We start from the raw sequence: 56,122 nt of genomic DNA, 5'->3' as shown, positions 1-56,122 counted from the left end.
CATGGGATGCCTGGGCAGTAACTGGTTCTTCCACTGAAGAAGCCGATCATGCAACTCAGCCAGCAGCGGCGCTGACTGCTCACGACGCAGTTTCAGGCGCTCTGCGATGGAGGCATGCTTGCCCTGCCGCTCGACAGCATAGAGCGCACGCACTCGCTCGACCGCCTCCTTTGCGATCTCGGGAGCAGACTTCTCCGCATCGATGATCTTTCTTTTCATATGCGCCCAACATCCAGCGCGCGTGATCGCGTTGCCGACCACTACACCGTTGTAGCCAGCATAGCCATCCGCCAACAGAACCTGCCCGTAATCTTTCAGGAAGCGTTTTGGTCCATCGCGGCCGCGATCCATGGTGAAGTCGAAGACGTTGTACGGTTGAGTCTCGTCGCCAACATAAACCCACATGCGCGCATTCGCAACTTTACCCTTGCTCTGCATGGGCATGATGGTGTCATCGGTAGCCACCACATGCGAGGCGCGCACCCGATCCGCCATCAGACGATAGAGAGGCTCAACGAAGTCGGCCACATCCCCGCACCACACCGACTGCGTAGCCCGCGAGATCTCGAAGCCCTGCCGCGCGAAGATATCTTCAAGCCGGTACAACGGGAGATAATCACTAAATTTGCTGGTTACGATATAAGCCAACAAGCCGGGTCCGGCAAGGCCTTTGTCGATGGCCGTCTCCGGCTTCTTCGCCGCCTGGATGCCGGGGTTTTCGCCGTTCATCTCGCAGCTTGTGCAGGCATACTTCTTGCGCACATGCTGGATGCGTTCGAAGTGGCCTGGCAGATACTCCACCTGCCAGCTTTCATCGGCGCCGATCTCCTTGCGCGTCAGACCGCAGCAAGGGCAAGCCCGTTCCGCTTCGCTCAACTCGTAGACCTGCGTGCTCACAGGAAGGTTCTCGAAGTTGGCCAGATTGCGCCGGCCCTTGCGGCGCTTCACCCGACGCAACTCTTCGGCAGGCTCAGCCGCAGCAGCTGGATCTTCCGCGGGAACAGGCTTGCAGTCCAGTTCCTCGGCGAAGTTCAGCAACATCTGCGCAACGTCTTGATCGGACTGCAGCCAGTCAGCGCGAGGGCCGTAATACCACTTCTTGTAACGATCCAACTCCAGCTTCACGCGAAGCAGCTCAACCTGCAACTGCTCGGTCTGCTCGTCGACACGACGTTGATGTTCCTCAGCGCGACGTTGCTGCTCGTCGGCATGATGCTTCAGGTCTTGAGCACGCTGCTTTTCGTGATCGCGCTCCAACCGTAGTTGCTGCACAAGCGCTCGCAGCGATGCGCTGTCTTCTGGAACCTGCAACAAGTTGGAATCTATCTCCACCGCTCAAAGAGATAGACGTGATCAACATGCTGTAAGTCGCCTTATGCGACAACACTTTCTTGCTTGGTTCCGCAGATCTTCGGCGGTCGTTCATAGCGCGGTACACGCTTCAGCTTGGCCATGTCGATGCCATCTAACAACATCGCCAACTCGCTGGCACGCAGCTCAACCGAGCCAACACCAGGCGCAACACGAGGAAGCTTGAATACTCCGATCTCAAGGCGCTTGTACCACAGCACGTATCCGTCGCGGTCCCAAGTCAGGATCTTCAAGCGGTTGCCGCTGCGCGATCGGAACAAAAACAGGTGACCGCTGAGAGGGTCCGCGCCGATCACCGCCTGGACCCGCTGGGCCAGGCGATCGAAGCCGCATCGCATGTCGGTGGCTTCCGCTGCCAGCCAGATCCGTGGACCCGGCGCACCATCCAACGCCTGCAGACTCGGCAGACCGATCACGATGTCATCTCCAGAACCGCCAGCAAACGACGCAGGTGATTTGCGTCGAAGCCCGGCTCCACAATCACACTCCAAACACGGCGATGCCGGATCTCAAGCCCTGACATCGGCCCTGGCTGTGCCGATGCCGCCTCCGTGGACGCTACCTCCACCGCGATAAACGGCGCCGCAGCGGAGCAACGTAAACGTTTCTTCCACTCGTACAACTGCCACTCACGTAATCCGCGATCACGACAGAACGCAGCCACACTCGCGCCGCTGGCTACCTGCTCCGATACAAGACCACGCCACCGCGCCAGATCTTCTTCCTTGTGCTGTCCCATACCACAAGAATCATGCACCAATCTGCCATCCACAAGATGTGGTTCGCGTAGCGCTCACGGAAAATCTAGCCAAGTTTCAGCAGATCACCAATTACCTGAGTAAAGCAAGCTTTGCGGTTTTCTTAGTGTCTTCTGTTCGTCGTTTCGTTTTCGAAACAGCCGCGATGAGTCGGTAAAGATTCGGAAAATCGCTTTAGTCTCCGTCGCAGCGCACACATGCGCGCACAAGGAGACTCAGGATGTTCAAGCAGTCAGCTCGCAACCTCGCCCTCGCATTGACGCTCACAATCGCTGCCGCACCGGCCGGTAAGGCTCTGGCTCAGTCCACCAGCACCCCGCCTCCTTCTTCCACGCCGTCCGTCGTCACAGGTACAGATCCAGAGCCCGATTACATCGGCATCGTCCTTGCGATTCTCGGCCTGGCATAAAATACCCTAAAGTGCTTTCCAGCTAATCGCCGGCCGCCCAAGGAAGGAAACTCGCTTTGCCTCTTGCCTCCATACAAGACATGTTTTGGGTGGCCGGCTTAGTAGCACATCTGATCCTGTTCTTTGTTCTCTGGAAGCGGGCTCGGGCAAAAGACTTTCCGTATTTCACTGCGCTGATCGTCACCAACATCGTCAAAACGATCGTCCTTAACCGGGTTCGCTACCACGGGTCTGGCAACGCATATCGTGTCACCTATTTTGGGTTCGCCATTTTGGATCTTGCGCTACAACTCTGCGTCACCCATGAGTTGGCGTCGCATGTGTTCGCGCCGACAGGTAAATGGGCTCCGGATATCCGCAAAGGCTTCGCGGTCGTCGCCGCCTTCAGCGTATTGGTCGCGAGCCTCCTTGCCTGTCTACCCACTCCTCCAGAGAAAACGCTTCTCAAGTCGATCTTGGATCGCGGCAATGTATTTTCATCGGCTCTGCTGTGCGAACTGTTCGTGGGGATGATCGCGTTCTCGGTCACTGCGAGACTGCCATGGAAGACCCATGTCGCAAGAATCACACAGGGCCTTGGCTTCTACTCTCTCGTTGGGATACTGACAGAATCCGGACATAGCGTTCTAGGTAGTGGCACACCTCTTTCTCTCATGCTGACATTCGTACGAATGACAACCTACCTGATCTGCGCCACGTACTGGATTGTCACACTCTGGCGCGATCCTCCGGCTCCGAGAGAACTCCCTGACGAAATGCGCCAACAGCTATTTACTTTGCAAAGGCTTGTGGCATACGATCTTCGCAAGCTCCGCTCTCTCAAGAGATGATGACCTCTCGCAGTATCTACTTCTTTATTGTTGTCGCGGTTTTTCTCGTCGCAATGGCTGCGATTGGGGGCTATTACTTTCTGCGCGCGCGGCGCGCCAAAAAGTACCCGTACGGTAGATGGGAAGACCTGCTACGGCGACTGGCTTCCGTAGACAGCGACAGCATCGCTACGATTGCGCTGGATCTTGTCGATGAGTCAGGCGAGCGGAAGTCTCCCGAAGATCCTTCGGACCTCGATCCTTCGGATATTCCAAATCTTGTCGGCGGATTGAAAGGTCTCGAGGTATTAGAGCAGAATTGTGCAGTCTTGATTGATCTGGCATTCTACGTTCAACAATGGTACCCGGAAGCTCTTGCCGTCGCCGAGGATCTGAGGTCGAATGCGAGAGAGATCGAGTGGCACCTTGGGCGCCTCAGAGCGGCCGAGAAGAATGGCACACTCGAATCTGCCTTTGCAGAGTATGGTCAACGGGCGATAGCGACCTACTACTTGATGACGCGGCGAGTGCTTGCGCTTTATGACCAGTGCCGATTGCCCCAGCTTGCGGAGCTACAACGAGTTATCTAGCTGCGTCGCCCGATCCCGTCTACTCTTACGAGCTTCAGGCAGCGCGGCGCGTGAAGACTCCCACGATAGTGCCGATGACTTCCACTTCTTTCCTATATCTCCAGCGCATGTCCCTGGGCTCCGGCGACAGCGCGTGGGGGACCAATGTCAGCCATTCTGACTTTCTGTCGAGGTCGCAAAAGCCAAAGTGATACCCCTTTCGGGTAAAGAGAAAGTAGATGGGACGTTCAAATTCGTTCGTCCACTCTCTTCTGCCGACGATGGCACGCCTCTGGATATCTACAAGTACAATTGCCCCAGGGAGAATCATCGGCTCCATCGTCCTGTCTCTGCGTCCGATCACTCCGCGGCGGAAGTGAGAAGGCAGGACTACATCGTTTGATGGTAAGAGCGTAGTTTCTTCGGGCGGGGGTTCAGTGATCAGCTTGTCTGGAACCCAGAGCCTTGCGTGGTCTTCCAACGGGCCTGCGTGAAGCAGAAGCGTAGCATTGGAGCTGGGGATCGGCACGAGCTGAGCTGCCGTGTCTGTTGTCTTCGGGCAAAGTGAAAGCATCTGATCCGGCGTCAGATTATAGATATAGGACAGCACAATCAGTTTGGTTGCGGAAAGCCCTCCTTTTTCTCGTTCGACTCGATTGAGCCAGCTAGCGGATATGCGATACGCGGGATTGCCCCATTGCTGACCGAGAAGAAGGCTACGCTCTTCAACCTCACGGAGCGTCAACTCCAATCTCAACCGGGCGGCGCGAAGCTGTGTTCCAATTCCATCGCTTGAAACCAAGGTGGTGCCAGTACGGGTAAGGACAGCAGTAGAACCATTCGTGGCCATTCGAATTCCTCGCTACGGTTCGGAGCGCAACCCCGACAGCGTCCGCTGCGGGACTGATCTTTCAATAAAATCTGGATGGGGTTATTTTCGAATAAAGCTATCCTAACATTCCGACATTCGTTGGTTATTACGACAATGTTATGGTCCGCCGCACGACTGCAAGAGGAAAGCGGATGGACGAGAGCAGTCTGCGTCAATGTATCCGCCTTTTTGTGGGGCGTGTTCTCCTGGCCATGATGAGTTTCGCGCGTGCCTGTTCTTATAAGCCGAACGGCCGTGAAGACCATTGTCGGAAGCAGATTTCAGGCACGCCGTTGTGACTGTTCGTTCGTCTTCGCTGTTCTGGTGCAGACCTCGGTGGGAAGCTTGTGTTGTGTCTGGGGACGCAGCTGCATCCCACGGGTTATCTGTTGTTGATCAGGCGGGAGTGGCTATCGTGAGCGGCCTGTACGGGTCTCCACTGGATAGGACGGCCCAGGCGATCCGGGCCAACTTGTTGGCGGTAGCGGTAACGACGACGTTACGAGGCGCTCTCTGCTCCAGTCCGCTCAGCCAGCCTCCGAAGGGGGCACGTTCCCGCTTCATGCGCACGACAGCCGCACGCGCACCGTGGATGAGGAGCTTGCGAAGGTAGCAGTTACCGCGCTTGCTGATGCTCATAGTCGTGCCTTGCCGCCAGTCGAGTACTGTCGTGGAACAAGGCCCACGAAGGCCGCAAACTCCAGGATTTATTGATGACAGATCGCTTAAAAGAGGCGTTTAGCGCGATGAGCCTACATAGCATAGGAAAGGCATAGGTGTTTGAGGTCATCTGACTCTAATGAGGGTTACAAGTTGTGAGTTAGTCGGTGAAAGCGCGATCGTCCCTCGATGAACGGTGAGAGCCACAAGACAATTGCTCATAGATTGAGAGACCTCGTTTTGCAAGAAGTGCAATGCACGGTATCTACAGTCGATACGCTGAGAAGCTATGTAGAATTTGCAGGTAGCGACATACCCCAAAAGGGGCATTGCCGTGTTACTTAGTTTCCTTCCTACTGATTGCTATGTCGCTGCAGCCCAGTCCTCCCTCACAGTAGGACGCGCTCTCCGATACAACAATCCCGTCGTGAATGATACACCGTGATTCCCAGCCGTTTGCTTTTGTCCTAAGCGTCTCGGATTTAGAAGATAGTAGTGTGGTACAGATCACTCCCTGATCACCAGGTTGCGACGCGCCTCAACTGACGAGGTCAAATTTACAGTGGAAGCAACCCGCGCCAAAGCCGAAGTCAGACCCTCAGATATGTCTTTTCGGTTCGGAGTGATCACGGATGCCCAAACGCAGTGCGGGTCTTTTAATCTTTAGCAAATTGAATGGTCAATTGGAGGTCTTTCTAGTAGCATGACCGCATATATAAGTAACAAACATAGACACTTGGCAGGAGAAGTATCTGGCCTTATGACTAAGGCATGGGCAGAGGGCTGGGTATTGAACTTTCACGGCGAGATCGCCAGCAATTGGATAAGTTATTGAGCGGGGGCTTGCAACCGGTACGCACGGTGCTGCGTGGTCTGGCACTGCGGCAGATGGATGATGGGTGGTCCACAGCTGCGGTGGGCGCCAACCTTGGTCTGTCGGCCAAGGCGGTGTGGCAGATCGGCAAACGGTATCTTGAGGGCGGGCTGGAGCGGGCGTTGTTCGACGCCTCGCGTCCTGGAAAAGCTCAGGCGTTGGATTAGGAGCAGCGGCAACGCATCATCGCCGTGGCGTGCTCGCCGCCGCCGGAAGGGCGAGCCCGCTGGACCGTGCGGCTGCTGACCGAAGAAGCGATCCGGCGGCAGGCTGGTTCCTCGAGTTGGGCGGGAGACGATTCGGGTGTTGCTGGAAAGCCACGACCTGAAGCCGTGGCGGGAAAAAAATGTGGTGCGTGGCGAAGCTGGATGAGCAGTACATCGAACGCATGGAAGATGTGCTGGAGGTTTATGAAAATCCGCTCTCGGCGAGTGCGCCGGTGGTTTGCATCGACGAGAAGCCGGTGGTACTGCATGAGGACATCCGCGCCCTGATCCCGATGCGGCCTGGACAGGTTGCGCGGCGCGACTACGAATACAAGCGTTGTGGAACCGCCAACGTGTTTTGCGGCGTCGAGCCCAAGGCTGGACGGCACTTCACCAAGGTGACGCCGACGCGCTGCTCAGCCGAGTTCGCCGATTACCTGCTGGAGATCGCCGCCCGTTATCCCGAAGCTGACACCATCCACCTGGTGATGGACAACCTTTCCACGCATACCCGAAAGGCGCTGGTGGAACGGTTCGGGGTGAAAGCTGGGGCTTGGTTGTGGAACCGATTCACGGTCCACTACACCCCGAAACGCGGCAGCTGGCTGAATCAGGCGGAGATGGAGGTCAGCCTGTTCAGCCGCCAGTGCCTGGGCAAACGCCGAATCGGAAACATCGCCGCGTTGCGCAAACAGGCTCGCGCCTGGGAGCGCCGCGTCAACCGTGACCGGATCACCATCCAGTGGAAGTTCACACGCCGTCAGGCACGTCGCACGCTTCACTACACAATTACGCGGTCAAAGCACTAGTTCATCCGGGAGGACCTCTCCGGGCCAAGAAAGACAAAGGCGCGTGGACGATTCCCAAAGGTGAATATGATCCGCTTGTCGCGGCGCGACGCGAGTTCGAAGAGGAGACAGGCTTTCAGGCAACCGGGCAATTCGTCGATCTAGGCTCGATCAAACAGAAGAGCGGTAAGGTCGTAAACGCATGGGCGTTCCAGGGTGACTGCGACCCAGCCAAATTGACGAGTAACACATGCGAGATCGAATGGCCGCCGCGTTCCGGGCGTCGCCTCGAAATCTCTGAAGTTGATCGCGGCCGCTGGTTCTCGATGAGCGCGGCAAGTGAATATATTCGCGAGGAACAACGTGAGCTCCTGCGACGGCTATCCTAGGCTGGCTAGAGGTAAGCGATCCTTCCGTGGAAGAGAACCGTCCTGCCGCGAACTAAATCGATAGCTCCGCATTCGCCGTGGCGTCTCCGCTCTCAAAAAGTGGGGACTCCGCATCAAGTTGAAAGTTGCTGAGCCCGATCCGACTAAACGGAAGAGCTGCTTTGGTCCGAGCTCGACTCGTTCTCGTAAAGCGATCGCAATCTTAGTCAGTTCGTCACACGATGATGGCGGGACGGAAGGAGTGACACTTCGTGTGAGCGAATTTGAATTCTTTCGTTTTGAGCTTGAGTACGACTGTCTTCGCTCCACGAGCCGAATCTGCTGCTCGGTTTCCGCGAGGGGTATATCGACGTGGAAGGTATCTTCGGCAGAGATTGACTTGCTCACGCGGTTCGCGACAACACGATTGTAATCGATGCCGCGGGCGAGCTGGTAGAGGCGAGTGCCGTAGCTGCCGAAGTGATTTTCGAGATCAGACAACTCCAGGCGGTATAGATCACCAACTGTAGCAATACCGACTGCTCTCATGCGGCTCTCCGTGACCTGACCGACCCCAGGAATGCGACCCACCGGAAGGGGAAGAAGAAGATCCTGTACTTCTTGGGGCCGAATGACGAAGAGTCCGTCCGGCTTGCGCCAGTCGGATGCAATCTTTGCAAGGAATTTGTTTGGGGCGACACCCGCCGAAGCGGTCAGTTGCAGTTCCTCGCGGATTTGCTCGCGGATCGTTTTCGCGACGCGGGTTGCCGTGGCTAAGTTCGTCTTGTTTTCCGCACATCCAAATAGGCTTCATCGAGCGAAAGTGGTTCGATGAGATCAGTATGGCGTTGGAAGATCTCGCGCGCCGCGGTGGATGCGGCCTTGCTCCGCGTGAAATCGGGAGGCACGAAGATGGCTTCAGGGCACAAGCGTTCTGCGCGAACTGCTGGCATCGCCGAGCGGACACCGAACTTTCTCGCCTCATAAGAAGCGGCGCATACAACAGACCTGTTGCCTTTCCATGCGACAACAACAGGCCTGCCGCGCAGGTGCGGATCGTCGCGCTGTTCGACAGAAGCATAGAACGCGTCCATGTCTACGTGAACGATTTTCGCGGTGTTGCCGTTCCGCTCATAAGCTATCCAAATTGAGGCATTGAGTGTTCGCCTTGTATTCGCCTATGATAGGGAGCGTGTTGAGTGACGAGCAATGTATTTGTGATCTTCCGAACGGCATCAGTCTGAGAACCGGGCTGAGCCTCCGCAATCGTTATCTGCCGTTGGTCGCTTCATTGGCTCGGAACTTCCCAGCCTTGGTTGGTCAACTGTAGTCCCGCAATCTCATTCGACTTCGATATTCCGCTTACTGTCGTTCGAATGTCTCCGAACTCGCGCTGTACATCGGGTCGTTCCGCCCAAGGCGCGAGGTTTGCGATCTTATAGGTGTAGGTAACCTCGCTCTGCGAACCCACTCCCATCGTCACAGGCTCCGTCCATTTCACAATTGAATCGACCGTCTTACCTCCATAGCAGAAGCCAGCGCTCTGGCTGAGAACGCCGGGAACCTGCTTAAGATATTTGTTGCCACCCTCGGTCGGTTCATATCGCTTCACGCGCCGAGGCGCACCCGGGCCGAAGATGCCAGGAGTAGCAGCGACAGTGTCTGAAGAATGAACCAGACCGGCCGCCTCCAAAACTGCCATCTGGGCGCCGGTACCCGACTGGAGCCTCTGCTCAGGTTCGGAAGCATCGACTGGAAATGGACGGCCTAGCCAGGTACAGGCTTTCCCATGTTTTTCAAGATGCTGGTTGATCGCTTTTCTGAAATTGCCGTCGCTGGGTTTCTTGACGTCGTCGCAGGCGGTGAGGAATACAGCGCCTGCAAGGGAGATGAGAAAGAATCTGCGCATAGATATTCTCCGAAGCAGTTTGTAGATCGGGAAAAAATTCTGTCCTACAGGGGCGTCGGCTCTAGTTGATTTCGATCTTGAGAGCCAAAAGCCGAGAGAAGAGATCATCGACTAAATCCTTGAGGTCGCCGTACCTCTGATCGCGTCGCATGAACAGGAGGGTCTCGATGCTAAGGTAGCGATCAGTCAGCGGCTTGAAGACGGTTCCCGCATGAGTGATGTGGGCGGCAGAACGGGGCAGCAGAGCAATGCCGAAGCCATGGGCAGCGAATTCGAGAGCGTGAGCTTCACTCTTGACCTCTCGGAAGAGGGGTTGCACTCCCAGATTACCGATGTACTTCATTACCCGCCCATAGTAGCGAGGCTGCAATGATCGAGGCATCCAGAAGACCATCTCACGATCAAGATCGTGCGCAGTCACGCCGACCTTTTGAGCTAGTCGATGGTTCCTCGGCAAGCAAACGGAGAATCCTTCCCGGCCAACCCGCTGTACCCACAGATCCCGGTCCGAAATTGGACCAACGCCCAACGCGGCGTGAAGTTTCCCTCGCAGGACGCGCTCCACCAACTCCAACGTGTTCGCGGTCTCAAGCACGATCCCGGAAGGCTCATCACCAGGAGGATGACGCACTGGACTCAATCCGTTTAGGAGCGGCAAGAATGCACTGTGGGTGTAGGGTGAATAGCCTATGCGGTAAGGGCCAATCTCAATCTGTGCCTGAAATCGGGCAAGATCCCAGGCGCGTTCGGCATGCATGATGGAGATGGAGGACTCCTGAACAAAGAGTCTTCCCGCTGTGGTCAGTTGTACATTCCGTGTCGATCTGTCGAAGAGCTTTACTCCGATGCTCCTCTCAAGAGACGAAACCCTTCTTGTTAGCGAAGGTGGTGTAATACCCAACTTCCTTGAAGCTCGGATGAAGTTACCTTCCTGTGCAATGACAACGATCAGAATGTTCACTTCCAATGGATTCTTGCTCTGCATGGGAACCTGCCTTTACTGAATTGATCTGGGGAGGTCTGAACGGCGCTTTCAGCGTCCCGTTGTCTGATGGGATTTCCTCCTCAATGGAGAATGGCCGATCAGGTCGAATTGGAATTTTCGTCAGGGGACATGTAGCCGAAGCTGGGATCTTTGGGAAACCCCAACCTGGTCAGGACACGATTCACTATGCCGACGACCTCCACCTCTTGCCTGTATCGCCATTTCCGGTGGGACCCGATACTCATCGCCGAAGGCACCAGCGTGAGCCATTCCCGTTCAATGTCTAGTTCACACCAGCCGCAATGGTAGCCATCGTGAGAGCGCAGAAAGTAGATGGAGCGTTCAAAGATAGAGCGGAAGACTTTGCCCGATTCGACTTTATGGATCGACGAATCGATCTCCACGATTGCTCCCGGTTGCACGAATGGAACCAGCGTGTTGTCGCTCGCACCGAGGATGCCGTATACATGCTCTGCATTGCGCGAGCGTTTTCGACTGGGGGAGTAACCGCTTCTATCAGCTATCGAGAGGGGTGGCAGGAGTGTCGTCAGGGGAAAGTAGGCGAACCAGCTTTCGGGTGGCAACAGTGGATCTCCGAAACTAGTCAGCCCCTTGAGAACCGCCGCAGGTATATCGGGAAAATGGGAATGAAGTAGGTGCGTGGCCTCGTCTTCGGGAATCGCCTCGTCGGTGAGTTCTTCGTGCGACACTCCGTAAACCTCTTTGAGCGACTCCAGTTTCTTATGGGCGATCGAGTGAGCTTCCCGTTCGATCCTGCCGAGCCAACTGGCCGAAATGCTACGTGACTTGTCGCTGTACCTATCCGAAATCGTCGCGGTAAGCTTTTCCACCTGCCGGAGTGAAAGCTTGCGCTGTTTGCGGATGATCAATAACCTACGTCCAATCTCACTCATTGGCTTAGCCTCTGCCTGACACTCGACCGCGAGAAGCTGGGAAGCGCTCCTTTATTAAGGAGCAAGCACTCTATTTCCGCCCCCGTTCAGTTCGAATACGGGGTGTAGCGGCGGCCTGTGGTGTCGTGAATGGTTGTCGATCAAAGGAGTATGCCGACACCCCGACTCCGCGCTGCCCTGATCGGTAGCAATCCCGGATCCACTCGTAAACTATTGAAAAATAAGGAAAGAAAGCCTGCTCCGCGCTACGAGTTCTTGAGGTTCCACAAGATATTGTGGTTCTGCAGGCGTCTGCGTTGGCATTTTGGCGCTTGCATGCCCGTCTCGGCCGATCCGTCGCTGCGACCTCACCGATCAGAAGGTGCCGAACTGGTCGCTAGAGTCTATTCGGTGAGGTAACGGGGAATATCGAGTGCTCCGTGAAGGATACGGATGATTCGTAGCGGGCTGGAGGCTGGATCGTACACGATGAAATAGTTTGGGAAACGCGGCACGGTCCAGAAACATACAGGCCGAGCCGTCAGGTCGCGGCGGACGTGCCCAGCTTGCGGGGCGGAGGCCAGAAAGCCACACGCGGCGTAGATCTGCGCTTCCACTCTGTCTGCGGCTTCAATATTGTCCTGGGCGATATAGGACCATACGGGCGAACAAGTCATGCTCGGCTTGAGGGGTGAGGAGATACGAACTCATGCCGGGCGTTGTTGCTCACTCCAGGCGCGCTTTCTATCCTGCATGTGAGCCTGTACTTCCTTGTCGCTCGCCAACTCGCCTCGGACTGCGGCGTTCCAGCCCTCTTCGATCTTTCCCGCAATTTCATCGCAGATGGGAGGCAAGCCACGTCTCCTGCTCGTGCAGCAGGCTCACCGCCCGCTCTATGAATTCATCGACGGTCTGGTAGGGACCGCGCTGAATGTCTTGCCGGATCTGTTCTTCCAACTCGGGGCGAAGATGGATATCCATGGGAGTAGTTTACTTGAGGTGAACAATAGCCCATGGCTGTGAGCGCCAAGGAAATCTCATCAGAACCTCGACGAGGGGTCAGGCAGAGAGAGCCTTTAGGATACGGAGTGCCTGCTGGAGCTGCTTCGTGTCTCGATCTTCCAGGACGCTGACGATCTTTTCGTGGAGAATCTGAGGATTTACTTCCTCTGATTCAAATTCGAGTAAGGTTCCAGGTGATACCCCAAGCACTTTGGCCAGTTCAACGATGATGTCTAAGGCTGGCCATTTCTCGCCTCTTTCAAGTTCCCCGAGATAACCTGATGAAATCTTTGCGGCCTCAGCAACTGACGCCCGCGACCGTTTTCCCCGGATTGAGCGCAGCCGCCTGCCGAATAAACTTAGATTATCCATCAACTTACAAGGCTAAAGACTTATGTTGGTAGGGGAAAATAGGCCTACAGCCTATATTTACCTTGAAAATATCGGCTAATAGCCTTAGAGTGCTAGTGAAGTGGCTATCTGTCATCCGAAGGGAGCACGAATAGAGGTGAGTTCGCCGTATCTTGTATAAGCGCCCAAGCATCCATCTCCAGTCCCTTTGCTACACGAAAGACTGTAACAAGGCTTGGACCTTGAATCCCTCGTTCCAAATCGCTGATGAATGTTCTATCTAGGCCAGTAGCCTTCTCAAGCTTCATCTGCGAGATTTTCAGCTTATTTCGTGCTTTTCGCATGGCCTGACCAAACGCTTTTTCAACTCCCATTTGAGGTTGAATTTGTTTTCGACGTTTAGTCATCTCGAGTTTTATCGTCTACTTCTGTCGGTAATAGGCCAACGGGTAGTTACCGACAAAACGAGAGGCCAGGCGCGATTGAATTGCCCACGGAGTGCTTTCTGCCTACGCATTACAGCTTTCAAGCGGCCAGCGGGATCTGATCAGGAACCCATTCCTTCGGGGGCAGGAACCGCATGAGTTCCGAAGCTGCAGCGTATTTCCCGGACGCTCTATCTAGCACATCGGACGTTCGCGGAACTGCGCATGGTGCTTCAGAGAATGCCTCAGAGAATGCCTCGGATTTTCCACGCAACATCCAGCCCCATGTTAAGACGTCGGAGCGCTCCGCCAACATCGTCAGCCAGATCGCCGAAATCTCGGACGAGACGTTGCTGGAACAAGTTTGTCAAGGGGCGCAAGAACCTCTCGGAATTCTCTTTCGACGCCACGCACGTACCGTTCGCAACGTTGCCCACCGCATTCTGAGAAACGAAGCAGAAGCCGATGATCTGGTGCAGGACGTCTTCATCTTCATCTTCCGTAAGGCTGCACTCTTCAGTGCGGCGCACTGTACAGCTCGCTCATGGATCGTTCAGGTCACCTATCATCGCGCATTCGACCGTCGTCGCCGTCTCATCACAAGGCACTTTTACGACAGCCGCGAGTTGGACGATGCAGCATTGAACATGGCAGATCGGCGATATGAGATTCTCTTTACTGAATGGTCTTTGGAAGGCATGTGGGGCAGGGAATCGGCCGCGAGACTGAGGGAACTTCTTTCGCCTTCCCAACTCTCAACCATTGAGTTGCATTTCTTCGAGGGGTATACCTTGGAAGAGATTGCCGACCGCCTGGGGCAAACGCTGGGCAATGTCCGCCATCATTACCATCGCGGTCTCGAAAAGTTGCGCAAGCCGGCGTTCGCAAGGAAACTGCGATCAAAGTGAACAGGACAGTGGATAACGACTCCAATCAAGGCGTCCGAGCATTCGTATCAGCTCACTCCGATGAATACTTCATCGAACTCTGTGCGCTTTCGACCACCGATGCCTTGAAGATGGAAGAGTGGAGGCAGCTGGAACTGCACCTTTCGATCTGCGCCAGTTGCAGGGAGATTAAAGCTCAGTATGATGCCGTGATCGCTACGACCATTCCCGCGATGGCCGCGAACCAAGTACCAGCGGGTGACGACCACCCTTCCGATTCCTGGTCGATTGAGCAGGCCCAAGCGTCCCTGATGGCGCGGATTGAGCGTGAGGATATCTTCCCTGAAAAGGATTCTCAATCTCCGATGCGGACGTCCAAAGGACAAGGGCTGTCGTGGCCCTATCTCGGAGCAGCGGTCTTCATGGTCGCTTCTTTCTGTCTAGGCTATCGAATAGGAATCCTTAGAGGTCACAGTTCTACAGTGGTTACCGTATCGTCGCCGCTTCCTATAGATAAGGCGCAACCTGATCTCAATCACGTCAATACTGCCTACGCTCCTACGCCGCGGAAGAACGAACAGCGCGCAGAGAACACGGCAGACCTACGCCGACAACTTCAGGAGAGAGCCCAGGAAATTGCGCAACTGAAGGGGCTGTTACCTAGGCTAAAGGACGAACTTGCAGACCGTACTTCAGCCCTGGATCGCAACTCTCAGGATCGTGCCGCGTTGGAACGGCAGCTATTACTCGCACAAACGAACGCGCAAAGCCTGGAGGACAGGCTCAAGGTCGCTGCGAGTCAAAACTCCCAGGGCGATGCACAAGCAGTTGCGTTGCAAGCAAGAGTGAATGAACTCACCGATTCGATGCGAGATAAGGACCGACAGATCTCTAAGCATCAGGAGATGCTCGAGCATGACCGCGACATCCGCAATCTCGTTGGAGCACGTGATCTATATATCGCCGAGATCTATGATGTGGCCAAGACTGGCGAGACACAGAAACCCTTTGGAAGGGTGTTCTATACGAAAGGGAAGTCGTTGGTCTTCTATGCCTATGACCTTGATCAACAGCCGGGAGTCAAGCTCGCGAGCACGTTCCAAGCCTGGGGACGAAAAGGAATCGACCAACAACACGATATCAATCTTGGGATCTTCTATCAGGATGACCAGAATAAAAAGAGGTGGATTCTGAAGTCGAACGATCCAACGACCCTTGCGCAAATTGATGCAGTGTTCGTGACCGTCGAGCCCGATAGAGAAAGCTCCAAACCAAGTGGCAAACCGCTACTCTTCACCTATCTCCGGCTGACGCCCAATCATCCGTGACACTCATTGGCAGCTAGTTTCCACTCCGCACCGACAGGCGCAAACAATCTGGTAAGAGAACAGAGCGGCTTCCGTAGACGGAACGACACATCTTCATTCCAGTCTGCTGGAGGACCTTCCTTTGAAATACCTATGCTTCTGTCTGCTGTTGCTGATCCTCTGCGTCACCATATTCGCCACGGCCCAATCCACTGATGCAACCATCAGCGGTGTTGTCGTCGACACTTCTGGCGGAGTCATTCCCGATGCGGACATTCTGATCTTGAATGAAGCAACAGGAGTGCAGTTCGCTAATAGGACGAATGGCGCAGGAATCTACACCGTCTCAGTCCTTCCCCCGGGCCAATATCGCGTACAGGTTTCAAAGGGCGGCTTCAAGACCTTAATCAAGCCGGGCATCATTCTGAATGTTCAGAGCGCAGTGGCACTGAACTTCACTCTGCCTGTAGGAGTCGCATCTGAAAGTATCACTGTTGAAGCTGGCTCCTCCACGATCAATACGAACGATGCATCCGTTAGCACCGTCATAGATCGAAAATTTGTAGAGAATATGCCTCTCAATGGGCGGAGTTTCCAAGATCTAATCTCGATGACGCCCGGCGTTGTGACACAAAGCCCGCAAGCTACAGGCCTGGCTGCAGGCTACAGCGGGGACTTCAGTGTCAACGGACAGCGAACCGAATCGAACTACTACACGGTAGACGGCGTCTCGGGCAATGTAAGTTCGGGCACGCCTCGCGGTTACTCTCAAATCTCCAATACAGGCTCCATTGCATCTTCGTCTGCCCTTGGTACAACTCAGAGCCTAGTATCCGTAGACGCGCTGCAGGAGTTTCGCGTCTCAAGCTCTACCTACTCGGCAGAATACGGTAGAACGCCGGGCGGTCAGTTTTCATTCGGCACGCGCTCTGGAACTAACACACCGCATGGCACAGCGTTCGACTATCTGAGGAACGACTATTTTGACGCCAACGATTGGTTCAACGATCACAACGGTATTCGACAGCCGGCCTTGCGTCAGAACGATTTTGGCGGCACATTCGGTTCTCCCATTGTTATCCCCAGCCTATATAACGGGCACAGTAAGAGCTTTCTCTTCGCTTCCTATGAGGGATTACGACTCGTTCAGCCAACCGCGGCTGCCACGATGTACGTTCCCTCGCTGGCGGTCAGATCGTCGGCAGTCAGTTCCATGCAGGGTGTCCTAAATGCTTATCCCGCGCCCACCGGTCCGGAAATCACTGATTCCTCGGGAAACCTGACAGGGCTATCTCCCTTCGTCAAGGCCTATTCTTTGCCTGGCCAGATCGATTCAACCAGTGTCCGGGTAGATCACACGCTTTCACCAAAGCTCGTTGTCTTCTTTCGCTACGGATACACTCCAAGCTCCATATCGACCAGAAACCTGTCGCAACTCAACGCCAGTTCGATCAACACGTCAACCTATACATTTGGCGCAACGAGCCCATTTTCAGGGTGGTTGACGAATGAGTTGCGTCTAGGCTTCTCCGATAGCACTTCCCGTATCACGTCAATTCTCGATTCGTTCGGTGGCGCTGTCCCCACCGATCTCTACGCTGCATTCGGCGTTCCAGGCGGTGTTCCGACCCGGCGTGCCGAGTCCTATATTTATGTCTCGACTGTTGGCACTGCGTACATTACCGCAAACAATACTTCCAATGGGCTCAATCAATGGAATCTGACCGACTCGGTCACAATGCAGCATGCGAACCATCAATGGAAGCTCGGGATCGACTACCGGCACATCGTGTCAGCGCTCAATCCGCCTGCATATGATTTGGACCCAGACTTCTATACCCGCCAGAGCTTGCTGACCGGAGTCGCGTCGGATGTATACACGCAGCGGAATATTAGTTCCAAGCCTGTCTTCAAGGAATTCTCACTGTATGCCCAGGATACCTGGAGAGCCGCCAGGTCCCTCACGATTGACTATGGGTTTCGTTGGGAGGTCAACCCTGCTCCAACGGAAGCCAACGGAAACGATGCTTACACTCTCCTGGGAGACATAAATACACCTTCGACACTGGCTCTTGCTCCACACGGGACGTCGCTGTGGAAGACCAGCTGGTACAACTTCGCTCCCCGTCTGGGTGCCGCGTGGACGGCTCACAGCCAGCCAGGGTGGGAGACGGTGTTGCGCAGTGGCGGGGGTGTCTTCTTCGATACGGGCAACCAGATCGCGACCTCTGGTTTTAGTGGTATCGGCTTCAACGCGACGGCGGACCCTACAAATGTGAGTCTCCCGTTGTCGGCCTCTCAGGTAAACCTCCCGACCACACCCACAGCTCCATATACAAGTTTTCCTATTTACGCATTTCCTCAGCATCAGCAGCTTCCTTATACGCTCCAGTGGAACCTGAGTTTGGAGCAGGCGCTGGGACACGCTCAAAGCTTCGCCCTCTCCTATATCGGATCGGATGCCCATCGACTGTTACAGGAACAACGCCGCACGGTAACCCCCTTCAACAGCAACTTCGGGACGATCTACTTCTTTCCGAACGGCGTCACGGCGAATTACAACGCGCTCCAGTTCAAGTTCCAACGAGCCGTCGCCAAAGGCGTGCAGGCGCTAGCTTCGTACACATGGTCCCACTCCCTCGACTATGGTTCAACGAATGCCGCATATCCCTTTACCTATGGCAACTCTGACTATGACATTCGGAACAATCTTCAGGCTGGTGTTTCGTGGGATCTGCCCAGCACAAAATCCAACAGCGTAGTCGACTTTATGACCAGAGATTGGGGCCTGGACGGACGGTTCAGCGTGCGTGGCGGGTACCCGATCACCTTCACAGGAAATCTACTGCGCGACCCTGTAACGGGAAACCAGTATTACAGCGGTGTCAACTACGACTCGTCAAAGTCTGTTTACATCTTTAGCAGCCGATACCCCGGAGGGCGGGCGGTGAATAAAGCTGCGTTCACGCTGCCTACTGGAACGAGCGCTGGTAATGCGCCCCGTAACTTCGCGCGCGGCTTTGGAGCGCAACAAGTCAACTTCGCTGCTCGCAGGAGCTTTCCCTTAACCGACAAGGCGTCGCTTCAGTTCCGTGCAGAGGCCTTCAACGTTTTCAATCACCCGAACTTTGGCTTTGTTCAGTCGGTGTATTCCAATGCGCTCTTTGGACAAGCGACAAAGATGCTGAACCAGAGTCTTGGAACCATGAGTTCCCTCTATCAGCAAGGGGGTGCACGTTCGATGCAGTTCGCAGTCAAGCTCATCTTCTAATTAGCGCATCCTCAACGAAACCGAAGGAGAACTTCCCCGAAAGTGAGGAGAACTGTGTTCCGACGAATTACGGTAGCGATCATCACCATAAACGCGATTGCTGGCTGTCTCTTTTCCCAGACACGTCGTGCTGTCACCATCCAGGACTGTGTGACGGTTCAATATCTATTACGAGATTCGCTGCGGCCCAGTCTGCAGATGAATCCACAAGGCGACCGTGTCGCATACCTCGTAAAGTCGCCAAATTTACGAACAAATCATAATGACATTGAGCTCTATGTCGGAAGCCTGGGTGCTACTGGGACTCCACAAGTTAAGCTTGTGCTGACCAACGAAGACGCTGCCTCATTGCAATGGGAAGGAGACGGCCGTCACGTTGTATTGCTGATGACGGTAAACGGCCACAGATCTCTTGAAGAGATAGATACCTCCAGTGGTGTGACTCACTCACTGCTGAACGTGGATGAAGATGTGGTGGAATACAGCATCACACCTGACGGCAGGACCATTGCTTTTGCAACTGAGAATGCAACTAACAACCCGAACATCCCGGATCTGCCACGCACGCCGGACGAGTCCGAGCGGGGCTACCGGATCCAGTTTGCTTCGTCGAGCCGGTCGCCGTTTTCAACCAGACGCGTATACATCGCCCGCAGGCTCAGCTCGAACCGATGGACATCCCCCAAACAGATCGCGATACGCTCGCCGCTCACCAGCTTGAACACGACCGATATTCCCTATGCAGGAGAATTGGGTCTCAGTCTCTCGCCGAGTGGGACGAGGTTGCTCTTTCGTTACATAGACAGCAGCACCGAGCGCCCACCTTCGTGGCAGAAGAGTGAATTTGTGCAAAAGGGCCTCGTAGAGACAGGTTTCTCTGGAACCCCACTACTTGCTTTGTATGATGACGCGAGCGGGATGACCTCGATCCCTCTCCAGAGTCCATTTCCCAATGGTCTAGCCGTATGGTCGCCCGATAGCAATGCGTTCATTATTAAGGCTCAGTCTCCGGTGAACAGCAAATGGGAAGCAGACGACATCAAGCTGAAGCGTCTGCTTGCGAGTAAAGGGGAGCATCTGTTCTGGGTCCATATCCCGTCCCATACCGTAAGTCGGATCACACCCTTCGATGCACAACTCGAGGAGCTCGCTTCCTGGAAAGACAATACCGTTGTGGTCCGCACAGCCCCTGATCAACTCAGCGTCATCGCTCAAAACAGCGAGAAGTTTGACGTTGTGCGCCAAGTGGCAATACCCATAGTCGATCTCTCCCCCTACTCTCAAATTTCGGGCGACGGGAATGTCGTCGTTGTGGAAGATCAAAATCTAGTGACACCTCCGCGGCTGTTGTTGTTCAGACCAAATAGTGGGCAGCTGGAGAATTTTGCGGATCTCAATCCACAGTTCCAGTCATTGATGTTGACGCCAACCAGGCAGGTGCAATGGACTTTGCCGGATGGATATCCTGCACAGGGGATACTGTTTACACCTCCCGACTACGATCCGGGGACACGCTATCCGTTAGTGATCTCCGCTACGGTCTATGGTGGTGGATTTGCATGCGATAGCGGTGATCTCCATCTTGCAGCCTTCGTACCTGTGCCCTTAGCTGAGGCGGGAATACTCTATTTGATGCGGACATACCCAGTCGACTGGACCCTCATGCGGCAGCAAGAGCACTATCCGCAGGGATACCCTGGCGGTATTTCAGAGGCTGTCTTCCAAACGGAGCTGTGGGATAGCGCAGTAAACTCACTTTCGGAGCAGGGCGTTATTGATCGTAGTCGAGTTGGGATAATCGGTTTCAGCAGGACTGGATGGTATACAGAATTTGCCCTCGTCCATGGCAAAACGCCCTATAAGGCCGCTACTGCCGTAGACAACGTCAAATATGGCCTTGCCGAGTATTGGTTGTCCCCCAAGCGCGAGGGAACGATTCGCGGCTTTGATGCCATGTACGGCGGTCCTCCCTATGGATCAACGCGTTCCGCCTGGGAACAATATTCCATCTCGTTCAACCTTGAGAAGATTCACACCCCTCTCCTTATGGAGCAGATGGGATATGGAAGGCAGTACGACCGGAGCACGATCATTCCGGTCCCCTTGGAGTCGTCTATGGAGTTATTCGCAGGCCTGAAGCGTCTCAATAAACCTGTAGACTTCTTTTACTATCCAAACGAAGATCATCAGCCGGACCATCCGCTCGCGAGACTGTCGTCCCTGCAGCGTAATCTTGATTGGTTCCGGTTTTGGCTGCAGGGCTTTGAGGACGACAATCCGGAGAAGCGAACTGAGTACAAGTTATGGCGCGAGATGAAAGATCGAACATCACCATGACTACAGGGTATCTGAGTGAAGGAAGTGAGCCACAACGCGTGACTTTGTCATGCGTTGTGGCTAAGGTTTGCAGTTACTCATCCGCCTCATAGGCGGCACCATTGGACGGACGATTGTCCGTGGTGTCGCTGTCTTGGACGGTGGAGATTTTGCCTTGCGCCATTCCGAGAATGGCTTCTGAGGCGCTACGGGTGTTGAGCAGTTGTGGTTTGATGTATCGCATGATCGTTACCTCACCTTCGAATTTCCGTTGAGCCGTAATCTTTCGATTCTGGCAACGGATGTCATAAATCCCTTGGCGGGATTAACTTGTTTCCACCGTGCTGTACTGATCCAGCCGTGAGTGGACGAACGATCTCAGCCACTGCTCCATAGCAATAGTCGCGCGAATCTGACGACACCATTGAACGTCTGACGTTGTCACGATGCCCCTGACACAGTCCAAGAGCCGTTCAACATCTATCAGGTTCAGCTCGGCTAGAACGGACTTACGCAGATATTCAGCAATGCCGTTTGACTGGCGTTGGATAGACCGGACGAGCCCGCTCGCGATGTAACCTTTACGTCGCCTTTCAAGTATGTGCCTTGGAATGATCCTTGCGAGAGACCGTTTCATAAGGGAGCGCCGTTGACCCGGTCTGACAATTTGACTCCGGGGGACAGCAAGTAGGAACTCTGTAAGATCCCTGTCTAGGTACGGGTAACGAAACTCATAGCGCTTCGATTGACGCGGAAAAAGATGCGGCAGCGTCTGTAATGCAGACAGCCAGGCTAATGCATTGCTTATTGCAGTGGGAGAGTAACGCATGCACCCAGAGCGCACTCCCCTGCCAAGCCCTCGATCGCGGCTCAGGCAGATCTGTTTGCTATACAGAAGCCACGGTGGAATGGGCAGACTATGTTTGGGGTAAGGGTACAGAGAAACTGCGTAGGAGATAGCATCCGCAACCATACCTAGAAGGGGGCGCCGGTCTGCCAACGCCCATCGTAACGAAGCACCAAACAATTTAGATGGGTTTCCCCGTACAACGTAGTCTGCCAATTCTGGCATAGGAGTTGGGACGCCGCCCAGCAGCTCATCACCACCTAATCCCGACAGAATGACTCGATATCCGCTTCCCCCAATGAGGGTTTCAAATAGCTTCTCTCTCTCGACAGTTGTCCGGTCGGCCCCAGGGAGACTTGTGCAAGGAGGCGCGGCGGACAGGTCGAACTGAGGCAGCGGTATCTCGATATGTATGCCTTTCTTGCCCCTAAGACGCTCCGTCTCTTCAAAGAAAGGCTTCTCATCCCACGTGCCCTCTTCACTCCGAAAATAGGAAACGGTATTGAGGAGTCGCTGAACACCATCGTGGCCCTCGTCATTCGCAATGTGATCGGACATACTGACAATTGCGGTAGAGTCCATGCCTCCGCTTAGTTCGGCAATTACGATCCGGGAAACATCCGTCCGACGAAGAACGGCTTGGCGAAAGACATGGAAGAAATGATCCTCATACTCCCTGTCTGTCCGATAGAAGAGTTGTTTCCTCACAAACGGTGCCCAATGTTGGTGCTCGACGGTTTTGTCGTCAGAGACGGCGACATAGTGCGCAGGATCAACAAGACAGATATCCTTGTAAGGAGTGTTCCTCTCCAGCGGATAGCAAGCCATATACGCTAAAGCAAATACCTCATTTATCTGAAGATCGGATGTCTCACTGGTGAGCCCCTCTATATATGTCGACCAAGAGACTCCTGAGTCCGTCTGCTTGTAATAGAGCGTTCTCGTACCCGCATGATCTCGTGCCAAATAGAGTATGCGGTCATGTTGTGACCAGAGAGAAAGTGCCCAGTCTCCGACTAGTTTGGAAAAGCACTCATCGCCCCATCGTCTGAATGCTGCGAGCACGATCCGTGCGTCGGCGATATCCACATCCTCTATGCTCAGTAAACTACAAAGATCGCTACGATTGTCGATGCGTCCATCTAGGGTCACCATGTTGCCGAGTTCATCGACAGCCGGCTGAGATTCCATGTTGGAGCGGTGATGTGTATGACAGGGCTGAAAACCCATGCCAATGCGCCCCCTCGCACGGGCGAACGTCCCGTCTGGAGCCCAGCGGTCGGTTGTGCGAGCAAGCTTTCGCAACTGACCTTCTTCAACGACCTCTCCTTCGTGCTTTCGGACTCCAAATATGATGCTCATTGCTACACCTCACATCAGCAACGCTCCAGAACTTGATAGATGTCAAGCATGTAGGCCTTGTCGTTCACGACAGCCCCTTTGATCTCGACCCATGCATGGGACCTGAAAGGAAGGATCTGGGCACCGATCACCATCTCGGCCTCCCACCCATGACGCCGTAGTAAAAGTGTTGTTGCCGCTGAGCGTTGAAGGCACATGATCCGCTTTGGGAAGAACACACACGCGAGATCCATCGCATAGCAAAGCTCGGCACTCTCCGGATGGTGCGAAGCGTGTAACGGACGGACCTTCTCTCTGCGGACAATCCCGTTCAGAGCCTTGAAGTCGCGAAACCGCATCACAAACTCCAGGTAGAGCAACAATAACCAGCTTTCAAGAACAAACTGTTTCATGGCATCCTCCGAAGACAACAGGGAGATTCAGCTCTCGGCATAGAAAAGCAATCCTTCGCGCCAGAGCATCAACACGGATGGTTAGCGGCATTACAGGAGAGTGACCCCGCTCTGCGCGGTAGTCGACCACTACGGGTGACGGTTGTTGATCGCGCTCCTGAAGCCGTGCAGCCATCTTTCTTACATGAGCGGGATTACAGCGGTCGTCCTTGTCGCCGGTGACAAAGAGCACGGCAGGATAATCAACGTTGTTCGCTATGTGGTGGTATGGGGAGTATGCATAGATGGCATGAAAGTCTTCCGCCTTAGCGGTGGTTCCGTATTCTTGCCGCCATTTGGATGCTTGGTCGAAGTGCTCATAGCGAACCATGTCGAGCAGTGGAGCAATACACAGCGCAGCACGGAATAGCTCCGGGCGTTGTGTCACGACGGCACCGACAAGAAGACCAGAGTTCGACCCGCCGAAGATGGCAAGCCTTTGTGGATTCGTCTCTCCGCTGGCACATAACCAGTCCGCTGCGCCGACAAAGTCATCGAATGCCGCCTGCCGGTTTCGCCCTCTTGCAGCGTCGTGCCATTCTTTTCCAAACTCACCGCCGCCGCGGATGTGGGGAAGTGCGATGACCGCTCCCAGTTCCATCATGATGGAGACAAATACGGAGAACTGTGGCGTCATCGAGACGCCGAAGCCCCCATAGCTGGTCAAGATGACAGGGGTATCCACACTCCGATTGCACTTCTCCAACGCGACGAGTGTCATTGGTATCCGAGTTCCATCCTTTGATGAGAACGAGACACGCTCCACTGAACAAGGGCTGTGCATTACTGCCGAATGACGCTGATGGTAAAGCCGCGACTTTCCGACTTCTGGCAAGTACTCGAAGACTGCAGGTGGCTGGGTGAACGACTCGTAGCTGTAGAAAAGGCCGGTTTCCGTTTCACTCTGATTTGGAAAAAGCTGAATCGTTCCGTCTAACGGTATGTCGATCGATCCCTGGTTCTCCCCCAACAAAGTCCAACGCCGAATTGAGGAGATCAAGTAGCGGAGATGGCTGGTGAAGATTCTGTTGCCTGCGAATACCAACTGTCGAATCGCCGCTTCCTGCTCTGGGATGATTGTGCGGATCTCGCAGCCGTTGTCATTCAACTCAACCAACTTTCCGTTGGGCGCGCCGTCAAAGCTCAGAGCAAAGATGTGGCCATGTTTCAGGAAGGGGCTATAGGGGAGTACTTTGTTGACAAATACCTGTTTCCAGACCAGAGGCTTGGCTTGTTGTGCGATGAAGAAGTCGGAAACGAGCTCCGAGCCTTCCTGGCGAATCCGGATCGCCCCTAGATTTACGCTGTCGGCGATGAGGACCAGGCGACTCCCGCGAGAGCAGGACAAACGAAAGACCACCTGGTCAACTGACGGCTCATGGAAGCGATGCTGCCGAATCGTGTGATCTTTCGAAGCCGTCGAACTCTCGTGGCAGTAATAAAATCCTCCTTTGTCTGAGGCGAACGCAAACCCTCTGGCATAACCCGTATCTAACCTGTCCGGCAGGATGGAGCCAGTCTCAACATCCACGACGTGGATCGCCTTTCCATCCCCGCCGCCATGCTTGACCTCGTAGGCCATCAGGGAGCCGTCCTCAGAAATGCGATGGATGCTGACTGAGGCAAAAGCCCCCTGATCCGATGGATCGACCAGCAACCGCTCCGGTCGTGTAGCGGTGCCCCGAACATAGATACTTGCCTGCTCCTGCCCCGGATCTCGTCTGCGGCAGAAGTAGCGGCCCGCGACCTTTGTCGGTTGATCTACGACTTCGACATCGAGATAATCCCGCACTCGGCTCCGCAACGCGTCGAGGGTGCCGCATTCGGAGAAATACTGTTCGCAGCGCTGCTGCTGGTCCACAATCCACTCCTCCGTCTCAGGCAGACTGCGGTCTTCCAACCAGCGGTACGGATCAAACACGACGACGCCATGAATGATCTCTTCGACGGGCGCGAAAGGAAGTGTGCTCAATGGCATAGGACCTCCTGTAACTCCGGCGCTTGTGCCGCGCGATCCATGTGCCGTGCAAGACTCCTGGCGTAGCTCTGACGCTGAGGGTCATTGCGACGTGATGATCGTAACCAGTCGCCCCGACCGTAGAGGTACGAGGCAGCCGCAAGTAATGGCATAAGGGCAAATGCTGCATCGATTTGTACCGGATCAAGAAGACCCAGCCAGGCACGCCTGTAAGCCTGTTTCAGGCGAAGATCATTCGTCTCCCTCAGTTCACCCGTGTTCAAAAGTAACAAGTGCTGGAAGCTGACGAACGGATTGCCGATATACGCTTCGCTCCAATCGATAAATCTGCAGTGGAAATCGTCGAAGAGGTCGAAGAGAATGTTGCCGCGATTCATGTCGCCGTGGATCACCGCATCCGGGATCCCCAAGTCCTCCATTCTGAGACATGCGTCCTGAAAAATCAGCCCAATCTCAGACAGCCGTTGACGCTCAAGCCGGGGGACCTTGGTTGAGATCTGTTGAGCCATCGCCTCTTCGAGATAGTTAAACAATTCCGAAAAATGCGCACGGAGAACGCCAACTCGCTGTTCCACTGCGCCAGCCGCCCGCAGTTCTTCTGTCGAGCCAACGGTTGTCTTCTGCAGCTCGGACATAGAGACAACTGCCTGTTCCAGTGCGAGGAAACCGAAGTCAGTTTCGAGGGGTCGACCCGCCTCTCTCATCAACCAGGCATTCCAATCGCGCCGAACCGCAATTGGCGGCGACAGGTATTCAGGGCATAGCTTCGACAAAGCTGCTGTGACGGCAAGCTCGTGAGCATTGGGCGCACCGGTTGCTTTCAGCCAGTACGCAGAGCCATCCTGCATCGGAAAACGAACTAGTGCGAACGTGGCACTCGCATTGTATTGGCGAATATCCTCAGTCGAGGAAATGCTCTTGCCGGCCTCTGAGTGCAACCATTCAATGGCCTCGTCGATCCAGCCTCGATGTAAGAAGCAACCACGTTCGCCGCACTGGCCAACGAGTATCCTCTGGGCCATTGCCCGCTGCTGTTCAGTAATCTCAGACTCTGGGAGTTGATCCAGTTCTACCGTCGTTAGAGCGTCGGAATGATGAAGAGAATGTACCTGCGCTACAACGCAGCGTGGGGCGCCCTCCGGGCTCGGAGGGAAGTCAAGAATGATGACGGACAGATTCCATGACCTTTTGATGGCCTGCTGCAATTCTTCGGAAGGCCGTGCCCACTTCGGAATAGTGACGTGAGGCAAGCGATACACGGCACCGTCATACCGTACCAGCACTTCTTGTGAGTTGGGTAACGCGAGCACCACTCGATATTCGATTTGTTCGAGAGTTGCATTCTGGGTCGGCATGGCAGCGCTCCCGATCAGTGCGGTAAAAGATGATTGAGTTTGAGCTCTTCGAGGAATGCATGCACATCGCGATCAACGATGCCGGAGTTGGTGCCTGTTTCGCGAGCAAGGTTCTCAATAATTTCGTCAATGAGCTTGCCTTGTTGCAACCCCTCCCATACATAGGCGCCTGTGGAATTGAGGGTGGACATGGCATCGCGCCCCATGTCCAAGATGACCGCTCCATCCCTATCAAGAACTGAGCGAAGATGTGCGTTTGATGTGATCATTCCCAAGCCTTTCAAATTTGGAATCGTTCGCTAAGTGGATCTGCCTCCCATAGCTGCGAGAGAAGAGGGCGGCGAGCCCCTGCAGAATGTGTCCAATAATGCGCCGCTTCATCTCGCGTAACAAGGTCCGGATGGACCATTATTTTCGACGTCTCTTCCAGGCCATATCTGTGGCCCAGTTGTGCCTGGATATCCGCGCCAGCACACATCGCCTGAAATACGTTCGCGGTGATGGCTAGGTTAAAATGGTCAATCATTGCGCAACATTTCTCGACAACCACCCAGCATTTGAGAAGGAGCCGACATGGCCGGAGGTACATGATGGCGCAAATGGGACTATATGTGAGGCGCCGTTGGGCCACTGTAATGAACGTCCCTAGCGGGACGATGAGAGTGTGGAGTCAATCGTGACTCTGTCGTAAGATGCATCCGTTTCCTTACCGCAGCGTCTTTGTGGGACAGGCAGGGTGGATCGAAGGTAGCGCAGCCGTGGACCAAGTGGGCCAAAGAGGCCATGGCCTCCGCGGGACATGCGAGGGTCATGTGGAGGTATGGAGTGGTCAGCCAAAGGATTGCCACAATATCACCAGATCAGTTGTCTCCATCGAGAATCGACAACTGAGATATGCGGCTCGCTAGTTCCGTGCGATTGGTCACCTGCAGCCGTTCGAAGAGGCTACTCAGGTTTCTCTTCACCGTGCGAGAGCTGAGACGCAACGCTTTCGCAATGTCATCGTTTGTTTGTCCTTTTGCCAGCATTGAGAGGATCTTCATCTCTCGCCGGGAGACGGGAGGGGTGACAGCTGCAGCAGTCGTGGGAGTTCCATTCCTCTTGGGGCGAGTCGAGACCCCAGCAGACAGTGCAGGAAGAACATCCAGAAAAGCATCTGCCTCACAGAGAATGAGCTTCGGCTTGCATCGTTCGATCTCCTCCCGCACTTCCGTCATGTCGTAACTTGGAAGGTAAGTGATCTCCATCCGCTCCGAGTAGATCATCATCAACTGTGCGTCATCGCCTTCAGATGCGAACAACAGCACACGAACGCGAGGATCCCTCCGTTGTCGCTCGCCGTTCGCGTACGCGCCACTGCCTCGATTGGGCGTGCTCTGGCCGCGGGTCGATCGAGATGCTGGCTTCACCTGAGATTCCTTGTCTGCCGACCGCCACGCGAGATCGTCGTCTGCCGGAGTCGAAGGCCATGAGAGCAGAATAAGTGCGGATTACAGATGTGCAAGCGATTCCCCGGAGCGTGGCGGATTCGCTACAGCCGTGCACATGGGGGTTGATGAGCATCGTCGCTATTCAATGTCTTCCGCGCACGTCGAGAATCTGAAGGCCGCAACCGTCACGCATAAGCGGTTTGGCTGTGGCGTTTCAGCACCAGCGAAATCGTGGATGGCAACACTAGCAATCAAGACTAACGAGGTTTGAATTTGGAAGCATCGATTTTGAGGGCTTTCATCTTTGCGGAGAGGGTCGTTGGCGGAAGATGGAGAATCGCGGCTGCTCCGGACAGGCCGTATACACGGCCCTGAGTGCCGGCCAGGGCACGTTCGATCAACATCCGCTCATGGTTCGTCATCTCCTTTTGGAGCGAGCCGACGGGTGCATCCTCTGCGGGGCGTGTCGCAAACAAAAGTTCTTCATCGATCGAGAGGACCTCGCCAGCCGAAACGATCACGGACGTATCGATAACATTCCTCAGTTCACGGATGTTTCCCGGCCAATCATAAGCACGCAGCAACTCCATTCCGCGCTTTTCAATGTTCCGAATGGTTTTTCCGTGACGAACCGCTGAGAGCGCAATGAAGTGGGTGACCAGCATCGGGATATCGTCCCTGCGGTCGCGCAGTGGAGGCACATCGATGGGAAATGCATTGAGCCGATAAAAGAGGTCGGGACGAAACTCGCCCGCTCGCATCGCCACCTGAAGGTCACGATTGGTCGCGGCGATAACCCGTACATCGGCTGCAATAGACTTCGATCCGCCGAGACGTTCGAAGGTGTGCTCCTCGAGGACTCGAAGCAGTGTTGCTTGTGTTTCGATTGGGATCTCGGCAATTTCGTCCAGGAACAACGTGCCGCCGGCCGCGAGTTCGAATTGCCCCACACGCTGTCGGTCAGCTCCTGTGAACGCCCCTTTCTCATGACCGAAGAGCTCTGCTGCCATGAGCGTCGCCGGTAATGCGGCGCAATTGATGCTGCGGAAAGGCATGCGTGCGCGCTTCGAATGTTTGTGAATAGCCTGAGCAATCAGTTCTTTTCCGGTGCCTGTCTCGCCGGTAATGAGGACGGTAGCGTCGGTGGCAGCTACCTGCTCCACCTTGTTCAGGGTGCGTCGAAGCGCAGGAGATCCACCGACAATTGTCTCGAACTTGTCTTTTTGGATAGCAGCGAGTTCGTCCTGCAATGCGAGATTCATCTCCTGCAGAGAGATGTTTTCGCGGCGGAGCTTCTCTTGCAGAGCTCGATTCTCTTCAAGGAGCACCTCGTTGTCCTTGAGTGATTTCTGTAATGTCTCGCGGTCTTCATGTTGTTTTGTGATGTCCTTGGTGACGGTTGCCAGCAGAGAAGGTTGTCTCGTCTTTTGGTCGTAGATCACGAAGGCGGTCCAAAGAGCCGGAAAGGATTCGCCCGTTTTGAAGTTCCTGGCGGGAACCTCTCGGGTCAACTCTCCCCGATCAAGGAGGGTAGGAATCAGATCATCCCGGACTGCCCTATGCTGGTCCTCAGAAAAGTAGTCTAGGCAATGGGTCCCAATTGTCCCCTCATCCCCTTCGAGCCCAAACATTCTCTGCCCGGCACGGTTAACAAAGACGGTATGCAGACTCATGTCCGCTACCCCGATAAAGTCGGGGCTGTTTTGGACGACCGAGGAGAACATTTGCAATTTCGCCTCAGCGCGGTTGCGCTCGCTGATGTCCTGAGCTATTGCGGCGACGAGTGCGGGTTCGCCGGTCTTCCCGTCAGGAATCACGAAGCAACTGCAATGCAGCGGAAAAACCTTTCCCGTTTGGAAGTTTCTCCCCAGAGTCTCACACTCCAGTTGTCCCCGCTGCATGAGCAGAGGAATCAGTTCTTCGCGTGATGCTAGTTTTGCCTCATCAGCAAAGCATGCAAGTACATTGGTCCGTCTGACGTGTTCTTCACCCTCCAGCCCAAATAGCTTCTGACCGGCTTCGTTTACAAAAACTGCGTTGCCCGTCAGATCTGCGACGCCCACAAAGTCCGGACTGTGTTGCACGAGGGTAGTAAGCATCCGGCGTTCGGCTTCCTGAGCAAGCCGCTCTGTGTTGTCAATGACCAGACCGACAAGACCGACATAAGCTTCGTTCTCATCGAAAAGTGGGGTCGCGGAGATGGTCGCCGAAAATTCCGAGCCATCTTTGCGCCGCCGCGGAGCCTCGTAGTCTACGATTCTCTGGCCCGCCCGTAACTGCTTTTCCTGAACCTTCCATGCCTCCTTCTCGCTCTCCGGCAGAGGTGCGGGGTGCCCTGTAAGTTCACCCGGTTCGAATCCCAGCATCCGCTCGTAACCACGGTTACAGCGGCGCACAATACGGTCGGGCCCAAACAAAGCAATGCCAAACGGAGCTCCATCCAGGATCGTCTCATTCTCAGTATTGATCCTCCTCAGTTCAGCGGTACGCGCCTGCACCTCGGTTTCGAGGTGATCACGCGCCTGCATTAATGAGAACTCTGTATGGTGGCGCAATTCACCGAATCGGTAAATCCAAAATGCGAAGAGTAGGAAGACGCTAAAGACTGGGAGATCGTATGTGGAGATATGGAACCACCCACGTGGAGAATGGAGGAAAATGTTGAGCGCTAAAGTCGAAAGAATGATCCCGAGAAGGCCGGGTCGACTTCCTCCGTACCAGACGCTCACTGCGATCGCAGCCAGGAAGATTAAGGCGAATGGGTCGCGCACATGGAGGTTCTGCAAGAGGAATACTACGGTGAAGGCACCGGCGACCGACGCAATCACGATTCCATATCGCGTCACGGCAGAGAAGGATGCAGTTTGATTTGAAAAGGCGGTGAATCGCAACATAAGCGCCGCTCCCGCAGATTAATGGCTCTCCGCTGGCGAATTAGATTGTCGCGCTGACGTAAATGATTGGAAATAAAGAGGACTGCTAGTCAGCGCAAACTGGCGTCCCCCTGGTGCATGCCGGTTACGAAGAAGATCAGCTATGTGTATTGTGCGCTCAATCGTCATATTATTTCGGAGAATCCTCATTGCGGCCTAACGTATATCGACGTCGAAGTGAGATCGCTGAGCTGCAATTGACCAACCAAGAATTGGGAGGTTCTGGATAATGAGATCGGTTACAGCGTGGTATCACCTCTCATCCATGAATTCATTTGACGTGCGAATTTCCGTAACGTGCCGCCAGCCATCCTGATTCATCACGTGCGCGATCAGGTCGATGGACCGCCTGCATTCTTCCGCGACATCCTGCAAAGGGACGCCGCCCGAGCCGCGCATGGCAAGCTGCGCCAGGCGTCGCAGAGCATCTCCGGCGCTGTTGGCGTGGATCGTCGAGAGCGACCCGCGATGCCCGGTATTGAGCGCATCCAGGAAGACGCGCGCCTCCGGGCCTCGGATCTCGCCGACAATGATCCTGTCTGGTCGATGGCGTAGGGCGGCTTTCAGCAGATCGCTGAATCCGATCTGACTCTTGTGGGTATCGAGTTGAGCCTCGGCAGAGACGACGTGCTGCTTCCGAATGTGTAGTTCGGCCACGTCTTCGAGGATAAGGATGCGATCACCGTCAGGAATGAATCCCGCGATGACATTAGTGAGCGTCGTTTTGCCCGCGCCGGTTCCACCTGAAATCAGCAGATTGTCTCCGCGGCGAATCGCGTCAGTGAGTTGTTGTCCCTGTTCGACAGTAATCATCCTGCGCTCGATCAGATTGTCCATCGTGAAGTCACGCGAGGTGAACTTACGGATGGTCATCATAGGTTGGGGATTGACCACAGGAGGAATGAGCGCCGCCATGCGGCTGCCATCCGGCAGGCGCAGGTTCAGGATGGGAGAATCTGCATCGAGCTTCTTGCCGAAACGGTTGGCTATCACTTCGAGACTCGCCAATAAGGCACCTTCTTCAAATCGGATGCCTGACACCAGCTCGATACGACCCTTCTCTTCCATCCAGACAGATCCATCGGGATTCACCATGATCTCGGAGACGGTACAGCTAGCGAGTAGATGCTCGATGGGTTTGAGGAAAGGAAGAATGATTTCAAAGCTCATTGCTGTATTCTCCGGGGATCGAAGGCGATCTGCTCCTGATCGAACCAACTCATAGTGATGGGCAGGAAGTCAGGCTTGAGATAGCAGTAGGTCGGCGGTAGCGGGCTAACACCATCGAAGGCGACGACCACGGACTGCGCGTTCTTGAGGTCGAAGAAGACCTTTTCCTCGAACAGCGGCTCCTTATGTTTTTGGTACTGCTTGGAGGCAGAGACGGAGCCTTTACTGGAGGTTGTGTGGCCACTCAACCAACCGACGTTGGCATTAGTGGAAGACTCGGCGAAGGTGTAGCTGATGCGTGTGCGATCTGCCTTGCCGCACAGTTCGGAGGCATAACGCGCCGTCTCCGGATCGGTGGTTGTCAGGAACACCTTATTACGGAGGGCCTGCAGCAACGTCATGACTCCTTCGTTGGGAAGAGCCTCTTTGAGGCTTGAGACGCTTTGTGTCGCGACGATGGGAATGCATTTCGGCTGCCGAGACATGGAGTAGAATCGGTCATCTCCGGTCGGATTGTCTCCGCCTACAGTGGGGAAGTTCTGATACTCGTCGCAGATGAAGACGGTCGGACGAAAATGCTTGTCTGGATGCGCGTCCATCTTCGGAATGCGCAATTGAACCGCCCGCTGATAGTCGATCTTCATCATGGTGCCAATGGTCTTCGCCAGCGCCGGATTTAGTGCCACGGGAAAGTTCAGGCCAACAACCGCACCGGATTCGATAAGCTCCTCGAACGGTGGAAGGACACGACCATGAGGGTCAGCGGCGCATGGCTTGCCGTCATACAGTTCCTTTGGTGGGCAGAAGACGCGGCGTACGTCAGGGTCTGTCTCAAAGAGGGAAAGGAATACAACGATGCCCTGGATGATGGAGGTCTTAACCTCGGAGCGGAAGAACTTCCAATGCTCCCAATACCAATACTGGATACTGTCGAATCGGTCACGCAGTTCGGGCCGATACGGCCTGCGGGTGAGGACATCGAAGGCTGCGGATGTTTCATGTGTGAGTAGATCCTCCAGTGCCTCTGTCCGTAGAATTAGATAAAGGCCAGCATCCTTGTTCCACTCGAAGCCAAGCGGAGACAGCAGTTCCTCATGTTCGAGGTAGGTCTGCTTTTCGACACCGATATAGCTGGCGGTGCTGAAGCGAGATCCCACTTCGGTCAACATCTCTTCAAGCTTTCCGGCGCTGATGACTGTGCGGAACAGATCGACCATCGTTAGGTATCCGTCACGGATGCGATGCAGGAGAATCACGTAACGCATAAGGTCTGTGTACGACTGCTGCCAGAAAGGTTCCTTGCCTTTACCCCAAATCGAGGTGATGATGGATGCGACGTTGAACGACTGCGCGTAGGCATCAAGCGAGTTGTTCAGCGGGTTATAACGGATGTCACCATTGAGCGAGACCTCCACGTAATCCTGTTCCCGTCCGCACCATTTAAGGATGCGCTGAAGCTGCCGGCAGAGATCTCCCTTGACTTCCAGCACGATGCCAGAGAGTCTGCGCGCGGGATCGTCGGCGCAATACGCGAACAATTGACGCATCGCCGGCAAGATCAGCCCATAGGTCTTGCCACTGCCAATAGAGCCGAAGGATGCGATACCGGTATAAAGGCCGCGCTCTGGGATCGCGAGCCACTGCGGAGCTGGGCTTGGCTTCGGGACCAGCTGACGATGGACCTCACCAAGTACCAAGGAAAGCTCCGTCCGGGTATGAGGATCAGGATACGGAGGCAATGCTCCTGCGGCTATTCCCAGCTCCGTCCTATAGAGGTGGACGTACAGCAGCGAGAAGATCATGGAGCAGGCTATGAATGGAGTCGAATACAGAAACAGATCGTAACTCCACGCTACTGCCTGAAAGACCAGGGGCCGCTTCAACTCAATCAACCGCAGAAACGGATTGGCTGAGTTGATGGGGAACATATTATTGAGGACGATGCCACAGGCTGCACTTAATCCCAGCGAGAGCAGTAAGCGATACTTAACCAGTGGCCGGACGATGTTTTGAAGGGAAGCTCTGAAGCGCATGGGTCGATGCCTCTCTATGCGTGGGCCGCTGCGCTCGATACCGTCACGTCGGGATTCGCAGCAGGTTCAGCTACGGACTTGATGGGCGTCGGTGCTGGCTTTGAAGTAGCGGCAGCCCGCGCAGTGGTCGCGGCAGAGTTGGCTTTGTACTTCTGGAAGTCCTCTTCCTGAGTCAGCGCGAAGCGCAGCAGCTCATTGATGACGTAGTTGGTTTCGTTGTTTGACCATTCGGCCAATAGCTCGATGTCATCGGCTACGGTCTGGTCGATGGAGGATTGCAGCTTCGCGCGCCGAATCCTGCTGACACCGTGTTCAAGTTTCAGTTTGCTCATTGGTATCTCCCAGCGATGAAGTGTGTATCTGTCCCGGATCGAGTTTGGATCAGCGACTGATGCCGAACTGATCCGGTTTGTATCCAGCGCAGATTCAGTGAAATATCTGTGCCAGATATTTTCTGGATACGTGGTGTGCCCGGGGTGGGAGCGACCAGCGCGGCGTTAGCCGACGCGGTAGCCCGGAGGCCGTGGTCGCTCCCGCCCCCGGCACATACCCCTCCCTGACACCACCTACCTGCGGAACTAGTTGGAATCTCATGGCTTATCCTCATCAGAAGGGGTCTCGTCGGGGGGCTGGTATGGGGTCTCGTCGCTCTCCTCAAAGTGGGTCTTGGGTCGCGCGGCATCGACCGGATAGCGATAAGGCAGCACCACGGTAGAGAAGTTCACCCGCATCGAAGTCTGGAGAAATCTCTGACGAATTTTCTCTACCGTGGTGCTGCCGATCTTCCAAGCGGAGTACAGAGCCTGGTGTTCCAGTGATGTGTACAGGGCTTCACCCTCCCGCAGCGTTTTAAGATCGCTGGACAAAACTCCCCGTCCGCCCACCTCGGACTGCTGCCTGACTTCGAGGAACTGGATGTAGTGATCGACGCCTAGCGGTGTCGTCGGTGTGACACCTCGCAGGCGGTCGGCAGGTAAGAAGCGATGGAAGGCAGCTTCCGCACGGGAGGAATTGCTCTCCGTATCGGCTACAAAGATGAGATCGAACTCGCCAAGAGCGGCAAAGAGGGGCTGATACCGTGCGAGGAAACGCTCGAACCGTGAGGCAGTTGCCTGGCCTTCGTCGAAGAAGGTGAAACTCGGAACGCCGGAGTTCGAGACCAGAATGGGGAACCCATCGGGAAAGTACATCAGCCTCCCGGCGTAACTTCTGGGCAGTAGCTCCGAACGAACACCACACTGCGTCGTGAAGAAATCGACCTTGCCAGCCTCATCCGTGAGTAAGTTCGCGCGCACATGGGCGAGGACGAAGTCCAGCACCATGAGACGCGACTTAATATAGGAGTCCCCCTTGATGCGGCGGTTCTGGGAGTGAGGCCGTTCGAGCGCCGCATAGATAGACTTCGAGGTCAGGTGGTAGATATGCCATCCCTGACCACACTCGATCACATGAAGATGGTGGTGGCGTTCCGCTTTCTTGAGGAAACGAGAGAAGAGGCTGCCGCCGTCGCGTCCCGCGAAGCGGCAATACTGGCGGCGAAGGAAGTAGCCGGAGTGTATAGCAACTAGATATAGAAACGAAGCCTCGCGTTCGAGGTATCCGATAGCTTCGAGAGAAGAGATTGGGTCATAGTCCATGGTCAGAGCTCCAGAATGTCTCGCATCATTTGGTGGTCATCCTCGATCTTCGAAGTAACCGTGGAGAGATCAGATGATGACGCATAGTTGCGGAAACCTGCCTGCGCCTTCGCGCGCAGGTGTCCGGCGTGATAAGCGGCGGTGAGGACCTCGATGTCCTCATGGCCAGTCCGAGTCCGGTCGTCTCCGTCCTGATTCACTCCGCTGGGCTGATCGAATTCAATTCGCGCATCGGGGATCTGAATCTTGCCATCGACGAAGGGCAGATCTAAACGCCTGGCTATCCCTTCTTTGATCTCAGCCATGTCGCGCTTCGGATCGGCCTTGCGCTCGGCGTAGATGGCTTTCTGCACGTCGGCCTTAATCTCGAAGTCGAGGCGTACACGGAGGTTTGTGCCTCCTTTGCTCTCGATCCGTTCGGCCTCTTTCCGGTAGGCACGGTAGATTTGGGAGTCATGTTCGACCTCGCGAGGCTTCACGAGTCCGGCATAGACTCTCTGGTTCTTCGGCAGGTCGCCCTGCTTCAACAGGAGGCGACGGCCGTCTTTCGTCAGGGTGACGACCTCGGTGCGTTCAATCGTTCGCCGCCGTCCATCGCGGCGCAGATTGACGAACCGGGTTTCGATCAATCCTTTGTCGCGGAGATACTTCAGATCGTTCTCGAGAGGGCGGCCTTTGCCGTTGTAGAGCGTCTCGCGGAGGTCCGCTGTGCGGACGACGCGAAAGCGCCCAGCCTCTCGCAGAAGCTGCCTCTCTTCAGGGCGCAGCTCCAGCCCCACGACGTTCCCGCCCGTCCGTGCGGGCCGCCGAGGATCGGCGGACGGCGCAGGACGGCGGCGATCACGCGGAGGCTCCGGTGCCGACTCGTCATGCGGGCGTTTCGCCCGCGGACGGGAGCGCCGAGAGTCCGTGCCGGAGTCATCCCGAGACCGCAGGCGATGGAGGATGGGATTGTCCGGCAGCTTGCGCCTAACGGTGTGCTCAGACTGGCCCGGAACTACGTTGCCGTCATCACGGCGGCGAGGGAGTTCCTGAGGAATATCGATTCTCATGCAATCTCCCCGTTATCGCCAGACTCCGCTGGCGCAGGCGAAAATTCAATCGATGTCTGTGTGGTCGCGGGCTTGGCCGCAGTTCTCTTGGGGCGGCTTTCCGTGACCGAGGCAGAGACGGTCTCGGTAGTGACCGGAGCGGTCATCAGTCCGTGGCCGACGACACGACGCACGTCGTAGTCGGACAGGCAGGTAAAGCGGTTCATCTCCTTTTCGGCAGCCTCGCGCAGCTTGCGGATCTTCGCTACAAGGTCGGGGGTGCGTTCCATGTACTGGTCTTCGCCCTGCATGATTACTGTTCCTCCTCTTCTCCACCGAAGCGGGAAAGGATCTCTTCGGATAGCTCGCTCTGGCCGGTGTGGATCTCCTGATCGAGGTGCCGGAGCTTCCGGCCTGTGTCGCGGAGGAAGAACTTCCGTTCGACCCAGACGGTGAGGCCAAGGATGTTGGCGAAGAGCAGAGCGCAGTAGAGCGCGATGCTCCTGAGGTACTGGTGAAGAATCAGGTTGCGCCACGGAGTGAGGCAACGCAGCTCATTGGTCAGCCAGAATCCAAGCACAAGGAAGATCAGCGTGGCGACGAAGACGGCGTTGGCAATCATCGGTATCCTTTCCGCCGCAAGCGAAGCGATGCGGCATTCTCAGAAGAAAAGCGGAGAGGCGTTATAGCCTCTCCGCGAAATGAGGCGGACGGCGTTAGCCGTCATCGCCCGTATCGACGACTAGCAGCGGTCGCTCCAGTTGCTGTATCCGTGTTGCGTGAACGGTATAGCTGAGGTGCTTGGCCGGGTAGCGTTTGCCGACGACGACAACCGTGCGATCCTGCTCGAAGTCACGAAGTTCGCCTTCGATTTCGAGATACTCACCGCGCCTCATACCGCGCGTGAAACCGCAGAACCATGGGCCGGGACAGATAATGCGATGCCAGTCGATGCGCGGCTTCCAGTCGTTGGTGGCAATATCCCATGTGCCCGACATCGTTGCCAGGTGCAGGATCGTGTAAGCGTCCTCGGTGATTCCATCCGAAGGTGGCACATCGGCATTTCTGCCGAGGAACCCGCGAAGCTTGACGACGTTTTGAAAGAGTTCCATGATGCGCCTCCCGAGGGAGGACAACGCGGCCTAAGCCGCGTCGTCCTCCGTAACCGGTTCGGCATCGAGGTTCTCCCCAGCCTTGGGCTGCGCCAGCTTCTTGATCTTGGTGGCGCGTACCTCCTTGTCGCGGAAGGTGACCTTGGTCTTGCTCTTGCCCTGGCCAACTTCTTTCTCGAACTCGGTGGTGCGCAGTTCGCCTTCGACCTCGACGTAGTCGCCTTTCTTGAGGCCCTTCGCGTAATCGGATGGGGTGCCGAAGGCCACGATGCGGTGCCATTCCGTGTGGTTGACCCACTCGTTCTTCTGCTTGTCCTTGTAGCCGGACTTGGTAGCGAGTGAGAAGACCACGAAGGTCCGCTGCTGTTTGGTTGCGAAGCTCTCGGCGTCCTTGCCGACGAAGCCCTTCAGCTTGATGTTGTTTTCGTAGAGTGCCATTGTTTTTCTCCTGTTTGTATTTGCCCGATTGCCCTCGGGACACTCTTGCGCGAAGCGACGCGAGTGTGCCCCGCTCCCTAGTGCCGAAGGCGTGCTTTTTCGGAAGGTTCGAAAAATCTTTTTGCGTTCTTGTTCTTTGCACAAAAGATTTTTTGAAAGCCGAAACCCTTCAGGGCGCCCGTAAGGGCGAAGCAGAACGGCGAGTGCCGACGGGCGCGGGATAAGCACCGAAGCGAGTGACCGAGGGAAAGATGGGGAAATACGGGAGAGATGGCACTCTACGGAAACACCTGTCTGAAGGGTTCCATGACGTTCAGAACGCCGGTGCAGCCAGACAGCAGTGGGGCCATTTGTTCTCGCTCGCTCGACGGCTGGCTGCAAAAGCAGAGAGTGGGTGAACCATACCTGTCGATGTTCCGCACCGTCTTCCGCATCCCTCCATGCGAAGGGCCTCAAGAAAGGTTGTCCGGGCGAAGGCGAGGTGCGTGGCTCCGTATCGATGAGGTCTGCCCGGCCAGGGACACCACCGTCCCGCCGCGATGAGGAGGTACGCGCCACCATGCTCAAACTCTGCGCGCGTCTCGTCACGGGACCCTCTCGCTCTCGTTCCGGTTACGGAGGCCCTCATTGACGGCAGCGATACGTTGCCCGATCCAGCGCATCACCGGTACAGCCATGGAGTTACCGAGCGCCTTGTAGCGCGGTCCATCGGCTGCAAGCTTGCCGCGGTATTCGACCAGCGTGTAATCATCGGGGAATCCTTGCCGGCGTCCACACTCACGCGGCGTCAGCCTTCGAACAGCCATCTGCGAACGCAGCAGATTCGGAGGACCGTTGCTGATATCGGAGCCATCGACCTGCTTGCCGTAAGAAGCGGTGAGAGGAGATGCAACCGGCGCTTGCTGCATGACTGCGGTTGTGGAGCTGTTCTCGATGCTTCCTGGCGCGCGAGTGCGGAGACTCCCCGCGATATCGGTAGAAGTGGCCGCGCTCGCCGTGCCATCGCTGCCGTGGAGGGTGAACGCAATCGTCGGCGCGTTGCGTCCGGTGGCATTGGAGTTGGTGCTAAGTGACTGCATCACGTCGCCGCTGAGAACATCGCCTTCCTGGTTCTGCGCGAAGGCGATCGCTACCTGGCCACCACCATTGGCATGGCTCCGGTCATGTCCCATGCCACGCAGTGTCGGGGCGACGTTATCTGCGTCGGCGCCGTAGTCCTTCGCAGAAAACGCAACATAGGATTGTTGTTTGGCGCCTGGCTGTGCCGAGAGGGCTCCGACAGTCTTCCCGTCTCCGCTATGCAACCGCACTTCATCGCGACGGTTCTGCGCAAAGGCAACAGCCTGAGCGCCTCCACTCTCCAGGGTGTGAGCCACATCATCGGAGAAACCGCTGCCGTTCGATTGTGTGTGCGCAGTGCAGATAGCGACGGGCACCACGGGCGTACCGCGCCCGGTGCCGTCTTCGCTTGCGTCGAAACCATCGGCGGAGAGCGCGTGAGCAATCAGTGTTTCAGTCTCGAAGTCCTGCCTGCCCATACCACCGGCATTCAGGCAATGAGAGATCTCGTCCGTCGAAGACAGGACCCCGGCACCTAGTTGGTTACGGACGAAGCCATCCTTGCATCCGGCGTCGATGGTGGGAGAGGTGTCTGTGAGGCGACCGCCAGCAGGGCCGACTTCAACGCCTCCGGCAACTCCTTGCCGCGCTTCTCGGCGCGGCGGAGGATCCCCCGACAAGCTGTGGGTCCGCTGCGGCAGCTCTCCAGTCTCCAAGACATCCGACAACGAAGACACGGCGGCGTCGCTGGGGTACTCCGAAAAACTGTGCGTCCAAAACTCTGTAGGCGACCCCATACCCGAGTTGGACCAATATCCCGAGGAAGGCTCCAAACGTCCGTCCTCCGTCAATCGACAGGACGCCGGGGACGTTCTCCCACACCACCCATAGGGGCCGGAGTCGATCAGCAAGTCGAGCAAACTCGATGGTGAGGTTGCCACGCGGATCATCCAGTCCCGCTCGCTTACCGGCGATGGAGAAAGACTGGCAAGGTGTTCCTCCGGCCAGAAGGTCGATTGCTCCAACATCCGTAACTCCTATACGTGTAAAGTCGCCGGCATTCGTGATTGCGCCATCGACAGGCAGAGCAACCACGTTGCGAATGGCTGCCGCGCGCTGCTTTGCTTCTTTGCGCGTCGGCGCGTCGGCGCGTCGTTCGGGCTGGGCATGTGCAGGGGTCGCGATGCGCGATAGCGCGAGCGCAGCAGCCAGCAGCAAAAAAGGTCGATCTCGGCGAACATGGCAGGCCGCCAACCCAGCGGGTTCCAGGCGGCTGATACGGCCTCGATGCCCGAACATACGGAGAGATACCTCACGCGGCACTCCGTGCTTTCGGTCCCGGTCTGCGATGGCAGAGCATCTGAAGCGAAGCGAGGATGTGCGCCGTCGTAGTATTCCGACCATAGAGCACCATGTCTGCGTAGCGGACGGGTGCGAGGTCGCCGGCACGGTCCACCAACAGAAGCGGTATGTGCGCTGCGCATTCCAGGATGCGATGAATCAGCCGTCCGGCAAGGTCACCCTGCTGGGCGTGAACGAGTACGCCGCAGGCGAAGGCTGCACTTCGATCCGCAGCCACCAGAGAGGCTTCCACGCTGTCCTGAATGGCGGTGACCTGATACGGATGCAGGCGCAGAGTGAACGCTATCGCAGAAAGCAATTCGCGGTCGGCACAGTAGAGGAGTATGGGCTTCTTTGGTCGCATGGCGGTTAGCTCCCGAATGCCTGATCCTCGTGGACATAATTGACAACAAGACCAAGAGGGTTGGTAAGCAGCATCTGGTTGGGGACTTCGTCGCGGAAGCCGTAGACGACGTTTGCGGTCCAGCGCTCGCGCTTCTGTTCCCCTTGATCGCCGGGCGAACGGAAGATCTTCTCGAACTCGATATGGGCGCGATACGGCGCCTGCCGCAGGTCCTCAAGCACCACGGCCTTGATCTCGATATCGATGTTCAGTGCGCTAGGATCGAGCAGAAAGGTTTCGAGCGTTTTCGCCTTGGTGACGCGCAGGAGCGTAGCGCCCTGCAAGTCATTCGAGAAGAAGTTCAGCGATTCGCCAAAATCACGCTGCAGCGTGGCGTGATTGCGGCAGTAGTAGAGCGAGACCCAGCGGGCGAGATAATACTTGCTCACCCGTTCGACCGGGACTTTCGAGAAGTCGGCGTAGCTTGAAACCTGCCCTCGGCCTGCTTCCGAGACCGAGACGACGAGCGGCTTCAGCCGCAAGGCCGCGGTTTCAGCACGATAGAGGAGCGCAAGCGAAGCGAGCGTGACGACAGAGAGCACGATCAGTGCGAGCTTCAGATAGGTATTGGTGACAACTGGCTCGGCGTATAGCTCCAGAAACTTCTGTCCGGCTTCCGTGATTGGCAGAGGCTTATTCTTATCTTTCATAGTTACCTTCCCATCGGGTTGACCCATGTGCCGCTGCGTCCGCTGAGGATTGCTCCCGTCAGCTCCGGTATCTTGACCAGGCCGTAGATGCAGACAAACAGCGTGATAAACAATGCGGGCAATATTGTGAGTGCGTTCGAGATGCTGATGTTGCCGATGACCTGAAACATCGAAGTCAGAACCTTCGAGAAGACGAAGATGAAGGCCGAGGCGATGACCTGATAGAAGCTGAAGCCGACGAAGGCCTTGAACCAGCCCCAGAACAACCAGTCCATCTTAGGCACGATGAACCAGGGGATGAAGACCGGACCGATCAACACGCATACGGCGCTTGCAACATAGCCATACGCAATGACGGCGAAGGAGACGGCCTGCATCGCGGCCAGCAATACTGCGATGAGCAGGAAGGTCAGATCCTCGAGGATGTTGAAGCTGCCAGGAGGTGTGCCGAGTTGCTGCTCTGCGGTCGTGATGGTGGTGGCAATCTGCTGAGTCTGGTCAGACTCGATCTGTCCAGAGATGCTCAATGCCTCTTTGGTGATGAGGTCGCTGAAGCAGTAGCCGACGCCTGGGATCGGCGTCGAGTAGTAGGTCAGCATCCCAAGGCCAAACGAGATCAGGAGGATCAGGTCGGCGAACTTGGCGAAGTGAAAGCCGCCGTGTCCCTGCGAAGCGGACAGGGCGGCTTTGATGCCGAACCAGGCAATCAGAATGACGGCCAGGCCACGGAACATATTAAGTCCCGCGGCCTGCAATGCCGCGCTGTGCGACGACAAGAGCTGTCTGATGGCCTGGCCGAGAAAGGTAAATGGATTCTCTTGCATTGGGGTCACTGTCCTGTCGTGCTGAGCGAAATCGCATGGATCGAATCACTCACGCCGTTGGTCACGTTCTGCATGGTGTTGGAGAAGTTCTGCCGGAAGTAAATGGAGCTATTGATCGCGCGGTTCTGTGCGTCAATCTGCTGTTTTTGGGCGAGGAGTTGCTGTTGTATGGAGGCCGCTAGGAGTTGGTTAGTGTCCTGCTGCGAGTGAATCTGGAGGAGTGTGGCGGAGTTGATCTTGCCGAGCAATGCGTTCTCGGTCTGCTGTGCGGGGTCGGTAGAAAACGTGTCGGCCTCGAGGTTGGCGAGTTTGGTAGCAAACGCCTGCGAGTCGGAACGAACGGTTCCCACAATAGCCACCGCGCTGGTTGTTGTGGTCTGTGCCAACTCCGAAGTGGCGTACTGATTCGCAATCGTGGCCTGGGTGAGGGAGTCGAGAGACGAATAACTTCCCGAGGGATAGCTCTGGGCCTCAACGAATGCACTGTTGTAACCCTGAGAGGCCTGCGGTAGTCCACCGAAATTGAGGGCATTCACCAATTGGGAGGTGTTGCCATATGTATTCGGCGGAGCCGCCAGATTCGACCATTGTGCGAAGTCTGCCTTATATCTCGCGGCCAGATTTTGCGGCATGGTGGACATCTGATAGGCCAGGTTGTACATAGTGACGATCTGGGTTCGGGTCTGTTCAGCGGTCGTATAGATCTGCGCCTCTTTCTGGAGGTGCTGTTGCCAGTCATTGAGCTCCGTCGCCCATTTTTGGAGTTGTGACTCCCCCTGCTGGAGCTGTTGCAGAGCATGGGCACTCTGGGTGGGGTCGTAGACGATGCCCGATCCGAACTGCGCGTGGGCTGCGCAGGTCGAGAGGATGCCCGCTAGTAAGGCGGAAAGGATTGTTTGTGTCTTTTTCATGGTGGTTCTCCTGTTCGGTATGCTTGGCCTATGCTGATTCGGCCTGATCTTCTTTTGCGTCTTGAAGCTCTGCTTGTGCTCCTCATAGCTTTGATCTGCTACTCGGGATTGCATGGAAGCTCGCTCCTGTTCCTTGTTCTGTTTCTGGTGCCTGATGTATCGCTTCTCGGTTACCTTGCGGAGGGCCACGGACGCTTCGCCGCAACGTTCTATAACGCGCTTCATTGCTACGCCGTGCCATTAGGTGTGGCCCTGATCGCATTTCGATTGCATTCGGTAGTGACCGGGCGGATCACCGTGATCTGGGTCGCACACATTGCTCTCGATCGCTTCATCGGTTTCGGGTTTGAAGTACGCGCAGGCAGCCAACCCGACGCACATGCAATCAGTCCGCTTCTATCGGCCTCTATGAACCTTCCTTCTCCCATACGGGCTGTGGGATCTGTATGGGACCAAGCTGTGCGGCTTTGCATATCGGTAGGGCGGGAATGAATAACGAGCGCATCAGAACACCCCCGGCATGTCGTGGTTCTCGTATGCGGGCAACAGCATGTCCTGGGTGATGCAGACCTTGATCCGGTGACCCTCGAAGATGGTGTGGGTAGGCAGGACGTTGACAAAGCGGTCGAGCACATTCGCACTTGACTGCGAGATGCTGGACGCTATGCCCTGGCGATAGGTATCGGAGCCGCTCTGGTTGTAGCCGCTATTGGTGGTAGCCTCCGCCGCGCCAGCGATGATACCGAGGGCGATCGAGGTGCCAAAGATTTGGAAATAGTGGTTGTTGACCTTGCCTTTGACGCCGGTCTCACCCGCCTGATCGAGACCTTTGAATTGGTCGAGATCAACAGAGTATTTGTCCGGCATGAGCATACGGTGGAAGGTGAGAGCAAGGCGCTTCTGGCCGAAGCTCGAGACCTTCTGCGTGTCCCCGAGAATGAATGTTCCTTCGGGGATGAGCACATGCTGGCGATCCTCGCTGTAAACGGGATTGGTGACCATCACCTTGAAGTTCCCGGCAAACTCCCCATCCAGCCGATCGACCAGAACGGCGTCGATGGTTGTACCCTCGAAGACCACGAACGGCTGACCATGCGCTGAGGTCAGATTGACCTCCGGAGCGCGTTTGGGGGTGGCGGCGGTCTGCGAAGCAGAAGCCGGCAAGGGCGGCTCCGCAGGCGCAGAGGCGTTTGCGCTGGTCGGCTGATGTGGCGCCCCATCCGGAGAAGACGATGCATGGGAAGCATCGCCATCAGCGGAAACAAGGTTCGAGGCAAAACGTGCTTTGAATGCCATCGCGCGTTCGGCGTCCGCGATGGCATCACGCGGACGTTCGGCGGGAGGCGCCTGCGTAGTAGAAACCGTTGCCGGACCGCCCTGCTGAGGCGTTGCATTGCCTATCGTTGCAGTGCCGGCAGCCGACCTCTGTTGTTGGAATTGCTGCTCGCTTTGCCTTTGCTCCGCGGTGAGGTTCTGCTCGAGTTCAGCAATCTTCCGCGCGTTTGCATCGCTGGAGAACGGAGTGGCATTCGGAGGAGGGACAGTGGGAGGGGTCTTCGCATGATTCTTCGAAAACATCACGGCGAGCAGAATGAGCACAGCCAGTCCTGCAACGACGTATCCCTGCGCTTGCTTTGGGACGACACCCTCCGGCACGACGCGCTTGTCGCGGAGGGCCGGAGTGGAGGGCGAGGTGGGCGAAGCCTGTACCTCGGCTGTTTCTGGAGTTTGGGTTTCTTCTGGCACGTCGCCTCCTATTTCGTCGCCCGGTCAAAGGCGAGCTTGTGCTTGCCGATCTGGAGGTAGCCGTGATCGACGACAGTGGGGATGATGTAGGTGCCGTCCAGCAACTGGAAGGTAATCAGGTCGGGCTTCTTATCTTTCAGTTCGTAGATGGAGAACTTCTCCGCTGCCGACGACTTGATGTAGGTGAACTTGTCATCGTGATAGATCGCGGAGACGTCGAAGGGGCGTTCGTTGTGAAAGGTGTAATCGAACTTCAACGCCTTGACCGGATAGTCGGCGCGGAACTGCTCGGCGGCAGTGGCGGCGCGGACCTGAGCGGCTTGCACCTGTATGTGTGCTGCTTCTACTTCGCTTGCCGGTACAAGCTTGGTGGCGCCATTGGCGGCGGCAAGCGAGGACGGGTCGGATGGCTCGATGACGACCTTGAGGTCGGGATCGACAGACTCGACGTCGTCCAGCGTGAACGAATAGACCGTGCCCTTGTCGGTAATCAGATTGAGGTTGGAATGGATACCCTCTTTCGCCGGATGGAGAAAGCAGTAGTTGCCAACGGTGTCGATGATCCAGAAGTCCTTATCTCCGGTGGCGACCTCCAGAATCTTCTCGGTCGCTGGTAACTGGATGAGCGTGGTGTAGCGCATCTTCGCGCGTACACTCACGATGTCGTTGGCGTGGTATTTGACGATGCGTGCCGATTGCTGACCGTGGGCAACGGTCGCAACCAGGCCAAGCACCAGAGAAAAGATCGGAGCACGGTTCATGCAGCCTCCTCGGGGGGTGTTGGGTTGGTGGGGTTGGGGTAGTCTTCGGTAAGGCGCAGGAGCCCCAGCTCCGGGCCGAAGCGGGCGAAGTAATCCTGTCTGCGAAGGTTGTCGCGAGAGTTGTTCGTGGCCATCCAGTAGCCGAGAGCATCGACTTCGAGGACCAGCTTCTTGGTGCCTTCCGGCTGTATCAGCAGCAGTTCACGTTTCGGAACCAGCGACTCCAGCAACTCAAGCTGAGTGTCATTCAGATGGAAGACCTCGGCGTAGAGCTTGCGGTCGATGTTCGGGTTGGCAAGAAATATCTTGGTCGGGCAGGACTCGTTGACGACGTGCAGCATGTCGGAGGCCACGAGTTCCGCGACTGACTGTGTGGCCAGCACCATCGCGGCGTTCTTTTTGCGCCACGTTCGTTCGGCGCGGATGATCCATGCGCGGATGATCTTGTTGACAAGGAATATCCACGCCTCATCGATCAGAAATACCTTGAATATCCCTGTCTTCTCCGGCTTCTCGATCTCAGATGAGGCACGCTGTAACACGTAAAACAGCAGCGGTTCCAGAATGTCGGGGTAATCACTCCAGCCATCGAAGTTGAAGGTCTGGAACCGGGAGAAAGTGAGCGTGTCCTCTACGTTGTCGAAGAGGTAGCCGAACTGTCCAGCCTGGGTCCAACGGTGCAGACGCTCACCGAGAGGCCCGAGGATCGACGCGAAATTGGAGAGCGTCCGTATCTCGCGAGGCAGTTTGTAGATGCGCTCCAGCGCAGCGTAGAGCGCTTTTTCATCCGCAGTCGTCAGCTCATAGCGGCCACCGGCCTCGATGAGCACGCGCAGGAAGAGATAGAGAAAATTCAGGCTCTCGTGTGTCGGCTCAAGCGAAAACGGATTGATACTGAAACCGGGATTCTTCAGACCGACGTTCAGATACGACCCGCCGAAGGCGCGGGTCAGCGTCTCGTAGCTGCCGCCGAGATCGAAGATGAAAGTGAGCGGTTCATATTTCTGTGCGGACTGCAATATCGACGAAGCCGCAAAACTTTTTCCACTACCTGTAGCCCCGAGCATCAGGGTGTGGGCCACATCTCCGCTGTGGAGGTTCAGGTAATAGGGCGTGCCGTGCGTCGATTCAAGAACGGCGAGGTACTCGCGTTCGAGGTGCGGGTTGCATTGTTTGCCGGTATCGACGTTGAAGAGAAACGACAGGTCGGCGTAGTTCGAATTGAGCGCCCACTGTTTGCGCAGATTGAACTGCCGATTGCCAGGGACGGTAGCGAAGAACGCATTGAGCAGGTTGTAGCGTTCTTCGTACAGAAGACCATCATGCTGGGTAAAGAGCTTCTGAAACTCAGCTACCGCGTTCTCGACCTTGAGGCGGTCTTCGTCGTAGATCACGACGGAGAGCGTGTATTCACCGAAGTTCTTACCTTCCATGCCGAGCGCGGTCAGGGCCGCGCCAAGCTCCGCAACAGCGGCTTCTTTCGAGTCATCGACCAGCTCGTCTTTCGGACCGGTGTTCTGCCGATCCTGAAGGTTCGAGACGAAGCTGGTCTTGGAGTTATGGTGATGACGACGCCGGGAGGCGATTTCCTTGCGGGACCTCGCATTGTCTACCGGATGCCACTCGGTAACCACATGGAAGTTGGCCGGAACATCGAGCAGACCCCGCAACAGCAGGGGCCGCGTCTCGCTGGGCAGTTCTTTCAACGTCAGGACGCGAACGTAGTCATCGTCCACGCGCAGATGGCCGCGATGCGCTTCCAACTCCGAATCGCACACCTGCCAGTCGAGGTGACGCGCGCCGCATAGTGGAGCGTCATTGATCTTGGAGGGGCGGAAGTTTACGAGACGCCGGACAAGCCGGAAGGTCTTCTCCGCCCCTGGCAGATCGACCGTAGTAAGGTCGCTTAGCTGCCCACTCAAACTCTGGACTTTCTGCTGCAGGCGCAGCCGGTCGCGCTCGATCTGCTCGTAGAGCAGCGTGCGTTCCTTATTATCTGAGAACAACGCGTGCAAGTCGCGCAGCGACGAGCGTGGCTGCTTTGGCAACTGCGCCAGCGCGTGCAGCAATCCCGTCTTGCGGTAGCTGCCGTCGATCATGACCACCCAAAAGATCTCGATCGAATACAGTCGGCCTGACTTCGCTTTCAGGAAGGCCGAGCGCTGTTCTACAGAGGCGCGGACGAGTGGATCGTCGTACTCGGCATGCGCGATCTCAGGACAGTTATGTTTAAACAGGATCTGGTAGAGGCGCATCCTATCGTCGAGGGAGCGCAGAGCGGCCTCAAGCCGCTTGACCACGTAGTCTCTGCCCTCGTGGTCGAGGCTTTCGTAATCGATACCGCCCACCTTCAACACGGCGCCCAGGTCGCCCGATTTTGTCAGGAAGCATTGCTCATCCCAGAATCCATACAAGTTGAGCTGGGCGGCGAATGACCCCGCTTCGTGCCAGTCCTTCGTGATGCTGCTAATCCTGAACATGGTGTCTCCTAACGGTGATCTCCGTTGGTTCCCACTTCATGGGGTCGTACCGCCTGCGAAATTTGGTGGAATTGAAGAGAATGCGGAGGATCTCGACATCGTGCTTGGTCACGATGCGGGCGATGATCACGCCCACGATGAAGAGACCAATGCCTCCGAGCAGCGAGTGCAGCATGGAGAAGATGGCGCCTCCTGTAATCAGCGCAACGAAGAACAATCGCCGCTCTGCACCCAACACGGTCAGCGGGCGGTTCATCGCTTTGAAGACTTTGTTTTTGCGTAGGTCGCGTTGTGAACCGCCCTCTGCCATGTGTTGCCTCCTTTCTGCCTATCGATTGTTGGGTTGTGATTGGGCCTGCCGTCAAAACACTGCTACGGAAAGAGCCAGGCCATGAAGTTCACAGCACCGATGGCCATCCCGATGCCGAAGACGATGCCGGCAAGCATCTTCTTCGACTGGCCCTCGCCGTAGGCGAACATCAGACCGCCGACGACGATGGCCACGAGCGACAGCCCTTGAGCGATCGGACCGGTGAACGAAGTTTTGAGGGCGTTTACTGCGTTCTCCCATGGACTCCCGCCGGTCTGTGCATAGACCGGCAGTGCCGCGAGAAACACTAGTGAAGGAATTGCCCATCTCCGGGACTGCGCGCGCAATCGCCGGAAGTGAGGCCGTTCGACGGGAAGGGTGATGTGCATTGCTGCTCCTTTCGTTTTTCCGGCGAGTGGAGACTCTCCGTTGAAACGTCTGGAGCGAAGTTAGGCGAGAATTGGGGCGGCGATTATTACCTTTTGCGACGCATTATTCCATCTAGGGCAATAATCCAGAGACACAGAATTGTGGCCAATGTGGCACACGCACGATGGGGATGAGCTCATGTATGCATTGCGCCGCGCAGGCGCAGAGCATGGCATTCCCACCATGATTGGCAGAGAATTCGCGGGCACGCTGCGGGTCAAGGCTGCAGCATGATGACTGAAGAAGAATGTGCGCCTTGAGGCGCGGCGGGCACGCGAGCAACATCACACTCGCGTGGGAATGCCACTACCAGAGGACCGCTTTGCGGCGATCCTCTGGTGGACTCTCTGTAAGCGTTCAGTGGCATGCTGGAAGTACGTATCGTCCATCTCCATGCCAATGTACTTACGGCCCGTAAGCAGCGCTGCTGCGCAGGTGCTTCCACTTCCTGCGAAGGGATCGAGCACGCTCTCTCCTGGAAGAGAGAAGCTGCGGATCAGTTGTGCCAGTGCTGGTACGGGCTTCTGTGTGGGATGAAGCTTGTTGCCGCTATAGGTCATCTCCATCACATCACCGAGCGGCTGCTTCGGCGGCGGCGGCCGGCCTTTCGCCAGTAGAAATGCCTGCTCGTGCTGATAGCGGAGGAACCTGCTCTTCGAGCTGTAGCTCTTGCGAAAGACGATGTGTCCGACAGGTTGAAAACCCGCGCTACGCCATGCTTCGAAGAACGCATCGATCTTCGTCCATCCGTAGAACATGACAGCAACGCGGTCCTGCTTCAATACGCGATACGCTTCAGACATCGCTGGTTTGAGCCAACTCGCATCGACATCGTTCTGAATCGTGCGTCCACTGCGGTCGCGATAGTTCACGAGATAGGGCGGATCGGTAAGGATGAAATCTACGCTGTTCGCAGGCATTTGACGCATCACTTCGATGCAGTCGCCATGAAGGATCTGGTTGGTGAAGTTGCTCTGCTGTGCGGTCGTTACGGTCGTGGTTGCCATCTCTGAAATCTCCTTTGGTCCCTTGCCTCTGAAGGCGCTCGGGACACACCACGCGGAGCGATGCAAGGGTCCCGTCTCCCAAGACAAGCGGGTGCATTTTCGGAAGGTTCGGGAAATTTTCAGCGTTCGTGGCGCAAAGATTTTCTGAAGGCCGAAACCCGCAAGGGCGGCTGACAAGCCGAAGCAGAACACGCGCCGGCCGCAGGGCGGCGGTAAAGACCCGAAGCAGTGTCCGGGCGATGGAAGAGACATGGGAGAGAGATTAGGGAGAAGGCGTCGGCAAACGCGGAAGCTGTGCGACAAAAGAACGCCTGGGGGATCGTTTAAGGCTGTAATCGATATGAAACTGGACAAACTACTGGATGGTGTCCGACTCGCCGCCAAACAGCATGGTTGCGATGACAGTGACCTGCCGCATGACGTCCTCGGGCAACACCCGCCCGATGGGTTGTGCTGCTTCAATCTCTGCCTGAGGTGGAATGAGTATCTCGTCGTCTTCGCAGTCTGTCGCATCGTTTGAATGGAGCAGACGCAGAAACTCGGTTTTGTTTGCGGGAGAGGAAAACGAGAACAGCAGTTCGTAGGCGTCCGCTTCTGCGTCGCCAACCAACGCCAGCATTCGAGTATCGGTCATCTGGGCAAAGGCGAGCATATGACCGATAGCCTCTGTTGCACGCGCACGGTCTTCCTCGTCGTCCCTGTGCAGGAACTCGATCAGCACAATCCAGTCGTCCTCGTTGCTCCAGTAGGGCGGAACTGGTGGTGTGCTGCCTGGCGGGATTGTCGGCGTGTTGCTCATCCGTTGAGATGATCATCACGCATACATTCCAAGGGTTCAAGTCAAACACCTGAGCGAGACTGAGGCTTGGGATTATTGCCTCAGATGGAATAGTGCGTCGCGAAAGGTAATAATCGCCGCCACAATTTCGACCTATCGTCTGGCTATGGGCGCTACGGAGTGCGATTGATCGCACTTCCCAATCCCGCGCAATCCGGGAAAACGTGCTGACAGGAGACGGGGATGCAGAAACAAGAAGACGATCAGATCAAGGTGGCCGATATCTTCGAGCCTTTACTGGACAGCCAGCAGGCTGCGGAACTGATGCATGTGCATCCGGAGACGGTGAAGCGGAGAGCGCGGCGAGGGGAGATTCCCGGCCTGAAATTCGGGAAGGTATGGCGTTTTCGCGCCTCCGGCCTGGAGGCGTACATCCGCAATTTAATGCAGTAATTCGAGGCCCGAGACCGCTGAATTATGGCACCATCGAAGCAGTGGTCTGTGCCATCGAAACGGGAGAAATTTATGTTTCGACGGACACGATATCAACAAGGAACACTGGATCGCGTAAAGCGTAAGGAAGGCCCGGATTGCTGGATTTTCCGTTGGCGGGAGACTGACGACAGCGGAAAACGGGTTCGGCGCAACAAGGTTGTCGGAACGGTGGACGAGTACCCAACCGAGACCAAGGCGTTGATCGCTGCTGAGGCTTTACGTTTGACTATTAATACAGAGCAGACCGGGACCTCCCAGCAGCCGGTTTCGGTCGCCGCTCTCGTAAAACACTTCAAGGAGCTTGAACTTGGCCCTATTGAGGATGAAAACGAGGAGGAGGGCAGGGCTTATTCGACCCGTTCGACCTATACCGACATCCTCGACTTCCATGTGGTTCCGAAATGGGGAGAGAAGAAGCTGCAAGAGGTGCGCGCCGTTGCCGTTGAGAAGTGGCTGCGGCAGCTAAAGCTGGCCAGGGGAAGTAAAGCGAAGATCCGTTCCATCATGAGCGTCCTGTTCAATCACGCCATCCGCCACGAGTTCCTGCCGCAGGGCACGAACCCGATCACGATGGTGCGGCAGAGCGGGAAGCGGATGCGGATTCCAGACATTCTTGAAGTGCATGAGCTGGTGGCTTTGTTCGACCAGCTCTCGCATCGGGACCGGGCTATGGCTCTGCTCGATACGGTCACCGGCCTGCGCCGGAGCGAATTGATCGGACTCAAGTGGCTGGATGTGGACTTCGAGGAACTGGAGCTTTCCGTCACGCGCGCGGTCTACCGCCAGAGGGTAGGACGATGCAAGACGGAGATCTCGCGGAAGCCGGTTCCGCTTGACCCCTGGGTCGCTGAGGAGTTGCTGTCGTGGAAGCTCGCCGCTCCTTATAACCAGCCAAAGGACTGGGTCTTCGCCAGTACGCGGAAGAAGGGGAAGCAGCCCTATAGTCCGGACTCGCTGCTGAAGCGGAGCATTCGTCCGGCTGCGGCAAGGGCGAAGATCGCGAAGCACATCGGCTGGCATACGTTCCGGCGCACCTTTACCACCTTGCTGAAGGGCAACGGCGAGGATGTCAAAGTGGTGCAGGAGCTGCTGCGGCACGCGACGGTGAAGATGACGCTTGAGGTCTACGCGCAGGCGGTCACTCCGGCCAAGCGGGAGGCGCAGTCACGGGTCGCAGGTCTGTTCAAAGTGGGGGCCAAATGAGAGCAAGCTCTTATTGGACCTTTTTGGACCTTTTTCAAAAAGCGCCAAATCGTCTAAGTTGTTGGAATGATTGGTGGACCTGATCGGGATCGAACCGATGACCTCTTCCATGCCATGGAAGCGCGCTCCCAGCTGCGCCACAGGCCCACTCTCCTAGGAAGGACTCTGTCTATTTTCTTCTACCGGGCGCGATTCGTCAAACGATGGAGCGCGCCCTAAGGCTTGTTGAAGCGCGCTCGAAGGCTCACGAATCGCCGCGAAAGCGAACTCTCGGGGGCGCGATTCGTACCAGCTTGTGGGAACATCGTGCAACTTGCTGGTGTCTAAGTATTCAGAGTGAGCGAGCACTCGGCCGCCGGCGGCGCAGTTGTTTTGCTCGTGCATCTGAGATGGTCCATTTGCCACGCGTTCCACAAAAGTCGTAGTGTAGAGGTCACCCGGTATGCAGGCGGGCACGTTCGTGGGAAATCTTGCCAGCGCGATAGGCATCACTACCGAAGAGGCAGCGCTCGTCTGCGCGCTTCAGGCCGGCAACGAGGAGGCCTTTGGCATCCTTATTGCTCAGTACCATCAGCCGTTGTACTCACTGATCGCGCGCAGCCTGACCGATCCTGCCGATGCTCCCGACGTTACCCAGGAAGTCTTCATCAAGGTCTTTCGCAGCATTCGCGGCTTTCATGGCGAATCGAGCCTGCGGACGTGGCTTTACCGGATTGCGCTGCACGAGGCCTCGAACCAGCGTCGGTGGTGGTCGCGGCACAAGAGGCAGGAGCTGACGATCGATTCGTCGGGCGAGTCGGCGGAGTCGGACGACGATGGGGTTCCGCTGGCGGCTACGCTGCCCGATCGGCGTGACTCTCCGTTCGATTGCGCTGCGCAGGCGGAGGTTCGCGAGCGGGTGGAGACGGCGCTGCGCGAGCTTCCTGAGGCCTTTCGTACGGTCGTTGTATTGCGCGAGATCGAAGGCTTCTCGTATGAAGAGATCGCCGAGATTCTAAACGTGAACATCGGCACGGTAAAGTCGCGGCTCACGCGCGGGCGTTCGGCGCTACGTGCGCTTCTTGTTGCTGCGGAAAAGGATTCTGCTTCCTCGACGGCCAGTGCTCCATCCAAACTTGAGTCCGGGCATTACCCGGAGACGGTGACGCGATGATCTCCCTTCAGTACGGCAAGGTGCAGTGCAGCAAGGTGCAGTCCTCGTTCTCGGCGTATCTCGATGGCGCGGTCAGCGGCCGGCAGATGCAGTCGATCGCGGGGCATCTGGAGAGCTGCGCGGAGTGCCGCGAGAGGTTCGATGGGCTGCGTGAGATGCAGCGCTCGCTTGCGCTGCTGGGGCCGGCGAAGGCTCCGGCGGATCTTGCGATGCGGTTGCGCATTGCGATCTCGCACGAGGTGGCCGCGAAGGAGTCGAGCTGGCGCGACAGGCTGGCGCTGAAGTGGGAGAACACGATTCGTCCGCTGGCGGTGCAGGTCTCTGCCGGCGCGGCGTGCTCGGTCGCGCTGGTGGGAAGCATCATGGTTGCGCTGGGACTGTTTGCCGCTCCGCAGCCGGTGATGGCGAACGATGAGCCGCTCGGCGCGATGACCTCGCCGCACTATCTTTACTCGGCGGTGATGCCGCGACCGATCGTGACGAACCATGATTCGGCGATCATCGTTGAGGCGATGGTGAACGACCGCGGGCAGGTCTACGACTACAACATCGTCTCAGGCCCTGAGGACGCGACGGTGCGGAGCCAGGTGGTCGATCAGCTGCTGCTGAGCGTCTTCGAACCGGCGAGGGTCTTTGGCGCTCCGGTACGCGGGCGGGTGGTGATGACCTTCTCGGGGATCTCCGTGCAGGGGTGACCCCCTCCCCCCTGTTTTCGCTAAAATCTTCTATTTACGTAACTTAGTTGGGTGTTTCGTGCGTAAAATATTGGATTGATTGGGCTTAAGTATCAAAATATTGAATTATAAGGACTTAAAGAGAAAGCCCCGATTTTCCGCCGGGGCTTTTCTTACCTTCTAACTCTATTGTAGCGAGTTGAATGGGATGAATCGGCACTGTATATCGTTATTGTTTTGTTCGAGTTATGCGATTTTCGGGCTTGACAGGGTTGCTATGCCTTGAACTGCGAGGTATAGTCTTCTGCCAATGGCGCGTGAGAGCAATCCGAACTTTCTGAATGGCGTTCCTGAGTTGCTGGTTCTGCGTCTGCTGGAGGACGAGGAGAGGTACGGCTACGAGATCGTTCAAGCGATCCGGCGGGGGACGGGCGAGGTGATTACGGCGGGGGAGGGTGTGGTGTACCCGCTGCTGCATGGACTGGAGCAGGAGGGTGCGGTGCGGTCGAAGCGGAGGACGGTGAACGGGCGGAGCAGGGTGTACTACTCGCTGACACCGGCGGGGAGGCGGCGGCTGGAGGAGATGTTGGGTGCGTGGAGGAGAGTGGCGGGTGCGATCGAGACGATGCTGACGGGAGGGCGCGATTGTGAGGCGATTTCGTGAACTGGAGGAGCGATTGTTGCGGGAGGGAGTGAGACGTTACGAAACTTTATGCTCGGACGCAGCTCGTCACTGGTCCAACGTCCGAGTTACCGACCAACCACCGAGCGCCGGGATAAACCGGCATGTTGTAGGGGGTGAAAGTCCCCTACAGGAAAGGAAGTAGCGAATCCATCCTGGCCTCGAGTCTTGCAGGCGGCATCGCGAGGTGTCGGTTGAAGCGTAGACAGAGGGACCAGTGGGCCCGGCTATTGAGCTTCGAAAAGTCGGTTGATCAGGATGCTGACTCCATGGTGTGTAGGGGGAAGGCAATACGGCAGCCACGTTATACGCGAGTGGCTGTCCGGTCCTGCGTAGTCGGAGAACCCGGGCACGCTGACAAAACAACATGCACGAGAACCGGGAGATCTCCAACACGCCTTCGTTTGTCGAGGAAGGCCGGTCCGCGAAG

The 56,122-nt window shown here is 56.2% G+C and carries 59 protein-coding genes, 1 tRNA gene and 1 pseudogene (1 of these 61 cut by a window edge); 16 read left to right on the top strand and 45 right to left on the bottom strand.

The features are described 5' to 3' along the window. The 3 genes in view from tnpC to tnpA are tightly spaced (at most 59 nt apart) and all read right to left on the bottom strand, a layout consistent with a single transcriptional unit that may run on beyond the window. Window positions 1-1,314: the 5' portion of an IS66 family transposase gene (gene tnpC / locus Q363_RS15095; RefSeq protein WP_035351624.1), read on the bottom strand. Its footprint begins 360 nt before the window's first position; the window shows 1,314 of its 1,674 coding nt (coding positions 1-1,314); it begins with the start codon at window positions 1,312-1,314; the stop codon falls past the left edge of the window. A gap of 59 nt (window positions 1,315-1,373) precedes the next feature. Beyond that, the gene (gene tnpB, locus Q363_RS15090) at window positions 1,374-1,787 is read right to left on the bottom strand and encodes an IS66 family insertion sequence element accessory protein TnpB (RefSeq protein WP_245632237.1); all 414 of its coding nucleotides are present in this window, start codon (window positions 1,785-1,787) and stop codon (window positions 1,374-1,376) included. Continuing rightward, window positions 1,784-2,110 carry an IS66 family insertion sequence element accessory protein TnpA gene (tnpA, locus tag Q363_RS15085; protein ID WP_035351621.1) on the bottom strand — a complete coding sequence of 109 codons (327 nt, stop codon included), beginning with the start codon at window positions 2,108-2,110 and terminating at the stop codon, window positions 1,784-1,786. Before tnpA ends, tnpB begins: the two co-directional genes overlap by 4 nt. Window positions 2,111-2,349: 239 nt before the next feature. Here tnpA and Q363_RS15080 point away from each other — a divergent pair, with 239 nt between their 5' ends. The 3 genes from Q363_RS15080 to Q363_RS15070 are packed head-to-tail and all read left to right on the top strand — an operon-like array spanning window position 2,350 to window position 3,937. Beyond that, window positions 2,350-2,538 (top strand): hypothetical protein, encoded by a 189-nt coding sequence (locus tag Q363_RS15080; RefSeq protein WP_035351620.1) that lies wholly within the window; start codon window positions 2,350-2,352, stop codon window positions 2,536-2,538. Window positions 2,539-2,594: 56 nt separating this feature from the next. Beyond that, on the top strand, window positions 2,595-3,368 hold the full coding sequence (locus Q363_RS15075; RefSeq protein ID WP_245632236.1) for a hypothetical protein: 774 nt from the start codon (window positions 2,595-2,597) through the stop codon (window positions 3,366-3,368). Further along, entirely contained in the window at window positions 3,365-3,937 is a 573-nt protein-coding gene (locus Q363_RS15070; RefSeq protein ID WP_157466919.1) for a hypothetical protein, read from the top strand. The genes Q363_RS15075 and Q363_RS15070 overlap by 4 nt, the downstream gene beginning before the upstream one ends. A 34-nt stretch (window positions 3,938-3,971) precedes the next feature. On the opposite strand, the gene Q363_RS15065 is transcribed toward Q363_RS15070, so the two are convergent. Together Q363_RS15065 and Q363_RS15060 are read right to left on the bottom strand one after the other, a co-directional pair. Next, window positions 3,972-4,766, bottom strand: coding sequence for a helix-turn-helix domain-containing protein (locus tag Q363_RS15065; protein WP_051978798.1), 795 nt, complete (start codon window positions 4,764-4,766; stop codon window positions 3,972-3,974). Window positions 4,767-5,183: 417 nt separating this feature from the next. Continuing rightward, window positions 5,184-5,488 (bottom strand): annotated as a pseudogene (locus Q363_RS15060) (transposase); the annotation flags it as partial. A gap of 802 nt (window positions 5,489-6,290) precedes the next feature. Here Q363_RS15060 and Q363_RS42785 point away from each other — a divergent pair. From Q363_RS42785 to Q363_RS38170, 3 genes are all read left to right on the top strand, one after another. Next, on the top strand, window positions 6,291-6,488 hold the full coding sequence (locus tag Q363_RS42785; RefSeq protein WP_211256192.1) for a helix-turn-helix domain-containing protein: 198 nt from the start codon (window positions 6,291-6,293) through the stop codon (window positions 6,486-6,488). Between the two features lie 188 nt (window positions 6,489-6,676). Beyond that, entirely contained in the window at window positions 6,677-7,336 is a 660-nt protein-coding gene (locus Q363_RS15050) for an IS630 family transposase (RefSeq protein WP_169746996.1), read from the top strand. After that, a complete protein-coding gene (locus Q363_RS38170; protein WP_084080379.1) occupies window positions 7,270-7,704 on the top strand; it encodes an NUDIX hydrolase in 435 nt (144 codons plus the stop codon). The genes Q363_RS15050 and Q363_RS38170 overlap by 67 nt, the downstream gene beginning before the upstream one ends. On the opposite strand, the gene Q363_RS44090 is transcribed toward Q363_RS38170, so the two are convergent. The 9 genes from Q363_RS44090 to Q363_RS15010 all read right to left on the bottom strand — a co-directional run bounded on the left by Q363_RS44090 (window position 7,696) and on the right by Q363_RS15010 (window position 13,230). Next, window positions 7,696-8,406 carry a DNA polymerase thumb domain-containing protein gene (locus Q363_RS44090; protein WP_342667416.1) on the bottom strand — a complete coding sequence of 237 codons (711 nt, stop codon included), beginning with the start codon at window positions 8,404-8,406 and terminating at the stop codon, window positions 7,696-7,698. The genes Q363_RS38170 and Q363_RS44090 overlap by 9 nt on opposite strands. Before the next feature lie 50 nt (window positions 8,407-8,456). Then, window positions 8,457-8,777: a Y-family DNA polymerase gene (locus tag Q363_RS44085; protein ID WP_281175998.1), complete on the bottom strand. Its 321-nt coding sequence runs from the start codon at window positions 8,775-8,777 to the stop codon at window positions 8,457-8,459. A 194-nt stretch (window positions 8,778-8,971) separates the two neighbouring features. Next, entirely contained in the window at window positions 8,972-9,592 is a 621-nt protein-coding gene (locus tag Q363_RS15040; RefSeq protein ID WP_035351608.1) for a hypothetical protein, read from the bottom strand. A gap of 61 nt (window positions 9,593-9,653) precedes the next feature. Then, a complete protein-coding gene (locus Q363_RS15035; RefSeq protein ID WP_035351606.1) occupies window positions 9,654-10,577 on the bottom strand; it encodes a LysR family transcriptional regulator in 924 nt (307 codons plus the stop codon). A gap of 98 nt (window positions 10,578-10,675) precedes the next feature. Beyond that, a complete protein-coding gene (locus Q363_RS15030; protein WP_157466917.1) occupies window positions 10,676-11,491 on the bottom strand; it encodes a helix-turn-helix domain-containing protein in 816 nt (271 codons plus the stop codon). Window positions 11,492-11,874: 383 nt separating this feature from the next. Further along, complete coding sequence (locus Q363_RS15025) at window positions 11,875-12,147, bottom strand: type II toxin-antitoxin system RelE/ParE family toxin (RefSeq protein ID WP_051978797.1); 273 nt, start codon at window positions 12,145-12,147, stop codon at window positions 11,875-11,877. Between the two features lie 157 nt (window positions 12,148-12,304). Beyond that, window positions 12,305-12,451 carry a hypothetical protein gene (locus tag Q363_RS40530; protein ID WP_157466915.1) on the bottom strand — a complete coding sequence of 49 codons (147 nt, stop codon included), beginning with the start codon at window positions 12,449-12,451 and terminating at the stop codon, window positions 12,305-12,307. A 78-nt stretch (window positions 12,452-12,529) separates the two neighbouring features. Next, window positions 12,530-12,844: a helix-turn-helix domain-containing protein gene (locus tag Q363_RS15015; RefSeq protein WP_035351598.1), complete on the bottom strand. Its 315-nt coding sequence runs from the start codon at window positions 12,842-12,844 to the stop codon at window positions 12,530-12,532. Between the two features lie 104 nt (window positions 12,845-12,948). Further along, the gene (locus Q363_RS15010; RefSeq protein ID WP_084080378.1) at window positions 12,949-13,230 is read right to left on the bottom strand and encodes a helix-turn-helix domain-containing protein; all 282 of its coding nucleotides are present in this window, start codon (window positions 13,228-13,230) and stop codon (window positions 12,949-12,951) included. Window positions 13,231-13,403: 173 nt separating this feature from the next. Here Q363_RS15010 and Q363_RS15005 point away from each other — a divergent pair, with 173 nt between their 5' ends. From Q363_RS15005 to Q363_RS14990, 4 genes are all read left to right on the top strand, one after another. Next, on the top strand, window positions 13,404-14,156 hold the full coding sequence (locus tag Q363_RS15005) for an RNA polymerase sigma factor (RefSeq protein ID WP_035351592.1): 753 nt from the start codon (window positions 13,404-13,406) through the stop codon (window positions 14,154-14,156). Beyond that, on the top strand, window positions 14,153-15,463 hold the full coding sequence (locus Q363_RS15000; RefSeq protein ID WP_035351589.1) for a hypothetical protein: 1,311 nt from the start codon (window positions 14,153-14,155) through the stop codon (window positions 15,461-15,463). Before Q363_RS15005 ends, Q363_RS15000 begins: the two co-directional genes overlap by 4 nt. Window positions 15,464-15,584: 121 nt before the next feature. Next, entirely contained in the window at window positions 15,585-18,713 is a 3,129-nt protein-coding gene (locus tag Q363_RS14995; RefSeq protein ID WP_035351586.1) for a TonB-dependent receptor, read from the top strand. Between the two features lie 54 nt (window positions 18,714-18,767). Next, window positions 18,768-21,050, top strand: a complete 2,283-nt coding sequence (locus Q363_RS14990) for a prolyl oligopeptidase family serine peptidase (protein WP_035351583.1) — start codon at window positions 18,768-18,770, stop codon at window positions 21,048-21,050. Between the two features lie 73 nt (window positions 21,051-21,123). Here Q363_RS14990 and Q363_RS40525 read toward each other — a convergent pair whose 3' ends face one another. The 23 genes from Q363_RS40525 to Q363_RS14880 form a co-directional block, all read right to left on the bottom strand. Continuing rightward, window positions 21,124-21,273 carry a hypothetical protein gene (locus Q363_RS40525; protein WP_157466913.1) on the bottom strand — a complete coding sequence of 50 codons (150 nt, stop codon included), beginning with the start codon at window positions 21,271-21,273 and terminating at the stop codon, window positions 21,124-21,126. A gap of 81 nt (window positions 21,274-21,354) precedes the next feature. Further along, window positions 21,355-23,238 carry an asparagine synthase-related protein gene (locus tag Q363_RS14985; RefSeq protein ID WP_035351581.1) on the bottom strand — a complete coding sequence of 628 codons (1,884 nt, stop codon included), beginning with the start codon at window positions 23,236-23,238 and terminating at the stop codon, window positions 21,355-21,357. 14 nt (window positions 23,239-23,252) lie between these two features. Then, window positions 23,253-23,630: a lasso peptide biosynthesis B2 protein gene (locus tag Q363_RS36120; RefSeq protein WP_051978796.1), complete on the bottom strand. Its 378-nt coding sequence runs from the start codon at window positions 23,628-23,630 to the stop codon at window positions 23,253-23,255. Beyond that, on the bottom strand, window positions 23,611-25,641 hold the full coding sequence (locus tag Q363_RS14975) for a prolyl oligopeptidase family serine peptidase (protein WP_169746995.1): 2,031 nt from the start codon (window positions 25,639-25,641) through the stop codon (window positions 23,611-23,613). Before Q363_RS14975 ends, Q363_RS36120 begins: the two co-directional genes overlap by 20 nt. Then, window positions 25,638-26,156 (bottom strand): phosphotransferase, encoded by a 519-nt coding sequence (locus tag Q363_RS46255; protein WP_425387678.1) that lies wholly within the window; start codon window positions 26,154-26,156, stop codon window positions 25,638-25,640. Before Q363_RS46255 ends, Q363_RS14975 begins: the two co-directional genes overlap by 4 nt. An 860-nt stretch (window positions 26,157-27,016) precedes the next feature. Continuing rightward, window positions 27,017-27,214 (bottom strand): PqqD family protein, encoded by a 198-nt coding sequence (locus Q363_RS14965; protein WP_169746994.1) that lies wholly within the window; start codon window positions 27,212-27,214, stop codon window positions 27,017-27,019. Between the two features lie 648 nt (window positions 27,215-27,862). Continuing rightward, window positions 27,863-28,411 carry a response regulator transcription factor gene (locus Q363_RS36115; RefSeq protein WP_157466911.1) on the bottom strand — a complete coding sequence of 183 codons (549 nt, stop codon included), beginning with the start codon at window positions 28,409-28,411 and terminating at the stop codon, window positions 27,863-27,865. Window positions 28,412-28,689: 278 nt separating this feature from the next. Then, window positions 28,690-31,326, bottom strand: a complete 2,637-nt coding sequence (locus Q363_RS38165; protein WP_051978794.1) for a sigma 54-interacting transcriptional regulator — start codon at window positions 31,324-31,326, stop codon at window positions 28,690-28,692. 291 nt (window positions 31,327-31,617) lie between these two features. Further along, window positions 31,618-32,535: a TadA family conjugal transfer-associated ATPase gene (locus Q363_RS14945; protein ID WP_051978793.1), complete on the bottom strand. Its 918-nt coding sequence runs from the start codon at window positions 32,533-32,535 to the stop codon at window positions 31,618-31,620. Further along, a complete protein-coding gene (locus Q363_RS14940; RefSeq protein ID WP_035351568.1) occupies window positions 32,532-34,568 on the bottom strand; it encodes a type IV secretory system conjugative DNA transfer family protein in 2,037 nt (678 codons plus the stop codon). Before Q363_RS14940 ends, Q363_RS14945 begins: the two co-directional genes overlap by 4 nt. A gap of 14 nt (window positions 34,569-34,582) precedes the next feature. Further along, window positions 34,583-34,900 (bottom strand): hypothetical protein, encoded by a 318-nt coding sequence (locus tag Q363_RS14935; RefSeq protein WP_035351565.1) that lies wholly within the window; start codon window positions 34,898-34,900, stop codon window positions 34,583-34,585. Window positions 34,901-35,158: 258 nt separating this feature from the next. After that, entirely contained in the window at window positions 35,159-36,205 is a 1,047-nt protein-coding gene (locus Q363_RS14930) for a hypothetical protein (RefSeq protein ID WP_035351563.1), read from the bottom strand. Window positions 36,206-36,207: 2 nt separating this feature from the next. Then, complete coding sequence (locus Q363_RS14925; protein ID WP_035351560.1) at window positions 36,208-37,257, bottom strand: hypothetical protein; 1,050 nt, start codon at window positions 37,255-37,257, stop codon at window positions 36,208-36,210. Next, on the bottom strand, window positions 37,254-37,547 hold the full coding sequence (locus Q363_RS14920; RefSeq protein WP_035351558.1) for a hypothetical protein: 294 nt from the start codon (window positions 37,545-37,547) through the stop codon (window positions 37,254-37,256). Before Q363_RS14920 ends, Q363_RS14925 begins: the two co-directional genes overlap by 4 nt. A gap of 2 nt (window positions 37,548-37,549) precedes the next feature. Next, window positions 37,550-37,858 carry a hypothetical protein gene (locus Q363_RS14915; protein WP_035351556.1) on the bottom strand — a complete coding sequence of 103 codons (309 nt, stop codon included), beginning with the start codon at window positions 37,856-37,858 and terminating at the stop codon, window positions 37,550-37,552. Between the two features lie 94 nt (window positions 37,859-37,952). Then, window positions 37,953-38,348, bottom strand: a complete 396-nt coding sequence (locus tag Q363_RS14910; RefSeq protein ID WP_035351553.1) for a single stranded DNA-binding domain-containing protein — start codon at window positions 38,346-38,348, stop codon at window positions 37,953-37,955. A 30-nt stretch (window positions 38,349-38,378) separates the two neighbouring features. Beyond that, the gene (locus tag Q363_RS42040; protein ID WP_051978792.1) at window positions 38,379-38,786 is read right to left on the bottom strand and encodes a single-stranded DNA-binding protein; all 408 of its coding nucleotides are present in this window, start codon (window positions 38,784-38,786) and stop codon (window positions 38,379-38,381) included. Between the two features lie 584 nt (window positions 38,787-39,370). Beyond that, window positions 39,371-40,525, bottom strand: coding sequence for a DNA cytosine methyltransferase (locus Q363_RS42780; protein ID WP_211256191.1), 1,155 nt, complete (start codon window positions 40,523-40,525; stop codon window positions 39,371-39,373). Beyond that, window positions 40,467-41,063, bottom strand: coding sequence for a DNA cytosine methyltransferase (locus Q363_RS38150; RefSeq protein ID WP_211256190.1), 597 nt, complete (start codon window positions 41,061-41,063; stop codon window positions 40,467-40,469). The genes Q363_RS42780 and Q363_RS38150 overlap by 59 nt, the downstream gene beginning before the upstream one ends. Before the next feature lie 94 nt (window positions 41,064-41,157). Next, window positions 41,158-41,550: a hypothetical protein gene (locus tag Q363_RS14895; protein WP_035351550.1), complete on the bottom strand. Its 393-nt coding sequence runs from the start codon at window positions 41,548-41,550 to the stop codon at window positions 41,158-41,160. A 5-nt stretch (window positions 41,551-41,555) separates the two neighbouring features. Next, window positions 41,556-42,239, bottom strand: a complete 684-nt coding sequence (locus tag Q363_RS14890; RefSeq protein WP_035351547.1) for a VirB8/TrbF family protein — start codon at window positions 42,237-42,239, stop codon at window positions 41,556-41,558. Between the two features lie 2 nt (window positions 42,240-42,241). Continuing rightward, complete coding sequence (locus Q363_RS14885) at window positions 42,242-43,063, bottom strand: type IV secretion system protein (RefSeq protein WP_035351546.1); 822 nt, start codon at window positions 43,061-43,063, stop codon at window positions 42,242-42,244. A gap of 5 nt (window positions 43,064-43,068) precedes the next feature. Beyond that, the gene (locus tag Q363_RS14880) at window positions 43,069-43,974 is read right to left on the bottom strand and encodes a hypothetical protein (RefSeq protein WP_084080374.1); all 906 of its coding nucleotides are present in this window, start codon (window positions 43,972-43,974) and stop codon (window positions 43,069-43,071) included. A 30-nt stretch (window positions 43,975-44,004) separates the two neighbouring features. On the opposite strand from Q363_RS14880, the gene Q363_RS46250 reads away from it, so the two are divergent. Continuing rightward, window positions 44,005-44,466, top strand: a complete 462-nt coding sequence (locus tag Q363_RS46250) for a DUF4260 family protein (protein ID WP_084080373.1) — start codon at window positions 44,005-44,007, stop codon at window positions 44,464-44,466. 12 nt (window positions 44,467-44,478) lie between these two features. Here the strand turns inward: Q363_RS46250 and Q363_RS36100 are convergent, their stop codons facing one another. The 7 genes from Q363_RS36100 to Q363_RS14845 form a co-directional block, all read right to left on the bottom strand. Further along, window positions 44,479-45,720, bottom strand: a complete 1,242-nt coding sequence (locus Q363_RS36100; RefSeq protein ID WP_051978790.1) for a TraB/TrbI/VirB10 family type IV secretion system protein — start codon at window positions 45,718-45,720, stop codon at window positions 44,479-44,481. A gap of 8 nt (window positions 45,721-45,728) precedes the next feature. Continuing rightward, complete coding sequence (locus tag Q363_RS14870) at window positions 45,729-46,481, bottom strand: TrbG/VirB9 family P-type conjugative transfer protein (RefSeq protein WP_035351541.1); 753 nt, start codon at window positions 46,479-46,481, stop codon at window positions 45,729-45,731. After that, a complete protein-coding gene (locus Q363_RS14865; protein ID WP_035351538.1) occupies window positions 46,478-48,961 on the bottom strand; it encodes a TraG/VirB4 family ATPase in 2,484 nt (827 codons plus the stop codon). The genes Q363_RS14870 and Q363_RS14865 overlap by 4 nt, the downstream gene beginning before the upstream one ends. Next, a complete protein-coding gene (locus Q363_RS14860; protein WP_035351536.1) occupies window positions 48,948-49,271 on the bottom strand; it encodes a VirB3 family type IV secretion system protein in 324 nt (107 codons plus the stop codon). The genes Q363_RS14865 and Q363_RS14860 overlap by 14 nt, the downstream gene beginning before the upstream one ends. 62 nt (window positions 49,272-49,333) lie before the next feature. After that, complete coding sequence (locus Q363_RS14855) at window positions 49,334-49,660, bottom strand: TrbC/VirB2 family type IV secretion system protein (RefSeq protein ID WP_035351533.1); 327 nt, start codon at window positions 49,658-49,660, stop codon at window positions 49,334-49,336. A 324-nt stretch (window positions 49,661-49,984) separates the two neighbouring features. Next, on the bottom strand, window positions 49,985-50,707 hold the full coding sequence (locus Q363_RS14850; protein ID WP_051978789.1) for a DNA methyltransferase: 723 nt from the start codon (window positions 50,705-50,707) through the stop codon (window positions 49,985-49,987). Window positions 50,708-51,062: 355 nt separating this feature from the next. Next, a complete protein-coding gene (locus Q363_RS14845; RefSeq protein ID WP_035351531.1) occupies window positions 51,063-51,506 on the bottom strand; it encodes a hypothetical protein in 444 nt (147 codons plus the stop codon). Between the two features lie 222 nt (window positions 51,507-51,728). Here Q363_RS14845 and Q363_RS14840 point away from each other — a divergent pair, with 222 nt between their 5' ends. Then, window positions 51,729-51,938 (top strand): helix-turn-helix domain-containing protein, encoded by a 210-nt coding sequence (locus Q363_RS14840; protein WP_035351522.1) that lies wholly within the window; start codon window positions 51,729-51,731, stop codon window positions 51,936-51,938. Between the two features lie 72 nt (window positions 51,939-52,010). Next, window positions 52,011-53,183 (top strand): tyrosine-type recombinase/integrase, encoded by a 1,173-nt coding sequence (locus Q363_RS14835; protein ID WP_035351519.1) that lies wholly within the window; start codon window positions 52,011-52,013, stop codon window positions 53,181-53,183. Between the two features lie 71 nt (window positions 53,184-53,254). Here Q363_RS14835 and Q363_RS14830 read toward each other — a convergent pair. Beyond that, window positions 53,255-53,330, bottom strand: a tRNA-Ala gene (locus Q363_RS14830). 295 nt (window positions 53,331-53,625) lie between these two features. Between Q363_RS14830 and Q363_RS14825 the strand changes: the two genes are divergently transcribed. The 3 genes from Q363_RS14825 to Q363_RS14815 all read left to right on the top strand — a co-directional run bounded on the left by Q363_RS14825 (window position 53,626) and on the right by Q363_RS14815 (window position 55,674). Next, a complete protein-coding gene (locus Q363_RS14825; RefSeq protein WP_084080371.1) occupies window positions 53,626-54,336 on the top strand; it encodes an RNA polymerase sigma factor in 711 nt (236 codons plus the stop codon). Further along, window positions 54,333-55,031 carry an anti-sigma factor family protein gene (locus Q363_RS14820; protein WP_035351517.1) on the top strand — a complete coding sequence of 233 codons (699 nt, stop codon included), beginning with the start codon at window positions 54,333-54,335 and terminating at the stop codon, window positions 55,029-55,031. Before Q363_RS14825 ends, Q363_RS14820 begins: the two co-directional genes overlap by 4 nt. Before the next feature lie 289 nt (window positions 55,032-55,320). Continuing rightward, a complete protein-coding gene (locus Q363_RS14815) occupies window positions 55,321-55,674 on the top strand; it encodes a PadR family transcriptional regulator (protein WP_035351515.1) in 354 nt (117 codons plus the stop codon). Window positions 55,675-56,122 lie beyond the last annotated feature (448 nt).

This window comes from Edaphobacter aggregans DSM 19364, assembly GCF_000745965.1.
Lineage (GTDB): Bacteria > Acidobacteriota > Terriglobia > Terriglobales > Acidobacteriaceae > Edaphobacter > Edaphobacter aggregans.
This window is presented reverse-complemented; position numbering and strand designations above follow the sequence as displayed.

What these genes read in the sequence shown, in the direction of transcription:
- Q363_RS40530 (WP_157466915.1), bottom strand. Translation starts at nt 12,451, where the DNA reads ATGGATATCCATCTTCGCCCCGAGTTGGAAGAACAGATCCGGCAAGAC.
- Q363_RS44085 (WP_281175998.1), bottom strand. Translation starts at nt 8,777, where the DNA reads ATGGACGCGTTCTATGCTTCTGTCGAACAGCGCGACGATCCGCACCTG.
- Q363_RS15030 (WP_157466917.1), bottom strand. Translation starts at nt 11,491, where the DNA reads ATGAGTGAGATTGGACGTAGGTTATTGATCATCCGCAAACAGCGCAAG.
- Q363_RS14940 (WP_035351568.1), bottom strand. Translation starts at nt 34,568, where the DNA reads ATGCGCTTCAGAGCTTCCCTTCAAAACATCGTCCGGCCACTGGTTAAG.
- Q363_RS14820 (WP_035351517.1), top strand. Translation starts at nt 54,333, where the DNA reads ATGATCTCCCTTCAGTACGGCAAGGTGCAGTGCAGCAAGGTGCAGTCC.
- Q363_RS46255 (WP_425387678.1), bottom strand. Translation starts at nt 26,156, where the DNA reads ATGGCTCAACAGATCTCAACCAAGGTCCCCCGGCTTGAGCGTCAACGG.
- Q363_RS15065 (WP_051978798.1), bottom strand. Translation starts at nt 4,766, where the DNA reads ATGGCCACGAATGGTTCTACTGCTGTCCTTACCCGTACTGGCACCACC.
- Q363_RS14860 (WP_035351536.1), bottom strand. Translation starts at nt 49,271, where the DNA reads ATGGCAGAGGGCGGTTCACAACGCGACCTACGCAAAAACAAAGTCTTC.
- Q363_RS14855 (WP_035351533.1), bottom strand. Translation starts at nt 49,660, where the DNA reads ATGCACATCACCCTTCCCGTCGAACGGCCTCACTTCCGGCGATTGCGC.
- Q363_RS15010 (WP_084080378.1), bottom strand. Translation starts at nt 13,230, where the DNA reads ATGACTAAACGTCGAAAACAAATTCAACCTCAAATGGGAGTTGAAAAA.
- Q363_RS15040 (WP_035351608.1), bottom strand. Translation starts at nt 9,592, where the DNA reads ATGCGCAGATTCTTTCTCATCTCCCTTGCAGGCGCTGTATTCCTCACC.
- Q363_RS14850 (WP_051978789.1), bottom strand. Translation starts at nt 50,707, where the DNA reads ATGGCAACCACGACCGTAACGACCGCACAGCAGAGCAACTTCACCAAC.
- Q363_RS14915 (WP_035351556.1), bottom strand. Translation starts at nt 37,858, where the DNA reads ATGATTGCCAACGCCGTCTTCGTCGCCACGCTGATCTTCCTTGTGCTT.
- Q363_RS15070 (WP_157466919.1), top strand. Translation starts at nt 3,365, where the DNA reads ATGATGACCTCTCGCAGTATCTACTTCTTTATTGTTGTCGCGGTTTTT.
- Q363_RS40525 (WP_157466913.1), bottom strand. Translation starts at nt 21,273, where the DNA reads ATGCGATACATCAAACCACAACTGCTCAACACCCGTAGCGCCTCAGAA.
- Q363_RS15025 (WP_051978797.1), bottom strand. Translation starts at nt 12,147, where the DNA reads ATGACTTGTTCGCCCGTATGGTCCTATATCGCCCAGGACAATATTGAA.
- Q363_RS14870 (WP_035351541.1), bottom strand. Translation starts at nt 46,481, where the DNA reads ATGAACCGTGCTCCGATCTTTTCTCTGGTGCTTGGCCTGGTTGCGACC.
- Q363_RS46250 (WP_084080373.1), top strand. Translation starts at nt 44,005, where the DNA reads ATGCTGATTCGGCCTGATCTTCTTTTGCGTCTTGAAGCTCTGCTTGTG.
- Q363_RS14890 (WP_035351547.1), bottom strand. Translation starts at nt 42,239, where the DNA reads ATGAAAGATAAGAATAAGCCTCTGCCAATCACGGAAGCCGGACAGAAG.
- Q363_RS14835 (WP_035351519.1), top strand. Translation starts at nt 52,011, where the DNA reads ATGTTTCGACGGACACGATATCAACAAGGAACACTGGATCGCGTAAAG.
- Q363_RS14845 (WP_035351531.1), bottom strand. Translation starts at nt 51,506, where the DNA reads ATGAGCAACACGCCGACAATCCCGCCAGGCAGCACACCACCAGTTCCG.
- Q363_RS14920 (WP_035351558.1), bottom strand. Translation starts at nt 37,547, where the DNA reads ATGCAGGGCGAAGACCAGTACATGGAACGCACCCCCGACCTTGTAGCG.
- Q363_RS14985 (WP_035351581.1), bottom strand. Translation starts at nt 23,238, where the DNA reads ATGAGCATCATATTTGGAGTCCGAAAGCACGAAGGAGAGGTCGTTGAA.
- Q363_RS14885 (WP_035351546.1), bottom strand. Translation starts at nt 43,063, where the DNA reads ATGCAAGAGAATCCATTTACCTTTCTCGGCCAGGCCATCAGACAGCTC.
- Q363_RS14815 (WP_035351515.1), top strand. Translation starts at nt 55,321, where the DNA reads ATGGCGCGTGAGAGCAATCCGAACTTTCTGAATGGCGTTCCTGAGTTG.
- Q363_RS14895 (WP_035351550.1), bottom strand. Translation starts at nt 41,550, where the DNA reads ATGCGACCAAAGAAGCCCATACTCCTCTACTGTGCCGACCGCGAATTG.
- Q363_RS42040 (WP_051978792.1), bottom strand. Translation starts at nt 38,786, where the DNA reads ATGGCACTCTACGAAAACAACATCAAGCTGAAGGGCTTCGTCGGCAAG.
- tnpA (WP_035351621.1), bottom strand. Translation starts at nt 2,110, where the DNA reads ATGGGACAGCACAAGGAAGAAGATCTGGCGCGGTGGCGTGGTCTTGTA.
- Q363_RS14935 (WP_035351565.1), bottom strand. Translation starts at nt 34,900, where the DNA reads ATGAGCAAACTGAAACTTGAACACGGTGTCAGCAGGATTCGGCGCGCG.
- Q363_RS14945 (WP_051978793.1), bottom strand. Translation starts at nt 32,535, where the DNA reads ATGAGCTTTGAAATCATTCTTCCTTTCCTCAAACCCATCGAGCATCTA.
- Q363_RS14925 (WP_035351560.1), bottom strand. Translation starts at nt 37,257, where the DNA reads ATGAGAATCGATATTCCTCAGGAACTCCCTCGCCGCCGTGATGACGGC.
- Q363_RS14825 (WP_084080371.1), top strand. Translation starts at nt 53,626, where the DNA reads ATGCAGGCGGGCACGTTCGTGGGAAATCTTGCCAGCGCGATAGGCATC.
- Q363_RS14930 (WP_035351563.1), bottom strand. Translation starts at nt 36,205, where the DNA reads ATGGACTATGACCCAATCTCTTCTCTCGAAGCTATCGGATACCTCGAA.
- Q363_RS14840 (WP_035351522.1), top strand. Translation starts at nt 51,729, where the DNA reads ATGCAGAAACAAGAAGACGATCAGATCAAGGTGGCCGATATCTTCGAG.
- Q363_RS15015 (WP_035351598.1), bottom strand. Translation starts at nt 12,844, where the DNA reads ATGGATAATCTAAGTTTATTCGGCAGGCGGCTGCGCTCAATCCGGGGA.
- Q363_RS15080 (WP_035351620.1), top strand. Translation starts at nt 2,350, where the DNA reads ATGTTCAAGCAGTCAGCTCGCAACCTCGCCCTCGCATTGACGCTCACA.
- Q363_RS38165 (WP_051978794.1), bottom strand. Translation starts at nt 31,326, where the DNA reads ATGTTGCGATTCACCGCCTTTTCAAATCAAACTGCATCCTTCTCTGCC.
- Q363_RS14910 (WP_035351553.1), bottom strand. Translation starts at nt 38,348, where the DNA reads ATGGAACTCTTTCAAAACGTCGTCAAGCTTCGCGGGTTCCTCGGCAGA.
- Q363_RS14865 (WP_035351538.1), bottom strand. Translation starts at nt 48,961, where the DNA reads ATGTTCAGGATTAGCAGCATCACGAAGGACTGGCACGAAGCGGGGTCA.
- Q363_RS15005 (WP_035351592.1), top strand. Translation starts at nt 13,404, where the DNA reads ATGAGTTCCGAAGCTGCAGCGTATTTCCCGGACGCTCTATCTAGCACA.
- Q363_RS14880 (WP_084080374.1), bottom strand. Translation starts at nt 43,974, where the DNA reads ATGAAAAAGACACAAACAATCCTTTCCGCCTTACTAGCGGGCATCCTC.
- Q363_RS36120 (WP_051978796.1), bottom strand. Translation starts at nt 23,630, where the DNA reads ATGAAACAGTTTGTTCTTGAAAGCTGGTTATTGTTGCTCTACCTGGAG.
- Q363_RS15035 (WP_035351606.1), bottom strand. Translation starts at nt 10,577, where the DNA reads ATGCAGAGCAAGAATCCATTGGAAGTGAACATTCTGATCGTTGTCATT.